Genomic DNA, 57,671 nt, shown 5'->3' on the forward strand with positions numbered 1-57,671 from the left:
ACCATGGAAGGGATCTGTTTGATCTTTTCGGCTTTGGTGCCATACACTACGCGGAAAGTGAATACAACGCGGCGTTCTTTCATCTTTTTATAGTTGTGCACCCGGGAATTGGTGAGGTCGGTATTGGAACAGACCAGCTGCTCCCCGCTGAGGGTACGGATACGGGTGGTTTTGATGCCGATGTATTCAACGGTGCCCAGCTTGTCGTCCATGATGATAAAATCGCCCGTCTGAAAGGGTTTGTCGAAAAAGATGACGAGATAACTGAAGAGGTCACCCAGGATGGTTTGTGCAGCAAGCGCAATGGCGATACCGCCGATGCCAAGCCCCGCCACCAGGGTGGTGATATTGTACCCAAGATTGTCGATCAGAAACAGGAAGCCGGCCACCCAGATGATCACCTGGATGATGAGCAGGATGCCTTTGGATTGTTTCCTGCGCTGGTCGCTGTCCTGTTTAAGAAGAGCGCGCTGGAAAATATAAGCGATGAAACTGCTGACAATTCTCAGGACATAAAAAGTGCAGGTGATCATCACCGTTACTTCCAGCAACCTGTTGAGCTTTGCAGGTAAGCTGAGATAATGAAGGCCGCTGTAAACGGCTACTACATATAAGAGAGGCATCACGGAGCGGGTGATGGCGCTGAGTATGAAATCATCGAGACCGGTTTTTGTTCTTTCGGCAAAGGAGCGGAGCTTTTTCAGAAAGAGCAAACGCATGATACGCAGCATGGTTACCAGCAATATGATGATACCCAGGGCTATCAGCCAGTGCTGCACTGTATTCTGCAGGAAGGTATAATTCAGTATCTCTTTCATGTGTAGATCCTTTAAGCGATGAGCATTTCCGTTTGTACTGACGCGAAACTATCCGCCTGATCTTGGCAGGCGATTAAGCTCAGGTTAAAATGCAATTAAGGCGTAGCCTGTGAGCTTTTCAGCAAAGGATCTTTGAGCTTTTGAACAAAACGGCGGGCAGCGAAGCGATCTACCTTTGTAGTACAAAAACCGAATATTATGACTAAAGTATGGTTCATAACAGGCAGCTCCCGCGGACTGGGACGCCATCTTACAGAAGCAGTTTTGAGAATTGGGGATTCAGTAGCGGCCACTGCACGTAATATCAGTCAGCTGGATGAGCTGGTACAGCAGTATGGCAACCAGATCCTGCCTTTGCAACTGGACGTTACAGACTATGAGCAGGTGTATAAAACAGTGGACGAAGCCGTGAAGCATTTCGGAAAGATCGATGTACTGGTGAACAATGCAGGCTTCGGCATCGTGGGCGCGGCAGAAGCTTTTACGGATGAACAGGTGCGAAGCCAGCTGGAGACCAATCTTTATGCGCCTGTTGAGATCACACGCGCCGTGCTGCCTTATATGCGTAAGCAACAGGCAGGTCGTATTATCCAGATCAGTTCCGTGGGCGGACGCGTAGGCAATGCCGGACTGACCATCTACCAGGCAGCCAAATTCGGACTGGGTGGATTTACTGAAGCACTGTCGAAGGAAGTGGCGCCGCTGGGAATTTTCGTGACCAGTGTGGAGCCCGGAGGTTTCCGTACAGACTGGGCCGGCGCATCCATGAGTTATGCCAAAGAGATAGAAGGATATACATTGGTGAACCAGCGTACGGAATTCATGAAGTCAGGTAAGTTCATTCCTGTGGGAGATCCGGAGAAAGCCGCGCAAGTGATCACTGAACTGGCTGTACATCCCGCCCCGCCTGTGCACCTGGTTTTAGGCAGTGAAGCCATCGGCATCCTTCAGCATGCCAATGCGCAACGTGATGCAGAAATGGCAGCATGGATGAGCACCAGTCTGTCCACCGATCATGTGGATTCGCAGGACTTTGCTGCCACGGCAGCCATCATGCTGGATACAGAAAAAGCGAAATAAAAACAGGAATCGATAAATTTGTGATATGGCCGGTAACAATGCTGAAAGACCCTCTATTGCTTATTCCTGTTATCATGCACGCAACCGCGAAGGAGAGCAGTTTGTTCCTGAACATGTGTTCAGCTGCCAGCTCACGGGTACGCTTACGGTGAATACCGGGGTAAAAGAATACGTTTTCAGGGAAGGCGATTTCAGGTTCATCAGGAGGGACCAACTGATCAAATTCATAAAACAGCCACCTCCCGATGGAATTTTCCAGAGCATATCCATTTATTTAGACCAGGAAACACTCCGCAAATTCAGCATGGAATCCGGCTACAGTGCCGAACCGGGCAGACATCAAGCGGATGCTGTTACCATACTGAAGCAGGAACCCCTTATCAAAAGTTATATGGACTCCCTGCTTCCCTATGTGCAGCCTAACCAGCTGATCAATGAACAATTGCAGCAACTGAAACTGAAGGAAGCCATCCTCATCCTGCTGCAATGCAGGCCGGATCTGAAAGACATTCTCTTCGACTTCCGGGAGCCGGGCAAAATAGACCTGGAGGAATTCATGAACCGGAACTATAAGTTCAATGTGCAGCTGAAACGTTTTGCCTATCTCACAGGCAGAAGCCTGGCCACTTTCAAACGCGACTTCGAACATATCTTCCATACCTCTCCCAGTAAATGGTTGCTGCAAAGGAGACTGCAGGAAGCGCATTATCTCATCAGCGAAAAAGGGAAAGCGCCTTCGGATGTTTACCTCGATACAGGATTCGAGGACCTTTCCCATTTTTCCTTTGCCTTCAAAAAAATGTACGGCGTGCCTCCCTCCCGTTTGGCGGGCTGATAAGGCCGCTTTGTACATTCCCTGACGGATCTGTTCAAGCGTATCAGTTATTTTATTATTATTGCAGTGCACAAGATGAATCACTTCTTCAAAATATTCTATTCGTACATGGCATTCCTGCGGAGCGCCTGTGCGAACGTGCCATAGTCTTCAGTTTTTCCCCTCTTATTTATTGTCAGGTATGTTCACAGGTTGATCATTCAACCCGTTATTATTCATTCTAAATAATTTATTGTGAAACGAATTGCTGTTACCGGCATGGGTAAGGTAGGCTCCCTTGTGGGCACTTTACTGGCCGATATGTTCGATGTTACCGGCATCGACAGGCAGGCGCCCGCCAGTCCTGTAAACTTTCCCGTCAAAGAAGGCAATGTTGCCGACCCAGCCGCTATAAAAACTTTGCTCAGCGATCAGGATGCGGTGGTATCCTGCCTCCCCTGGCACCTCAACCTGGCGGTAGCACGCGCCGCACATGAACTGGGTATCCATTATTTTGACCTTACTGAAGACGTTGCCACCACTACCGCTATCCGCGAAATGGCAGAAACCGCCAAAGGCGTGATGATCCCGCAATGCGGCCTGGCGCCGGGTTTTATCGGAATCGTAGGTTCACAGCTGTCTAAATCATTTACCAAACTCAGGGATATCGAGCTGCGCGTAGGCGCACTCCCCCGCTATCCAAACGGATTGCTCGGATACTCCTTCACCTGGTCTCCCGCTGGTGTGATCAATGAATATATCAACGATGCTGAAGTGATCCATAACGGCGTCCGCAAAATGGTGCCCTCCCTGGAAGGACTGGAAACCATCAATATTGAAGGACAGGAATTTGAAGCCTTCTCCACTTCCGGTGGACTGGGCACCCTCTGCGAAACGCTGGAAGGCAAAGTGGACACGCTCAATTACAAGACCATCCGCTATCCGGGCCACGCCCGCCTGATGCGCTTCCTCCTGTATGAGCTGATCCTGAAAGAGAAAAGGGAGCTCACAGAACAGATCCTCACAGAAGCCAAGCCCCCCGTGAAAGAAGATGTCGTATATGTATATGCGGTAGTAGAAGGATGGCAAGGCAGCAACCTGAAACGAGAGGAGTTCTACCGCGCTTACCATCCCAAAGATATCAACGGACGCAACTGGCGCGCCATTTCCTGGACCACCGCCGCCTCCGTGGCAGCCGTTGTTGAGATGGTATCCAAAGGCACCCTGCCCTCCAAAGGCTTTGTAAAGCAGGAAGATATCGGTCTGGATGACTTCTACGCCACCCGCTGGGGCAGGCTTTATGCTGAAGGATAATCTACTCTATATATTTCATGTCTTGTACCAACCAAAGGTCCTGCGCAATGCAGGGCCTTTTTGTTGCCCGGAGAGCAGTCGCCCGCGTCCCCGCGAGTGACCCATATTTGCTCGCCTCTGGCGAGCCCCTTTCCAGCACATTCATGACTTTTTAACCCCCGGTTTCTCCTATTCACAGTACATTTGTACTGCTTGAAAATGTTAATGTACCATGAATAAACACCTACTCATAACGGGATTAGGGATGTTATTCCTGTCGGCCCTCCACGCGCAGAATAAAGGCTCCTATTCAATCCCCAGAACCGCCATGGTGCCGCTTCCGGCTACCAGCTCAGTCAATCATCTTCCTCATTTACAGATCGATAAGCACCTGGTCCGCCAGGATGATCTTGTTACCGGGATCAATGCCAACGGAGACACCTTCTTCACCGGCGGCTTCAAACGCAACCAGCTCCATGGCAACTGGAGCAGTTCTTATCCTTCCGGCAGTCTGATAGATTCAGGAAGAATGGAAAAATCCATCCCTGATGGGGAATGGAAAAGCTGGTACCCCGATGGCCGCCTCCGCACCATCCGGACCTACAATGCGGAGAAACTCGCCTACGTAAAAAATGAGATCATCCGGAAAAATGGTCGCAGTACCTTTTACGTACTCACCGATATCGCAAAACAGAATGCAGCAGCCGCCAACCAGATGATGACGGCCTCCTACTCTTTTCATGCGCTCGATAATCCCGCACCATTATCCAGTTCACTCGAAAAGCGTGTGATCAATAACGTTAGTCATACCAGCTACCTGGCACCATTCACTGAATGCCTGCACCATGGACTGTATATGAATTTCTTTCCCGGAGGCAATATGAAAGACTCTGGTTATTACAAGAATGGCGTGCGTGACGGCCTCTGGAAAGAATGGAACAGTGATGGCAGCGTGCTGGCCATGGGGCAATACAAACATGGGAAGCCGTACCGCGACTGGAAATTCTACAACCGTCAGGGTAAATTGATGTATATCCACCTGTATAACGAAAAAGGAAAACTGAAAGACGTTATCAAGAGAAAGGTGTAGCCTACAGGGATGCTCTTGCTACCTTAAAAAAAACAGAATCGAATATATTCATTTGATCACGAAGCGGTCAAACCCCTGCGCCACCAACTGCTCATAAGCACTCCAGACATCATCCGGGATCTCCTGGTAGATCTGGAACCCTTTGGCAGGATACACTTTGATGCGTTGCAGATCCCCTACCATACTGTTGATGAAGGTCTCCATGGGAATTTCTTCAGTAGCATAATCCTCAAAAGCAATTCGCGGAGAGGTTACTGACAATTTCTTTTGAGGCCAGTGCACTTTGAACGTTGCCAGGCTGCGCCTCTCCATATATGGCTTCTGCACCACAATGAAACTTTCCACTTCTTTGTTCTGTTCCTTCAACAGCTGTTGTGTGAACAGTATATTCTCGCCGGTATTGGTGCTCTTGTTTTCTGTAAGAATGGCGGAAGCCGGTACGCCTTTTTTCATTGCCACTGCTGCAAACCGTTCAGCTTCTGATTCAGACCAGATATCCTTTGTGATCTTACCCAGGCCACCGGAGAATACTACCAATGGGGCATACCCTTCCAGGTACAACTCTGCTGCGCGTTCCGCCACGCGGAGATCATGTGTACCGAGCGCCAGGATACAATCGGACTTTGTGAGCGTCTGATTGAGTACATGGTAATCCCAGAGTTGCTTTGCCAGTGCCTGAATATCAGAGTTGATCATAAGGCATAAATATAGGAAATAAAATTACGGGGAATGACCGGTCGCTCGCCTCTGGCGAGTTACTTATATTGGTTCGCTTCCGGCGAACATCGTGTCGCCGGGAGGCGACGGAATAGAAGTCAATCGCGGGGACGCGAGCGACTGGGCACACCCGAAGTAAAACCTACTTTGCTATTTTCAGCAGATCCAGGATCATAAAGCTCTTTGCCTCCCTTCCTGCCAGCATCAGCTTATTTCCATCCACAGCAATGCCGTACACTCGTTTCAGCAGAGGATGCAGGAAAAAACCTTTCACCTGCATATTGCCATCAGGCTGCATTTCCAGCATCGATACAGAATTGCTTACTGAGTTCAGCACAAAAGCCCTGTTCCCGTAAAATGCGATCCTGCCCGGGCCACGCATGCCCGGATCCTTGATATGCTGCACTGCACGAGGTATCAACGGATCAGAGATATCAAAGCTCCAGACCTGACTGGCATTATAAGCAGTCATATACAGATGATGACCATGAATGGCCAGTGCACAACTCCCTTTCATCGTCACGGAATCAAGGATCTTAGCCGTGATCACAGGTTTTGTTTTATCGGTAATATCCACTGCTATCACGGATGAGCCCGGACCATAACCCGCCAGGTAGAGTACATTCTTATTCACCAATGCCGCAAAAGCACCATCACCGGTGTGAAAGCTGCTCACGATCTTCGGTGTTGCCGGTTGACGCACATCCAGGATATAGACCTTGCTTTCCGAACTATGTGTCACATAAGCATAACCATCTTTGATGATGATTTTACGGAGACGGGTATAATCCGACCTGTAGAAAGGAAGATAAGTCCCCTGCCCTCCCACTGAAATGCTGGCCACTTTCACGGGCTTGTAAGGATCATTCACGGTATACACGCTCACCAAATGATTGGTCATGGACAACACATAGAGGTAGTTCCCGGTTATCGCCACACTGAATGCATCCAGGATATCCCTGTCTTTTAAACTGTGCGCCAGCAAAGGTTTTGCAGGTTTCCTGCAATCGATGATGGCTACATTGTTCCCATCCCGGCAGGGAACATAGGCAAAGCCACGATCCATCAGGATATCTTCCGGTTCGTTCAGTGCATTCACATCCACCAGGCTGCCAAGGATCTCATTACCTGAAAGCAGGTTGTTTGCAGATCCGGGTTGTAAAACAGGATCTGCATTCCATTGTTCCAGCCGGGCCGCCAGTTGAGCTTTATGAAAAGCATTACGCACAATGAATCCTTTGTTGGTACCGGACAGGGTGATCACAGAGTCTGCTGTTTCCACGCGGATGCCATGATCCAGCCAGTCGCCCGTCACTGTAGGCAATGTATCGAGGGAATACCAGGTTTTCCCATAATTAACGGTGATGTATACCTGCTTCTTTGAAGTATAGGTCCCGTAGAATGCAGCGCCGTAGGCGATGTTCACAAAATCATCAGCTGCTCCATCGAGCGTGGCAACAGAATCCCACACATAACCCAGGTTGGTGCTGCGATACACTGTTCCATTCTGATCAGCCTGCAGCAGGTTGCTCACGCCCATGTATTCCGTGGCAAACAGCGCAGTCCTGGATAATTGCTGCATTTTGTTCCAGGTGATGCCATCATCGATGCTCTTGTAAACCACGCCCTGCCAGCCATTCACCACAATGCCATTACCCACTCGTTCCAGCCTGTACAAGGCATTTTGCGATACAGCGCCCATATCCTGCCAGTTAATGCCTTTATCCGTTGAACGGTAGATATGCCCGCCATCGGAATCTGTGTCCGTTACCAGCAAACTGCCCAGCCTCGTATACATGATGGCATAGGAAGCGGCATATACTTCACGGTTCCTGTTCTTTGGCAACAATTTTTTCAGCAGTTTCCAGGTTTTGCCGCCATCTCGGGTGCCCCAAACTTCCGCAGTTCCGGTGAGGATATAGAACTCGCTCCTGTTGCCGGTTTCCGCAATACAGGTGATATCAGCGGTTACAGGCTGCGCCAGAAAATTCCAGGTCAGTCCATTATCATAACTGATATACATTTTCCCTTTATTGACGCCACGTGCTGCGCAAAGCACCACCTCTTCATCAAGCTGGCGGATGGCATCTATCCTGCCTCCCGCGGCCACTTCAGTAAAACTCCGGTTGTTGAAATAACTGATTATTTCAGCACTGTCCTTATGTATGCCTGTTTTCTGCTGCGCAAGGAGCGCAACAGAAAACAGGACTTGTATCAATAATAAGAAAGTTGATTTCATGAAAAGAAGATTGATGAATGATTAAGGCTGCCACCACAACTTATGGTTCATTTGATCTCCGCCCATTCTCCTGGCAGCATCTTCATAATTGACTCTGTTGAGAGATTGCTCACTCAGCGGATATGGGATCCTGGTGGGTACTTTACCATCATTATCACTGGCAGGTCCTGGCACCAGCAAAGGATATCCGGTACGGCGGTATTCATTCCATGCCTCCATTCCGGTGAAGTACAGTGCAAAGAATTTCTGTAAACAGATCTTAGACAATTGTCCGTCGTATTTCACACCTGCTTGGTCAAGGTAACTGTTATTGAATTCAGCACCCCAGTATCCAAAGGAAGCTTTGATAGCATCATTGTAGAGCGCTTCAGCATTGCCGGCGAAAAATCCCCGCTGTGCTGCTTCAGCTTTCAGGAACAACACTTCAGACCAGGTGAGCCAGATGGCAGGCTCAGTGGTGCTCTGGAAGCGTGTTCCGAGGTACGACTGGAAATTGAAACCTCCATTGTAATTGGCTGATTCGGTTACTGGCAATGAATTCGGCAGGCCTACATACTGCGGGTTACCGGTAGTTGCACTGGCATTGGTTGGCCTCGCAAACTGAAACAGGCGGCTGTCGCTGAACTTCTTCAGGGAGTCCACAATAAAGGCGCTCACTGATTTGTATTTGAAATCGAAATCACGCACATAAGCCGGGGCCAGTGGATATACATCAGGAAGACTGCCGCTGTAACGGTACTGGAAATTATCATCATTGCTTTCCATCATCGGATATTGATTGGGGGCGGAAAGCATGGTTTGTATATCCGTTGCTGCAGAAGCCAGTTTTCCGGAAGCACGCATCAGCAGACGCAACCGGAGACTGTTGGCGAATTTCTGCCAGCGCAACGCATTGCCTTTGTACACGGGATCACCACCATAGGCCAGCGTTTCAGATGCATTGAATGTTCCTGCCACAGCAGCCAGTTCTTCCAGCATTCCTTTGTACACCTCTTCCTGCGCATTGTATGCGGGCGTGAACTCCTGATCTGATGCACCTTTTCCGGCATCACGATAAGGGATATCACCATAGGTATCTGTCAGTACAGAGAAGATATACACTTTGAGCACCCGGGCCATGGCCTTATAGTTACCAAGACCTACGCCTTTATCGCTCATGGCAATGATATCATCCAGATCACGAAGCCTGTTGTACAAATTCCAGATCCCATTGCTGTTGGCTGGTTGTAATTTAAAACGCTGCACTTCCGTGAACGTATTGTTCATGCAGGTATACTGTATCAGTTCGTTGTTGAGCTCAAAAGCATTGAGCACAAGTGTGTTGCTGGTATTGTAGATCACCTGTGGCAGTACCACGCCCGGGTTTACGGCAGAAGGAACATTGGGATTGATATTGTTCACTTTGGAACAGGCATTCAGTCCAACCGTTATGATGAAGAGTATGATTAAAGTTCTCATATCAGATTTTTTAGAACGTAATTTTCAGATCGAAGCCGATGCTTCTTGTTGAAGGAATCTGGGCATTTTCGATGCCCGGTACCACCGTACCACCGGAAACGAAAGAGGTTTCAGGATCGATGTTCGGCACATTGGTGAAGAGCAGCAGGTTGCGGCCTGTGAGGCTCAGCGCAGCTGACTGTATCCATTTGCCACGGAGATATTTCGCAGGCAAACGATATCCGATCATCACTTCACGCAGTTTCACATAAGTGGCGTCAAAGGTGCTCGACTCAACATTTGGACGTTTGTAATAACCTCTATAGTAAGTATAAGCGGCAACACGCTCTGTGTTGGGAGCCCAGCTGCCATCAGCTTTCTGCACCACACCATCACCGATGATCCCTTCTTCCCTGCCGGGCAGTGTATTGGCCAGACTGCCGGCTTCCGTACCTGTTACGTAGGTGAATGAATAGATCTTTCCACCGAACTTGCCATCGAAGAGGAAGTTGAACGACCAGTCTTTGTACCGGAAGCTGTTCCTGATACCACCTATCCAGTCAGGATTGTAATTACCCAGCCTGATGGTCTTGCTGGTGAACACCGGCACTCCCCCTTTATACACTACTTTGCCTTCATCGTTGCGCAGCAGCCCTACGCCATAGATATCGCCCATTCTTCCCCCTACTCTTGCTTCGATAGTAGCGCCCTGTGCAGTAGCCATCACGTAGCTCTCCACTCCGTCGGCCAGTTCCACCACTTTGCTTCTGTTGGCAGAAGCAGTAAAGGTCACATCCCATACCATTGCAGATTTCACAGGAGTAATACCCAGCACGGCTTCCCATCCTTTGTTATTGATCTTACCTGCATTCATCACTTTGGCTCCGTAACCGGTAGCAGTGCTCAAAGGACTTCTCAGGATCTGGTTCCTGCTGCTGGCAGAATACCAGGTGAGGTCCAGGCTTACCCGGTTATTGAACAACTTCAGTTCCGTTCCCACTTCAAACGATCCGGTGATCTCAGGTTTCAAAGCTGTGTTGGGAATCACGGAGGGAAGCCCAACAGTTCCCGGCAACGTGTTGTACTCATAATAAGCGCTGGTCTGGTAAGGATCAGTATCATTACCTACCTGTGCGTATGAGAAGCGCGTCTTCCAGTAATTGAGCACTGCAGATCGCAGGGAAAAGATCTCCGTCATCTGTGCACTCAATGAAGCAGAAGGATAGAAATAAGAGTTATTGCCTTTGGGCAGCGTGCTGGACCAGTCGTTACGCGCGGTCAACTGCAGGAAGAGCATATTGCGGAAATCGATATCGGCCAAACCATATAAACTGTTTACCCTTTTTACGGTATTGATCTCCTCCACCAATGGTCTGCTGGAAGCATTACCCAGGTTGTATACATTGGGGATCACCAGTCCGTTTGCTGTTACGATATTGCTGCTGGTATTGATCTGAAGATTGTTGCCACCAACACTGGCAGTGATCCTGACATCTTTCAGCTCAGGTACGTTATAGGTCAGCAGGAAATCAGAGTTACGCTCGAAGTAATCAACATCCTGTCTCCGGTACAAACCATTGATGGCAACCACTGAACCGATGGGCCTTTGCGATGCCCTGTTCTCTCCTGAATAATCGATACCTGTTCTCACCATCAGGGAGAGATTCGGCAGGATGGAATAATTCAGGAAGGCGTTACCGAAGAAACGGTTCCGCTTCATGCTGTTCAGCTGCTCATGCATGGTCATATACGGATTGTCGCCCCAGGTAAAGTAGTAGTTCTGTTTGATGCCCTCCTGTCCCCTGATCCAGTAATCCCTGAACCAGTTCATGCTGGCATTACGTTCCGTCCAGATGAAATTGTAAGTAGGAGAAGCACCGCCATAACCGATCACAGGAAGGTTATCGCTATAGCTGTTGATATAATTGATATTAGCGTTGAAGCTGAGTTTGGAGCTCAGGTTCACTGTACTGTTGGTATTGAACTGATGCCTGTTCAGCTCCGTATTGGGCATGATACCCGTTTGGTGGTAATTATTATAAGAAACCCTGAAACTACCTACCTCACCGGCTTTCTGAATGGATATACCATTCATCATGGTAAGACCGGTAATGTAAAAGTCTTTTACATTATCAGGATATGCCTGCCAGGGAATGGCCGTGCGTTTGCCATCCGGACCGATCGGCGATCCGAACTGAACGAAGCTCTGTCCCCTGAAAGGTGCACCCCAGTTATGTCCTGAGTTGGAGGTATTAGGGCCATCAGGTCCGTCGCCATAAGAATAATACTTGAGGCCAACACCTGTACCACCACCGTATTCATTCTGGAACTCCGGAGTTTTCAGCACCCGGTCGATAGCGATATTGCTGTTCACGGATACCCCCAGCCTGTTGCTTTCAGCAGCTTTCTTTGTTTTGATGATCAGTACCCCGTTTGCAGCTCTTGATCCATAAAGGGCAGCAGCGTTGGGACCTTTCATGATGCTGATGCTTTCAATATCATCAGGATTTATTTCAGCGCCGCCACTTCCATAATCGATAGAGAGGTCACTGGTGCTGGAGGTTCCCAGGTTATTATTGATGGGAACGCCGTCCACTACCACCATGGCAATATTCTTGTTGATATTGAGGGATGATTCACCGCGGAGCACAATGCGGTTGGATCCCGCCAATCCGCCGGATACCTGCGTCATATTAAGACCGGCTACCCTGCCCTGCAGGCTGCTCAGCACGTTCCCGCCTTTCACGGTATTCATATCATCCCCTTTCACTTCCTGAACTGCGTAGCCAAGTTTCCTTTTGGCTTTGGCAATACCCAGGGATGTAACCACAACTTCTTCCAGGTCTTTATTCAGCTGTTTCAATTTTACCAGCAGGGAGTTGTTCTCTCCTTTTTTAATTACCAGATCTGGAATAGTGTTCGCTTGATAGTTGACGTGAGTAAAATAAATATCATATTTAACACCTGTTTTCAGACCAGCGGTACTGAATTCTCCATTTTCATTGCTGTTGGAATATTGTGCTTTTCCATTCTTATCCTGCGGTCTGCACTCGATGCTGACGCCGGCTACGGGTTTATTGGCTTCATCCACGATCATGCCTTTGATATTACCATCCTGTGCAAATGCTCCGGCAGGAAGTAACGCCAGCAGACATAGCAGTTGCACTGCTGAGATCTTTACAAATTTTAAATACTTCATACTATTTGGTTTGGGCAAAAGATCTCCTGCACACTCCCGGGTGTATGCTTTTCAATCTTTATATGTTTTGAGGATTATTTCCCTACAGTAAAACCCTGATGATCTGAATGCACTTCCAGCTTATTGATACTGGCAATTACCTGTAATATATCTGCAACGGTTTCATCTGCGCCGAAGTTTCCGGTGAACAGTATTCCGGATACTTCTTTTTTATCAAAACGGATCTGGACCTTATATTTTTCAGTAAGCGTTTCAAACACGTTTATCAGTGATGTTTGTCTGAAAGTAAGCATGTCCGCATCTTTATCCTGTGCTGTTTTCTTCGGATTGTTTTTCTGAACGGCCACCGGTTCACGCTGGATAGCCGCTACTGCGATATTTGCTTCCCTGAACCCTGTTGCCTGCTGTCCTGCATGCAGGTATACCGCTCCTTTGGATGAGGAAGAATAGTCCTCAACCTTCACCTTTCCTTCAATCAGGGAAACCACGGTGCTGTCTGCACTCTCCTGTATCTCAAATACAGTCCCCAGCGCAGTGGTGGAAACAAATTTGCTGTATACCGTAAATGGCTGTAGTTCCTGTTTTTTAACCGTAAACCTTCCTTTTCCTTTCAGGTATAATTTTCGTCCATTTACATTGTAATCCTTTTCATATTGCAGACTGCTTCCGGCATACAGGAGCACTACACTGCTGTCTCTCAGAACGATGGTCTTCTGTTCATTGCCTGCCTCGATGATGGCCGGCATGCTCACAGCAAGAGCAGGCAATTCAGGCCTTATTGAAACGCCTTCATTCTTTGGAAAGAGGAACCTGGCTGCCAGCAGGAGGCAGAGTACCGCAACAGCAGCCACAGCAGCAGGACCGGAATAAGGCAATACTTTCCGGTAAAGGCTGATGTTCACTACGGGAGCAGGATTTGTTTCCTGGATTGTTTGACTGATCCTGTCTTTAACTCCCTGTTTGTTGAATGCAGGCATATATTGAGTGGAAAGCGTGGCAGCCTGGTCCTGCATCTGCATCCATTCTCCATACAAAGCATTTTCTTCCTGCTGTAATAAATCCAGCAATTGTTTCAGTTCAGCAGCGGTGGCTGATCCATTCAATGATTTTTGTATAAGTAATGATATATCCTGCATGTTCTGTTATAAAATGTAAAAAGTGGAGATGGTGGGGGTGCCTGGAATATTACCTTAACATTAAGTGATTCAGCACATGATCCAGGCGAGCAGCATATACATGGAAATGTCCGCCTGCAGTGCATACCGTCTGAGTATGCTCATGGCGGATTTCACGTATTCCCTGACGGTGTCTTCGGAAACATTGAGCACTGCAGCTGCTTCCTTGTAGGATTTGCCTTCCATTTTGCAGAGTTCAAAGGCCTGTTTCTTCCTGGCGGGAAGCAGGTTGATGGCTTTATCCAGCAACCTTACTTTATGAAGATAGATCTCTGTGTTATGTTCAGTTTCATCAGTTTCGGCCATGTCCAGCATATTCTCTTCAAGTTGCCGCAGTTGCAGGCGGGCCATTTTCCGGATGCGGCCCATGGTCATATAAAAACTGGTAGTGAAGAGCCAGCCGGCAACGGACTGGTTACCGGTAAGGCGGGAACGGTTTTCCCAGAGCTGAACGAAAACAGTCTGTAGCAGGTCTTCCGCCTCCTGCTGATGTGGCAACAGCCTGAAGATGTTCCTGAAGATAGCGGGACTGTAATGATCGTAGATTTCCTGGAACACCGGTGCATTACCGGCGTTCAGCGCGAAGATGATTTCATTGTTGTTGGGGAGAGCCATTACAATGAACAAAAGTAGTAAGCCACTTTCTGTAATACCGGTAAAAGGGTATTAAGAAAATGTAAAGAGGTGGTATTTCCGGTAAGCAGCTTCAGAGCATGGCTTCTTCAAACCTGTCGTCTTTCGGAGGCAGTAAACTGGAGGTCCAGTAATCGATGATCTTTACCAAAGTATTTTTCCACTGCAAAAATGTACGTTCCTTCACAAAAAAGCCATGGGCCCGCAGGTTGAATGCTTCCTTGACCTGTGCATCGGAAGCTATTGTTGACCAGAATATAAATGGTACGGAATGGAACTTATTGTTGGGGGTCCTCAGCATACCCTCCCGCAGTTCCAAACCATTCATTTTCGGCAGGTGAAGGTCTGATATTATAATAAAAGGGGCACTACCGGATTCCTGCAAAAAGTGTAGCATTTCTTCCGCAGTACTGAAAAGCTGAAGAGGGTGCTCATACTTCATTTCGCGGAAAATTTCCCTGATAAGCTCATGGTCATCAGTATCATCATCTACGATCCAGATCGGCCTGTGCTGCTGATTTTCCATATTCGTGATTTTTAATACCTTTTAAATACTGAGGCCTAGCCCGGTTTCTGCATATAAAATATTATACCAAGAGGTATAAATGGCTGTTGTACAAGTGTAGATTCAATTTTTTTGTACTTTAGCTACATCAATTTTGTTTAACGTTTTAATACGTTTGTCGTGAAAAAAAAGAACAGTTTCTTCCTTATTGATGATGATCTTGATGATCAGGAAGTTTTTGAGATGGCTTTGCAGCGGATTGACAGCAATTACAGTTTAAGTGTGGCGCATGATGGTGTTGAAGGTTTACAGAAATTGACCTCGGATGATTTCGTTCCGGATTTTATTTTCCTCGACATCAATATGCCCCGGATGGACGGGATGCAATGCCTGCCCGAACTCAGGAAGCTCAAGCACCTGAGGCAGTCCAGGATCATCATGTATTCAACCACCAATGATGACAGGGTGCGTGAGGCCAGCCAGCAGCTGGGCGCAGACGAGTTCATGGTGAAACCTTCCAGGTTGAATCTTCTGGTGAGCCAGCTTACGCGGATCATTGAAAAACACTGACAATGAATGAAAGAAAGCCTAAACCTGATATTGATCCTTCAGAGTCAGAAGAAAAGCTGAAGAAAAGCGAGGACCGCTACTACAAGATGATCGATGAAGTAGAGGATTATGCCATCATTCTCCTGGATGAAAAAGGTATTATCCAGAACTGGAACAAAGGAGCACAGAAGATCAAAGGCTACACCGAGCATGAGGTCGTCGGAAAACATTTCAGCATATTCTATTTACCTGAAGACCAGGCCATCAACCTGCCACAACTGCTGCTCAACAAAGCGGCGGAAGAAGGCCGGGCCATCCATGAAGGCTGGAGGCAAAGAAAGGATGGTTCCAGGTTCTGGGGCAGCATAACGCTAACCGCATTACACAGCGATAACGGGCAGGTGATCGGATATTCTAAAGTTACCCGCGATCTTACAGAAAGAAAGCTGGCCGACGATCAGATGAAAAATTTCACACTGGAATTACAGCAAAGCAATGAAGCGCTCCGCAAAAGTGAAGAACGCTATCATAAGATGATCGCAGAAGTGCAGGACTATGCCATCATCCTGCTGGACCCGCAAGGCAATATCCAGAACTGGAACACAGGTGCAGAAAAAATCAAGGGCTATTCAGAAAGTGAAATCCTCGGCAAAAACTTTCGCATCTTTTATACTGAAGAAGACAAACAGCAAGGACTTCCTGAAAAATTACTGCGCAAAGCGGCTGACCACGACAGGGCTATTCATGAAGGCTGGCGTATTACCAAATCCGGTTCCCGTTTCTGGGGAAGTATTGTGATCACCGCCCTTCACAATGAGCGTGGCGATCTGATCGGATTCTCTAAAGTTACCAGGGACCTCACTGAAAAGAAAAAGTCAGAAGACAAACTCAACAAGTATCTGCAGGAATTGCAGAAACAGAATGAGGAGCTCGACCGCTTCGCGTATGCAGCTTCACATGATCTGCAGGAGCCGCTTAGAAAGATCCAGACATTTGCAGACATGCTGGAAAACAGCCTGGATGACAAGGACGCTGCCAGAAAATATCTTGGGAAGATCAATACCGCCTCCGAAAGAATGAGTCACCTGATCAGTTCCATCCTGGAGTTCAGCCGCCTTTCCAAAGAAGCTCCTGTAAAAGAACTTACTGACCTGAATGAGACCCTCCGTCATGTATTGACTGAGCAGGAACTTCGCATCCATGAAAAACAGGCCAGGATAGAATCCGGCAAACTGCCATCCACCAAGGCCATCTCACTTCAGATGCATCAGCTATTCACTAACCTGATCAGCAATTCACTGAAATACTCCCAGGGGCAACCTGTAATAAAGATAAACGCTTCGGTTACTGATAGCAGTGAGATCCCCCGAGCCAACCTTCCTCCGGGCACAGCATTCCATCATCTCAGTTTCACCGACAATGGCATTGGCTTTGAACCGCAGTATGCGGAAAAGATCTTTACCATGTTCCAGCGTCTTCACGGAAAACACGAATACTCCGGCACCGGCATCGGCCTTGCCCTCTGCAAGAAAATAATGGACAACCACGGAGGTTATATCCATGCAGAAAGCACACCCGGCGAAGGGGCCACCTTTCATGTTTATATCAAACAGGACGCTTAAAAAAAGCGCTCCGTAAACGGAGCGCCTGCTGCTTAAAATCACAACTTGCCATAATTGAGTCGTTCAATCTGACTTATAAGTGGTTTATTTTACTTTCTGCAGTTTCAACACCACACTGGTTCTGCTGGTGCTCAGCTCAGGATTGAACCCGATCTTCATCAGGAATTCCCCTGAATATTGTTTGCTGCCATCGATGCTGGTTTTAGTTCCCGGGTAGAGGCAGATCTCCTGCAGACTGTACATGGCAGCAGGGTCCAGACCTTTCAGTCTGATGGGATAGACACTCCCCTCCCCATAACGGCTGCTCACCATATAATTGAAGATCACAGCTTCGGATTGTTCCTTGTTCAAATAGGCTACTGAAGCAACAGAACCTTTGCGTGGATCAGCCAGACGAAACTGGTCGCCCTGGTAAATGAGCGGCTTGAATGCATTGTATTCTTTGATCGCATTCTGGCAGAATGCCAGGTCTTTTGCGCTGAGATGGCTCACCACAATATCGAAACCAAGCTTACCCATCATGGCCACATCCGTGCGGAATTTGATCGGCTGCTTACCCCAATCCGTAACGTGGTTGGCGCTGGCAATGGCCGGATAGAAATAAGAATATTCCCACTGCATGAAGATCCTTTCCAGCGGATCGGTATTATCACTGGGCCAGTATTCCGTAAAATATCTCAGGGCTTCGTAATCCACCCTGCCACCGCCACCGGAGCAAAGCATCATGGGTACTGTGGGATATTTTTCGCGGAGGCGCTTGAGCACATTGTAGAGCCCGCGCATGTATTCGATATAAAAATGCCCCTGGTTCTTTCCGAGATAAGCAGAATGCGCATTGTAGATGACTGCATTGCAGTCCCACTTGATATAGGCCAGTCCCGGGTTCTTTTTGAACAGGTCATCCACCACACTGAACACAAAATCCTGAACGGTTGGATTGGTGAGGTCCAGCACCAGCTGGTTGCGGAAATAATGTTCATTGCGAGCTGGCTGTCTTACCACCCAGTCAGGATGTTTCTCGTACAGTTCACTTTTAGGGTTCACCATTTCAGGCTCCACCCAGATACCGAACTTCACATCGTTCTTTGCCGCTTCCTTCACCAGGCTTACCACCCCATTGGGAAGTTTCGATTTATTCTCCTGCCAGTCACCCAATCCTGCTTTATCATCATTACGGGGATATTTGTTGGCGAACCAGCCATCATCCAGCAGGAAGAGGTCAACGCCTAATTTCTTTGTATCGCGCAGCAGCTCTTTCAGCTTGCTTTCATTGAAATCGAAATAGGTGGCTTCCCAGTTATTGAGCAGGGTGAGCCTGGTACCCTTTCCATCGAGGAGCCGGTAATTGCGGGCCCAGTCGTGCAGCTGACGGCTTGCCTGTCCCTTACCCTTATCCGAAAGGGTATGAATGAAGGAAGGGGTTACAAATTCCTCCCCGGGCTTCAACGTGTAGGGAGATGCATAATTATTGATCCCGGAAATAATGCGCAGGTTGTCCTGAAAATCCAGTTCCAGGTCCGTTCTGAAATTCCCGCTGTAAGCCAGGGTTCCGTAGAGCACAGTGCCTTCATCTTCCGTAGCAGGCTTGCCCAGCGATACCATGAATACCGATGGCAGGAAGAGATTGGTACGTGTACCGAGTTTGGTATCGATGGTTTTGATACCGTGCGTGATCCTGGTTTCTTCCGGTTGCATTTCTTTCGCCCAGTCCCCATGATACTGGTTCAGCCAGAAACCCTGTGCCTTCAGATACAGATTGGCGGATGCGAATTTCTCCAGCACCACATTACCTTTTTCAGTGTGTCTGATCACCGACCACTGTTCTATCACATCCTGTCTGGGATATACTTTATAATGGAGCTTCACTTCAAAATCATACACAGGGTCTTTCAGTGTGATGACATACAGGGAAACATTATCAGCCTGTTGTTTCTGCTCATGGGTTACATAACGGAGATCGAGGGAACGGTTGCCGTCAGCATGTACCACAGTGATAGCAGGTTCCACCATATTACGGGAACCGGCAGGTGTGTAGGCGGCATTGAGTTGTTCAGAGTAATCACCCGTTTGCCTGTAAACGGAGGATACCATCTTGTACTCCTGCTCATTCACCAGTTTCTTTCCGAAGTAAATCACAGACAGATCCTTCTCCTTATTTGCTTCCAGCACCAGTGCATTGCTGCCGGTGGTGATAGGGATAACAGTTTGCGCATGCAGGCTGCCAATGTTCCAACCCAGGCAGAGTGCGAGGGCAAGTGCGACAGAGAGAGTTTGCCTGCCAGAGAATCTTCCTTTCCTACTACAATTCATATTTGTGAGTTCTGTTGTAATGATTTTGTTATCGTGGTGCAGTGGCTCGCATCCCCGCGAGTGACCACTATTTGTTCGCCTCCGGCGACACGGTGTTCGCCAGAGGCGAACAAATAGAAGTAACCCCCAGAGGCGAGCTACCGGGCACACCCTGTTTATTTCAGCACACCCTGATTAATTCAATCCGGGTCTGAATTTACCGTTCACAGTAATCCCCGGCCAGGAATCAGTCCTGAAGGGGTTTGCAGGCCATCCTTCTTTATTCATAAGGTTGGCTGCTCCGGCATCATCAGCCCAGGCATAACGCACAGCGATGGGTTTGGCTACTTCGGCAGCCTGCAGGATCACCTGGCCGTTCTGAATGCTGGCAACAGCAGGATAGAATTTCTTATCTGCGCCTGCGATCTCAAAACCTTTCAGTTCCGAACCACCACGGATGGCCAGGCCTTTTCCGGTTGAGGCGAAACTGAGTGTTACTTTATTTCCTGCTGCAATAAATGATTTATAAACCGGGCCTGATGCCAGTACAGCTTTCTTGTAAGTATCACGAAGGGCAATGGCTGCCAGTCTCAGCCCCACATCCTGTTTATTGGCCGGGTGAATATCCGCTGCATCGCCTATATCGGTGGTAACTGCCATGCCGGTATTGAAAACACTGAGTGTTTTTGCCTGCGATTCCCGGAGCTCAGCCCATTCGCTTCCTTTATTGCTGTTGCCATTATTGGCATTCCAGCTGCTCAGCTGAACGAAATAGAAGGGCATGGTTGGATTGTTGAACATCCTGCGCCAGTCCTTTATCAATAACGGCAATGCGTACCTGTACTCGTAAGCATGGTTGGTATTGGCTTCGCCCTGGTACCAGATTGCACCTTTCACCCGGATCCCTGCAAATGGATTCACCATACCGTTGTACAGAACGGAAGGGTAATCATTCGGCCCGATGCTATTGGAATTATGCAGTACATACTGGATCCTGTAGAACCAGTTGTTATTGAGCGGATATTTATGGCCATTCACTTCGAGGAAAAGATCTGTACTGTCGCCCCAGATACCACCACCACCACCGCTGTCTTCCACGCGGATGGCGATCATATTCTTTCCCGCATTAAGCTGCGTTGCAGGGATCTGGTAAACACGCTTGTTATTCCAGCCGGCTGATGCGCCGAGAAATTCACCATTGAAATAAGTCTGGTCGTTGTCATCGATCATACCTGCATGCAATGTGGCGGGTTTGCCGGCATCTTCCGGCGCAATGTCTACAGTCTGGCGGAACCAGACAATACCATCGAGCCTCGACAGTTTTGGCTGACTTTCCCAGGCATTGGGCAATGGCATGGTTGACCATTTGCTATGATCATAATCAGCACGCTTCCAGCTGGCGCTGTCGGCCACATCGGGCATATCGCGCTGCAATTCTTTCAGGTAAGCAGCTTCACTTTTCTTCCTGGCAGCTATCAACTCCTCAAAACTGGCCTGACCGGCCGCCTGCATCACTGATTTGTAGTGGGCATCGTTCAGCATGGCAGCATGACTGATCCAGGCTTCTATCTGTGTGCCGCCCCAGGTGGAATTGATCAGTCCGATCGGGATATTCAATTCCTGGTTCAGCTTGCGCCCAAAGAAATAACCCACGGCTGAAAAAGGCATCACACTGGAAGGTGAGCAGGTTTCCCATTTTGCGTTATCTGAAGTAGAGAGGGGCTCTGCCGCCACTTTCTTAGGGATCGTGTATAATCTGATATCCGGGTAGCTGGCCTTGCTCACTTCCTCATCTGCATTCAGGATGGTGCCCCAGCCTTTCAATGGCATTTCCATATTCGATTGCCCGGAGCAGAACCACACATCCCCCATCAGCAATCCACGCAACACTACGGTTGATTTACCTTTTACGGTCAGGTTAAAAGGTTTGCCCAATTTCTCAGGAGCCAGCACTACCTGCCATTGTCCGTTTCCGGAAGCAATGGTGGTCTTTTTCTGGCCACGAAGGCTCACCACAATGCTTTCACCGGCACTGGCCGTTCCCCATAACCTGATGGGAGCATCACGTTGTAACACCATACTGTCTCCGAAAATAACGGGCAATTCCGGTTGCGCATATACGTTACCGGTGACTATGATCAGCAATGCTGTTACCAGGTGGATTCTTTTCATTACACTCTGTATTATGGATCGGTTATTATTTTTTGATCAGGCGGAAAAGCTTTGTCTCATGGGCAGCGATCTTGCCGCTCCATGCATGTTTCTTTCCGGTGATGCGATGTTCCCAGCAATCGCGGATTACGAAGCCCGTTGAGAGGCCGATGTCTTCCGTTGAAAATTTATAAGCCTGTTCTGTGTCTGCCACATTGAGTACCGCCAGGGCATAATCTCCACCATCCAATGGTTTCAGGAATATTTCCCATTGGGCATCACTACGGATACGTTTGGCCTGAATGGCTGCTGCATCCTGGTTGATGGCAATCACTTCAGGGTTCAGCAGTATCCTCCTGGTGGTCTCATTCATGGCGGTGATATCATTGGTGGCTATCAGCGGGGCGGCCATCATACTCCACAAACTCATCTGGCTCTGGTACTCTGTATCGTTGCAACCAATACCACCGAGATCAGCCGATGGGCCTTTCGCTCCATACAGTCCGATCACCAGCATATCCGGATCATTCCAGCGGCCGCGGCCTGCATAAGCATCCAGCGATCCGTTCACGGCAACAATGTCCATGATCCCTTCACCATCCGTACCGGGTTTTGCTTTCCATTTATCGCGGATATCCCCCGTAGTACGCCACAAGCTGCCACCGGCATTGGACGCCCAGAACCATGGCTTCCTTCCGCCCCATTCGCAGATTCCGAAAATTATATCGCGGCCCGACCTGGTAAGGGCATTGGCCATGGTGGTATAGCGTTGTTTGGCTGTATTGGAATCTTCGGGAGCGTTGCAGTAATCGTATTTGAGATAGTCGATGCCCCAGCTGGCAAATGTTTTTGCATCCTGCTCTTCAAAGTTGAGACTGGCCGTGTATCCTGCACAGGTGAGCGGCGCTGCATCGGAATAGAGGCCGAGCTTCAGCCCTTTTGCATGTACATAATCAGCCAGGGCTTTGATTCCTGACGGGAACTTCACAGGATCGGCAATGATATTGTTTTTCTTATCGCGGCCACCCTGCCAGCCATCATCGATGATGAGATACCGGTAACCAGCAGCCAGCATGCCGGTAGACTCCATGGCATCCGCCACTTTCCGGATCAGCGTTTCATCGATGCGTTCTCCGTAAAGGTTCCAGGTCATCCAACCCATGGGTGGTAACGGCGAGAGCTCCTTACGGAGCTTCACCTGCGACTGCATAATAGCAGACATTAAAACCAACCCTGTCAATATTATGAATTGCTTCATCAATGTTCAAGCTTATTTGCCGGCAGTGGTCCACACGGTTTTCATCTCACCATTCACTTTCAGCTTCACCTGTTTTTTCACGGGAGATGTAATGACGTATTTAGTTACTTTTCCATCCTTCCATTCAAAGCTCACAGTTACATTGCCTCTTGCTTTCAGTCCTTTTACCTTGCCTTCCGCTTTCCACAGATCGGGGATGGCGGGCAGCAGTTCGATATGACCTGCATGGCTCTGGAGCACCATTTCCATGATGGCTGCGGCGGCGCCGAAGTTGCCATCGATCTGGAAGGGAGGTCCGGCAGAGAACAGGTTCGGATACACACCACCACCAGCTCCATAGTTGATATCCGTACGGAGCGTAGGTTTCAGCAATTCACGCAGGAGCTTGAACGCCCGGTTGCCATCCAGCAGCCTGGCCCAGAAGAGTTGCTTGTAAGCGATCGCCCAGCTTGGACCATCATCGCCCCTTACTTCCAGTGTTTTCTTTGCCGCTTCAGCCAGATCAGGCGTTCCATTGGCCGTGATCAGGTTGGCAGGATACAGTCCGTACAAATGGGAGATATGACGGTGTTCCTTATCTGTCTCTTTGTAATCTTCCAGCCATTCCTGAATGCGGCCGCTGGGAGAGATAATGCCTGCAGGAGGCAGTTGTTTCAGCTGGGCACGAAGGGTATCTACCAGTTTCTTATCGGTTTTCAGTTTCACTGCTGCTTCAATCACGTTGTTGAAGAGCTCCCGGATGATCTGGTTATCGATGGTAGCACCAACGCAGATGCTGGCGTGATTGCCATTGGGAAGATAAAAAGAATTTTCGGGAGAAGATGAAGGAGATGTTACCAGCCATCCGGTTTTCTCATCCTTTACCAGGATGCTCTTGTAGAAAAGCGCTGATCCTTTCAGGATGGGATAGATGCTTTTCAGATAGTTCACATCATCGGAATACACATAATGCTCCCAGAGATTGTTACAGAGCCAGCCGCTGCCGCTCTTGGTAACGCCCCAGCTGGCGCTCTCACCAGGCTCGGTAAAGCCCCATACATTGGTGATCACGTGAGCTACCCAGCCTTCTGCATTGTAGTAGGCTTTGGCCGTGCGCTCACCGGGTTTCACCAGTCCACGCACCAGTTCGGTGAGTGGCAGGTTGAGCTCGGAGAGGTTGCTCATTTCAACTGGCCAGTGGTTCATCTGCACGTTCACATCCAGGTGATAATCTCCATTCCACGGAGTGTTCACCTGGTTGGCCCAGAGCCCCTGAAGGTTCGGCGGCAGCAATCCCACACGGGTGCTGCTGATGCTGAGGTAGCGGCCAAACTGCAGGAAAAGTACGGGCAGGCTCTTGTCTGCTTCCGGTTGCTTGTAGTAAGCAGCCAGGCGTTTATCGGTGGTCAGGCTTTCTGCCGGTCCTGTGCCGAGGTCTACGGCAACACGGCCGAACAGTTTCCTGAAATTGTTTACATGCGTTTGCTTCTGAATGGCATAGCTTTTCTTCAGCGCCGCATTCATATTTTTTGTTACCAGTGATCTGTAATTGGTATTGCGGAAATCCGTAGCGGTAGATACCAGGATCAGGGCTTCATCGGCACCTTCGATCAGCAGTTCTTTACCACGCACCGTTTGCTTACCACCGGTGTTCAGTACTCTAACTTCAGTAAGATACTGCATGCCTTTGCCATCGGTTCCGTTATTCAGCTGGCCTGTTAACTGCAATGCATGACCGGCAACACTACTCTCCCCTCTTTCAGGACGGCTGATGCCAACTGCAAAACTGATCTTACCTTTTTCGCTGGCTTTGATGCGGATCAGATCCACATCATCCCCGAAACTGGTGAAATATTCGCGTGTGTATCGCACGCCGTTCAGGGTGAATGTTGTGGTGGCAATGGCGCTGTCGATACTCAGCCAGCGGCGGTATTCACTTTGTACCCCTTCTGCTCCGTAATCATAATTGATATTGAGGTCAGCCAGCATCTGGAAGCACCCCCACTGAGGACCGCCGGAGCCGGGTCCCAGGCATATGAAACTTTTATCGATCAGTTTCTGTGCTTCGTCATTTTTTCCTGCAGACAGCAGGCTCCTGATCTGGGGCAGTTGTTTATATGCTTCGTAATTATTGGCATCCTGCGGACTGCCGCTCCACATGGTGATATCGTTCAACACCACTTTCTCTTTCTGAACACCACCATCGGGTGTCATGCCCAGGCGGCCATTGCCGAGAGGAAGGGTTTCTTCCCATTGGGCAGCCGGTTTATCAAACCATAACTGAAGCGGACGGTTCTGTGCAACGGCAGTAATGGAAAAGAAAAGCGCAACAAAGCCAATCGTTCGTTTCATAGTGCATTTTTTGAAGCAACAGGGAAAAACAAAGTTCACCTGTATACAGATCCGGGTAAATGGATTTTATTGTTTAATTAATGGAAATTTTCACGATACTACCTCTTTTGCTCGAATGTAAGTTCGCTCAGGTTGCTGTACGCACTTTCATTGCTGGCCACTTTTTTGATCCGGAACCTGATATAACGTACTGTAGGCATATTGGGGGGGAAGTTCACAATATAAGGGCCTGTTCCGTTATCACTGCGGGTGACTTCCTGCAACAGTTTCCAGCCTTTCGCAATGGCCTGGTCCTTCCAGCCCGGATCATTCCCGGGTAAGGTGGTGTAAGCAGCTTCGGTAAGATTATCGATACCCCAGATCTCGTATTCTGTAGGATTGTGGCAGCAGTCGCGGCCCGTTACCTCTACATTCTGCAGACGGCGGTAAGAACGGCCCATATCAAAGGTGAAATGGTGTGGCAATGGTTTGTCGCCCGCTGAATGCCAGAGATTATTCCACCCCTGTGGTGTTGTGGTTCCATCCCATAATTTAGTCAGGTTGGTAGGAGGCTCATAAGGGCCCACGTCATTGGGCAGGCTCAATGCTTTGAAAAGACTCTTGTCGAGCCTGGCAATTACAAATTCAATTTTAGGGAATGTATCAACCAGGTTCACGGTGAAAGTATCAAGCGCATTCACGGGTGTGTATTCGCTCTCATACGCTATTTTGGTACCGTATTTATAGTCGGTAAGTGTGAGAGTGTTCTGGGATTTCGGTAAGCTTACCTGTTTGGTTTCATTTGCCGTATTTATATAACGGATATTAGTAACCGCGTTGGTAGAGTCTGGCGTCAGGAAGTACAGTGTGATCTCTGATCCATCATCATTCAGCATTTCAAAAGGGAATGTGCGGTCGATCGCCCTGTTCATCAGGCTGTTCCTGTATGCGTTTCCAAAAACCCGGGCATTGGATATTTCCACGGGAATGGAGCGGCGGCCTTTTGCATCTTCGGAATAAACGAAGAAGGTATAGGTATATTCATCGAGGTTATTGATCACGGTGAATATGGTATCTGCCGGGCTGTGCGTGGTAGCGGGCACTTCCAGGGAATCGCGGTAATTGTTCCAGAAGATCCTGTATTTGATGATAGATGGATCGGGACTGGGAGACCAGCCGATACCGAGGCGGTGATCACCTGACCTTACAAAGACTTTGGTGATGATGCCCGGGTACTTGATCTCTTTTCCGTCCAGGAAATCTTTATAACCATCGATCTTCTGTGAGCAGGCCCACAGGCCCAGGCAAACCAGGCCTGAGATCCAGAGAATGTATGAATATTTTCTTGGCATATAGCAGCATTTATGGTTTACCTGGGATCACCCCAGAATGAGAGTTCGGCAATATTAAAGAAGTTGTTGGTGAGTGACGCATTCTCCAGGCACTGGAAACGGATATACCTCACCTTCGGCAGTTCAAGATCGAAATTGAAGCTGAAGCCCGCATTCCAGAAATCGAGATCTGTGTTGGTATATTGCGGGTTAGGCAATCCCGATGGCTTTGCAGGGAGCGTCCAGGTACCGAGGTTGATCCATCCGTTGGAAGACGTTTGACCTACTCCCGGAGAGCCCGGGCCATGCGGCAATGTTTCATCAACTGGATTGGATTCCCTGCCCCAGATTGTCCAGCTTTGCGGTGCACCCGCTTGCCAGAGCCAGTTTCCACTGCCGTCGATGCCACGGTTCCAGATGGTGTAGCGGCTGAGTTTGGCGGCACGGCCCATATCAAAAGTGATCACTGCAGGCCATACAAGCGGCGAAATCGGCTGCGTGGTATGATAACCGGGAGATCCTGTATTTCCATTCCAGATATTTTCGATCTCCCATCCGAAACCCGTTGGCACATCCGTGCCCAGGATATACCTGCTGAACCTGGATTTGTCCATCAGCGTTTCATAGATGGGTTTCACTGTAGTGAAGAATGTATCGGAAATATTCTGCCAGCGGTCAGTAATGTAAAAGCCGAATTCCGTATCCACCGTATCATATCCCCTTAGGCTATACGAAATCTGCTCCATGCTGGTATAGTTCTGGTTTACGATCTCGAACTGTTTAGTAACACTGTTCTTTGCAATGGCAATCACACCGATATCTGAAGCCGAAGGGTTCTGCAGGGCGATATTGATACCACCGAAATCAGCCTTGGTAAAGATGGTAGGGCGGGCCTCCAGATAAGGAGGAGTTTGCGGTGTAACCTTCACATCAACAGGATCAGACATAACGTTTGCCCTGCTCACGGTGTGGAGCGTAACAGTGTATTCCTGTGATTTCGCAAAACCATTCACATGGATGGTATCGGAATAATAAGAGCTCTTGGATTGCCGGGTGATCCTGTCGTTGATTTTGTAAGTAGCCTGTACATACAGGATATTATCCGATTGAGGAAGATCATAGGTGATCACGGCAGAACCGGGGCCGGAGGTTACCTGAATATTCTTCACCACATCGGGCTTGGTGGTATCACCGGATACGATGTCATTGTAGTCCTCAACTTTGGAACAGGAGTACAGCACTACTGCCACAACAGCCGGCAGTAAAAGCGCTAAGTATTTTTTATATGGAAGTTTCATACTCATATTTTAAGCAATTCGGGAAGGGTTTACCAATAAGGAGTTTGAACGAGGTTAGGATTGGTGAGGAGATCATATTCCTGGATAGGGAACAGATAATCGCGCAACCCAAATGAAGGCTGGTATACATTACTGAGCTGGTAATAACCACCAACGGTGCGGTTGAATACAGCCCAACCCTGGAAAGGCCTGCTGAGTACCTCCTGCAATTCTTTCCAGCGGCGGAGATCCCATCCTGCCTGTCCTTCGAAGGCCAGTTCTATCCTTCTCTCCTGGTGGATGATACTGCGCAAACCTTCTTTGGAAGCTGGTTTTGAAGAAAGGCGTGAGTGCTGTGCCCAGGAAGTGACAACTCCCTGCAGACCGGCCCTTGCCCTCACTTTGTCTAGATACAGGATAGCTTCCGAGTTATTCCCTGCTTCATTCAGGCACTCGGCATACAGAAGCCAGAGACCGCTCAGGCGGATGAATGTCCAGGGATAGGTCTGCCATACGGTATTCTGACCGGGGATAGACATATAATGAACCAGTTTCTTGGCCCAGTAGCCGGTAGCATTATAACGGGTACGGTCAGGTGGAGAAGCAAATCCGTTCACTGCATTGACATAGTTGAGATCATTATCGTCGGTTTTTCCGGAACCAAACCAGGTAGCACCATCAAATGCAACACTGGAGTAGTAACGTGGCTCACGGTTGAAATTACCTTTTGCTGTGGTATACCCCTGCCTGATATAATAGCGGTGGGCTGCATCACCTGTGCCTAACTGGTAGCGGTTGGAATAATCGAAGTCGAGGTCTTCATTGATAGGCACTCCGTTTTTGGAGTAGAAGATTTCACTCTCTGCAATGGGCACCGAGAAATTGGAGTACACGGCAAATACATTGTTGGCTGCATCCGAAGTTACGCGGGGCATGGCCATGTATTGCCATCCGAAATGCGGGTTGAGTGTCCATACCTGCTCAGCATTCCATCCATCTACAAAAGCACCCTGCAACGTAAGCAGCTGCCTGGTTTCATTACCGGCCCTCACGATATTACCCTGCAGGCGCAGTTCATACAGTTTGGCGCCTGCCAGTTCAGCAGCTTCGATAGCTTCTTTACAAGCCTGTGCCGCACGCTCCCATTTAGTGGCATCATATGATTGAGGAAAAAGACTTTCGCCATCCTTACCTTTGAAACCTGCATAATCAGGGTTACCATTGAACAGCGGGCTGGCCTGCGTTGCAAGCACTTCAGCCTTCACTGCCTTTGCAATAGCGCTGGTGATCCTGCCTGCTTCTGTTGCCGCATTCTGAATGGCAGGTGGCAGATCAACGATCGCTTCATTGAGCATCTTTACTACATAGTTGAAACAGGAATCGAGTGATTGTTGCTTCTGACGTACTTCATCCGGCGTTGCGTTCACGGGAATAGCCCTGTCTGCAATGGGAATAGGGCCATACATCCTGATCAGCCAGTAATGATAATAAGCTTTGAGGAATTTTGCCTCAGCCGTCCAGCGGGCTCTGTCGAAAGGTTGTACATCCAGTGGAACATGCACATTTTCAAGAAAGGTATTGCACATGCGGATGCTTTCGAAGAGTTTGAGTCCCATATTATATCCCTGCCAGTAATTGTGGATAGGATTGAGACTGTTCTGCAGACCGCGCATGAGGTCAAAGCCTGCATCGCCGCCACCACCGCCAAGCGTGGTCTGGTCCTGCATATTGATCGGGAACAGGATCTCACCGGAGGCGGTGAAGCCTGAGTTCCTGCGCACATCGGCCAAAGCCTGAAGGTTGGCATAACAACCGAAGAGGTATGCCTGCGTTTCATTGGCATTGGTGAAAGAACTATTGAGGGTGGCCACATTGTCCGGAACCACATCCAGGTATTTGCCGCAACCCTGGAAAACTCCGAAGGAACAGCCAGCCAGTAATATTTTGATGAAGATTTTCATATCCGCGTATTTGAATCGTTCGGGTAATTTCGTTTACTGATCAGGGTTACAGGTCCAGTTTAAGGCCTACATTATATACTTTCTGCACTGGGTAAGCAAAACCATTACCCGCCAGTTCAGGATCCCATAATTTGAAACTGCTGAAAGTAAGCAGGTTCAATCCGCTGAAGTAGATACGTACACTATTCAGGAAAATGGAATTCGTCCATCTCTTGGGAAAAGTATATCCTGCTTCCACTGATTTCAGACGCACAAAGGAACCGTTGCGCAGCCACCAGGTGCTGGGCTGTGTATTATTGGCAACTTCGTATGTGGCAAGCCGTGGCCAGAGTGCATACAGGTTCTGGTTCTCTTCGCTCCAGTGATCCTTTGCATAGGCATCCAGGATCTGCGCATTGTTGGCAAATGGAGCGGTACCGAAGATATTATCGTCGAAATTGGTAGTAGCCGTAGGATTGATGAAGAAGGAAGACCTGGCCGATCCCTGGAAGAAGGCGCTGAGATCAAAACTCTTATACCCTACAGAGAAACCGAAACCATAGATGATCTGAGGCGTGGATGGCAGACCGATCGGCACCTGATCGTCCTGGTTGACCACTCCATCTCCATTGATATCACGGTACTTGATATCACCGCCTTGAGGACGGGCGTTACCAAACAATTGTACAGGAGAGTTCTGCGCTTCCTTATCATCAACAAACAGCCGCTCTGCAATATATCCGAATGGCTGATTGATCATTTGTCCTGCATAGAATCTCCATGGATATTTATACTCGGGTTCTTCCCAGCGGTCCACCCTGTTTTGAGTGGCAGTGAAGTTACCCAGTACAGACACCCAGAGATCTTTGGAGATATCCTGACGGTAGTTCACGCTCAGATCGAGACCTTTTGAAGAAGCCCTTCCCAGGTTAGCCCGGAGGTTACCATCTGCCGTTCCTTCGATACCAACAGAAACAGGAATGTAACCACGACGGATAAGGATATCATACCTGTCTTCGTGATATACTTCCGCAATGATATTCAGTTTGTCGAAGAATGAAACTTCGAGTGCGAGATTGCTCTTACGACCGGTTTCCCAGGTCACATCAGGATTGGGATAGGCGTAGATAGCGGTACCCGCCATGCTTACACCGTTGTTGGTACCGAAGTAAGCGCGAGGGCCACCATTGGGCGCCACATTACTCAGGTAGAAGAAACGCTGTGTTCTCGGATCACCCACATTATCATTACCCACCAGACCAAAACTACCACGCAGTTTCACCCTGTTTACCACACGGGCAATATCCCCCTTCCAGAATTTCTCATTGCTGATCAGCCAGCCTGCGCCGATAGTAGGGAAGAAACCGAAGCGGTGATCCGGTGCAAATTTCTCGGAACCGTTATAACCGAAGTTGAATTCAGCAAAGTAGCGGTTGTCAAATGAATAACTCGCCCTGCCTGACAAACCGAGGTTACGGTTGGGCAATGATGCCTGCAGGTTGCCTGCATTTCCATTCAATGTCTGCTGACGTGATCCAACGATAGAACCACCAAGAGTATGATCTCCGAATGTGCGGCTATAATCCACGCGACCGAGCATATAGATATAGGTGTTCAGCCATTTGGGACCTTCATTGTAACTGAGGTATTCACGGGCCGCTCCAGGCTGGTTGTTGAGCCATGTGAGTTTGTATTCACCCGTTTTCTCATCAAAGCTGGTAGCATCGTAATAGAATGGCTGATAGTTACGGCTCACATCGAAGTAAGCATAACGATTGGTGCTGAACATACCGAAGAAGGTAAGTCCGGGCGTAATGAACTTCAGGTTCTGGCTCAGTTCAAACTGGGCAGACATCCTTGATTCAGAGAAAGTTTTGTACCCGAACATCAGTGACGCGTAAGGGTTCGACTGAAGGTTACCGTTACGAAGCCTGTTGCCGAAGAGAATATGTTTTGTATTCCTGTTGGCGCTGTCAGGCTGCCAGAAAGCAGGGAATCCAACCGGTGTGGAGTGAAGCACCTGTGAGTACAGGTCAGTGGCAAAGCCGCCACCCTGGTTACTGATAGGGCCCATGTATTCGTTGAAGTTGCCCCAGAGGCGAACACCTACTTCCGTTGTTGAAGAAAGTTTGAGACTGGTGTTTGCCCTTAGCTGGTAGTTCTCGAATTTCATGCCCGAGTTGAAATTATTCACGGAGTTCATTCTGAGAATACCATTGTCCCTGGAATAAGAACCGGCAACATAATATTTTGCGTCCTTGTTACCACCGCTCACACTGAAGTTGGCGCGGTAAGTCTGGGTCTGGTCTTTAAAGAGTTCTTTCATCCAGTCCACAGCGGGGTAAAGTAACGGATAAATGCCGCCTTCACCATCCAGCGTTTTCTGTGTACCGATGATCTGATTCTGTGAGAATTCAGGAGCCCGGAATGGAGGTCTTGTAACCAGCGCTTCGTTGTACAGCTTCATATAGGTTACAGGATCTGCCAGCTTCAGGCTTTTGGTATTGGAAGAGATAGCAGATTCTGCGCGCAGTTCTACCCTCGCCTTGCCTGCCTTACCTTCTTTGGTTGTTACCAGGATAACGCCGTTAGCCCCACGTGCACCGTAGAGTGCGGCAGCGCTCGCATCTTTCAGGATAGAAAAACTGGCGATATCATCCACCTGCAACCTGGCGAGGTCGTTGGCCGACAATTCAATATTATCTACCAGGATCAGCGGGCTTGCGCTGTAACCCAGTGTGGTTACACCACGAATGAAGAACGATGAATTATCCAGACCTGGCTGGCCTCCGCGCTGAAAACCGATCACACCGGCAATCTTACCTGCCATGGCATTGGTAAGGTTACTGGCAGGGATCTTCAGCTCCCCCGGCTGAATGGAGGTCACCGATCCAACCACAGCCTCTTTTCTTTCACGACGGCCATAAGCTGTTACCACCACAGCGCCGAAAGTATCAACGATGGTGGCAAGATAAACAGTAGCGGGCCTCCCCTTCTGTACTACCACCTCTTTGGATTTGTATCCCACAAAGGAAAATTCCAGCAGCGCCTGGTTGGCCGAGATATCCAGATGGAACTCGCCGGACTTATCTGTACTGGTCCCCTGTTTGGTACCCTTGATCACCACAGAAACACCATTGATGGGCAGCCTTGTAGTGCTGTCCATCACATACCCTGAAAGAGGGCCCGTCTGTGCTGATGCGTGATTTGAAATGTAAAAGAAAGAGAAGAAAAGAAGCACTGGTGCCAGTAAGCGGGAGGGCGAATGCTTCCGGATGCTTATGCAAGCGAATCTGATATTCATATTTAAGCAATTGTAGTTTTGATATGCATGGCCTTTTCCATGCTAGTATATCATAATAAATGGTATAGGGTCCATCTGTACTATACTATACTATTCCACTAAATTATCATAAATTTCCGAACCACCAAAAAAATGTGCGGCTTCATGCAAATGGCCCTGCCTGCTACCGCAAACAGGGCCATTCGTTGGGTGTGCCCAGTCGCTATTTAATCTGTAATATCACTGCATCGGCAGCAGGTACAGTTATGCTCCGTTCTGCGGATAAAGTACGTGTTTCCCCGGAAAAAAGTTCTTTCACGGTAAGACCTTTACCCTTTTTAGCGGGCAGAATGTATTCAGGGATGCTGATCTGCCGCGCCGTATTTCCATAATTGAAGAAGGCTACATGCAATACATTTCCATCCCTGCGATACAGTTGCTCCACTCCTTTGTTTCCGGTATTGCCGATAAGCGGGCGGAAGCCCTTGCCTTTGGCGGTGAGCGCCAGCAGTTCTTTGTTCTGCAGCAGTTTCTTTGCAGTGGCGGTCCATTTCCCGGTACTTGAATAATCATCTCCTGTGATCACAGAACCTGTTACCAGTGCAGAAGCCAGCCTGGCCCTGTTCACGCCATCCTGCTCTTCCACAAATACCACATGGTCCGCATCCGCAAAATCATAGAGATAAGATTGCCACCAGCCATAGCCACTGCTGTTCATGGTATACTCCGTATGTTCCAGCGTGCTCCAGGCATCGCAGGCAATGCGGCGCATATGCACGTAACGGGCCGTTGCCAGGTTGGGAGAAATGGCAGCATACACCAGCATCTTATTATCCAGCACACTGTCAAGGAAATGCATCCCAATTTTGAATGCCTGCATACCGGTAGTCACTTTGGGATCATAGAATCTGTCCGACTCCTGACAGCCATGTCCCAGAAAATCGATCTTGATCATTTCAAAACCGAGGTCCTTCATTTTATTGATAGTATGCACAATACGTTTCTGCGTGGCAGGATGCGTGGGGTCCATCGCGCGGCCTCCGTCGATATCCAGCATGCGGCCATGCTGGGTGGTCCAGGTTTCTTTGTAAGAATATCCCGTGCTGCCTTCTACTCCACGATCAGATTTACCCCAGTCGGCAAAGGGCGTCCAGTATATACCGGGCTTGAGCCCTTTAGCGTTACAATGCGCCACAAACTCTTTCAGCTTGCTCACATCTCCATCGATGCCATATGTAGTGAAATTGTCCCAGAACGCATCCAGATCGATGAACAGGGTACGGTCCGCATTCCTGAACCCTTTGAGACTGTCAGCAAAGAAGTCCACCACTTTCATGGCCTGCTCGAATTTTATTTTCTCTTTCAATACCCCCCAGCTGTTCCAGCCCATGGGTGTTGCCTTTTTCCAGTCCGCAATGGAGCGCGCATGAAGTTTCCTGTTCTGCTTCGCGAAGTTCTCCAGGCCATCGCGCCAGTCCCCACCAATGGTGACAAGGATCCTGGGCGATTCCACCAATCCGTTAACCGGCAGCACTTTACCATGAGGGATCACATCATGGGTAATGGTGCTATCGGTGAAGCCTGACCGGATTTCCAGCTTAGCCGATTTTCCATCAGCGCTTCCTTTCAGCAGGAAACCTGTCTTCCAGTCGTCCTGCTCCAGCGACCCGATCACCACGCCCTGGTTATCTTCCACATTGTAGATGGCCCCCAGTTCACTTCCATTGAAACTGGCATTGGCCAACGGCATGGCATTGTACCTTGCCCACATATCATTATCGAAAGGAATGAAGAGCGCGCGGTTATCTCCCGCTTTGTTCCACTGAAAATTTTCTGTTGTGAATGGAGACATATAACGCATAGCCCCTGAATTACGCACCAGTAACTGCGTCATGAATTCTTCTTTCCCGGGAAATACATAAATGAGTTGTTTCAGGGAAGGATCGTTCGCAAAACTGAACGCATATAATTTTGTTTTACCCAGGTTGGTTTTCATATCACCGATGGTGTACGTGGCTTTGCCCAACTGACGGCTGTCTGCATCCTTGTCTGCGCCATAACGGAATGAAGCATCCTGCACCAGCAGTTTGCCATTCCTGATAATATCGTACACACCCTTTTCGAGTTTATAAACGATCCTGCTGTTTGCGCCTACCGGAATCGTCAGTTCCCGCTGCGCCTTCAGTGCGGCGGGAAATGAAATACAGCAAATTGCCAGTGCTATCAGACCCTTGTTTGCCATAATGAGTTTAGTTCAGATGTTTGGTTGAAAAATATTGTATCAGCCTGCAATACCAAGTGGTGAAAAAAGGATGAACATTCCCACCATCATTGCAAGCAGTATCACATAATACAGGTACCTGTTCTTCCAGGGAGCAATATCCACCGCTGCCTGCCTCGGCAGGTGGAAAGGCTGTGCCAGCGGCCTGATGCGGCCTATAAGCAGCATGATGCCTGTGGTAACCAGGAACAGGATGGCCAGCACGTGCAGGTAATGCATTTTAAGATCGAAGAGAAACTGCGTGGCGGTATACACCACAACAAAAAAGAGGATCCCCACCTTCGCTGCAATGGCCGGAACTTTTTTGGTGAGGAGTCCAACCACCATGATGGTGAACACAGGCACACTGAAAAAGCTCGATACCTTCTGCAGGTAATTATAGAACCCTCCTTCAAAATACATGATATAGGGAGAGAAGAGGATGGCCAGCACCGTAACACTCAGCTGCAGCATCTTCCCGCTGCGCAGGAGCTTCCGTTCATCAGCCTTCTCTCCTTTTCTTTCCATGAATGGCTTGAAAAGGTTCATGGTGAAAAGCGTTCCCGTACTGTTGAGGCCGGCATTGAACGTACTCAACGCCCCACCAAAGACCACAGCCGCCACCAGGCCGATGAATACCGGGGGCAGGATATCGCTCACCAACCTCGGGAATGCCGTGGCCGTATTATCCAGACCTGGATAGAGATGAACGGCAATAAGCCCGGGTACATTCAGCAGCAGTGGCGCAAACAATTTACCCACCACCGCCAGTGAAATTCCTTTCTGGCTTTCGGCCAGGTTCTTTGAGGCCAGGGCTTCCTGCACAATATATTGTTCCATGCCCCAGTAATAGATATTCACCAGCAGCATGCCGGTGAAGATAGTGCCGAAGGGCAGCACATCCCTGGGACCGCCGATTGAATTCAGGTGATCTTTATGTGCCAGCGTCAGTGTTTTTACACCCTGCCAGAGATCACCATTGCCCAGGTATTTGAAACCGAAATACACGATCATACTTCCGCCGATCAGCATTCCGATACCCTGCACCACATCCGTGATGGTTATGGCGCGCAGCCCACCCAGTACATTGTACAGGGCACCCACCACTCCCACTACCAGCACCAGTAATTGTATGGCCGAAAAATAACTGATGCCCAGCCACTGGTCGATATGAAAGATGCCGTTGATAGCTACTGCCGATCCGTACAATACAGATGGAATGAGGTTTACAAAGTATCCGAGCAGGAAGATGATGCTCACGATGCGCTGCGTTTGCGCATCAAATCTTTTGGCGAGAAAATCAGGAGTGGTCACAGCACCGATCTTCAGGTACATCGGCATCATGAACTCGGACACAACCAGCATGGCCAGCACAGAGCTCATGCCCCATGCCATTACAGACATATTGGTGGTGTAAACAAATTCATTTTCCCCGATGAACTGGTTGGCGCTCATATTGGTGAGGAACATGGAGCTGCCGATCATCCAGAAGCCCAGGCTGCGATTGCCCAGGTAAAAACCAACAGGTGTCTGCTGCTGTTTTTTACGCCTGGTCACATAGATGGAAACCAAAGCAGCGGCAACCGTTACAAAGAGGAAGCTGAATAGTATGGTCAGGTTCATAATAAAGCAATCATAAGGATCCCCTTCTCAGGAGAAGTGTGGGAATCACCAGCTGCACTTTCTCACGCGTCAGTACAAACTCAGCTGCTTTTTCCGCCATTACCGCAAAGTCTGTTGAATATGTTGTGATGCCATCGAAGATGATCTCCTTCACCACTTCATCATTATGACTGAGGATACCAACATCCTTACCCAGCCTGAAACCTTTTGCCTTGGCATCTTTCAGCATCTGCCAGAGCTCAGCGTTGTTGATGGTGAAGTACACATATCCTTTCTCGATGGAACCGGCAATATATTCGGTGCGTATCACGCTGTTGATCTTGAAGTCTTTCACGAACTTTTTATAGGCATTGATGATCTCCACCGGCGTGTCGGAAGCCGGGCGGTAGTAATGGATCATCCCCTGGAATTTCCTGATGGCCGGGGCCAGTTTGGAGAAAGCGGCATAAGATGATTTCTCGAACTCCTGCACCACGTATGAGAAATCCCCGGGCATGGGCTGGTGCCTGTCGATCATGATGAATTTGTTCAGGGGCAGCGTATTCAGAATGCCTGCCGTACGTTTATGCGGAATGGGCGCTACCACATACATGCCGTATTTGCCACGCACGCTGGCCACGATACTTTCCAGTACATCGATATTATTGTGATGGAAAAAGATATCGATATGTGCAGTTGCGCCCAGACTGTCCCGGAAGGTTTTATAGAACACTTCCTGGAAACTGTCGAATGCAAAAATGATCAGTGCAATGCGGAGACTGCTCTCTGTATTCTCCGTGGCAACATAAAAACCGATGCGGTTCTTGGATTCAACAATGCCACGGCTCACCAGTTCTTTGTAGCCTTTGGCGATGGTTTCACGGGCGAAACCCAGTTCACGGATGAGGCTGTTGACGGAGGGCAGCATATCCCCTCGCTGTATCAGTTTATCGTTGATGGCATTGATGATACCACGTACCAGTTGTTCGTGTTTAGACAGGCCCTGGATATTCTCTAACTCCCGTACCTGCTCATAAATATTCTGCATAGCAAACAATTAAAATCCCAGTTTTGCAAACTGTCCTATTCTATTCTACCCTGTAAATGTATTTAACTTTCTCCGATTTCAGTGCGATCCCGATATAAAAAGGTCCGGTTTACCTTGTAAACCGGACCTTTTTACATTATACATAATCTGTAACTCTAATAATCCTCCGGCCCTCTTCTCGCGCCAGCGCCACCTTTCATTCCTCCCTGCTCTATCTCTTTATTGATCTCATTGATATCAACAGGTCTTTCCGTGTCATCCCCCATCAGGTACTTCGTGAAATAATCAGCCATCCTCCAGAAGAAATATTCTGTCATATCACCAAAGCCATGTCGCTGACCGGGCAGCAATAACAGGTCGAAGCGCTTGTTGGCTTTGATCAGTGCATTTGCCACACGAATGGAACCTGCAGGATGTACGTTGTTATCGATATCGCCATGCGCCAGCATCAGGTGACCTTTCAGGTTCTTAGCCAGATCCTGGTTCTTTTCAATATTATAAACGAAGGTAGTATCCTTCTCTCCGATCACTTCCTGCACACCATGGTGTTGCTCACTCCACCAGCGGTTGTAAACAGAGTTATCGTGGTTACCTGCTGAAGATACCGCCACTTTGAAGAAATCAGGATATACCAGCATGGCAGCCGTGCTCATGAAGCCACCACCGGAATGCCCGTGAATGCCCACGCGGTTCACATCAAACCAGGGATAACGGTCCGCCAGCTGTTCTGCCGCCGCCTTCTTATCGGCCAGACCATAATCACGCAGGTTGCCATAGCCGTAATTATGATACCATTTGCTGCGTGCAGGGTGACCACCGCGGTTACCCACAGTAACAACTATGAAACCGAGATTCGCCAGCCTGTCTGTACGGTCCATACTGCGCCCAAACGCTTTGTTCACCGCTTCAGTCTGCGGGCCGGGATACACATACTCGATCACCGGATATTTTTTGGTGGAATCGAAGTCCATGGGCTTGTACAATACACCATAGATATCGGTAATGCCGTCATCGGCTTTCACCTTGAATGGTTCGGGGAACTTGAAACCAGTTGCCATCAGTGAAGAAAGGTCCGCTGTTTCGAGGTCCATTATCTTCCGGCCATCCGTTGCATAGAGCGTGGACCTGGGAACCGTGTTCACCCGGGAATAGTTGTCAACAAAATAAGTATTGGGATCATTGATATTCATGGCATGCTCAAATTCACCGGGGTTGAGCAGCTTCAATCCTGAACCATCGAAGTTCACGCGGTAGGCATGCAGATAGTAAGGATCTTCATTGGCTTCTCTTCCGTTGCCGGAGAAATACAGCACACGCTTTTTATCATCGATACCGAGAATATTCTCCGCATGCCAGGTGCCTGATGTGATCTGGTTCTTCATATTGCCATTTTCATCATACAGATAAAAATGCGCCCAGCCATCACGCTCACTCCAGTGAATAAGTTCTTTACCATTGTTCACCAGACCTACCCTGCGCATTTCAATATAAGTATTGAAGCGTTCTTCTATCACGGCTTTCACGGTACCGGTATTGATATCAACGCGACAAACATCCACTTTTTTAAGATCGCGGCCGGTGCGGGTGAACCAGAACTGATCATTGGTGCCGAGCCATCTGAGCGGGCGCCAGTCATCGTCACGGGTACTTGCACTGTCAAGATCTGCCCAGATGTTCAGGTTCTGGTCTTTGAAGAGGGCCACTTTCATTTCCTTACCGGTTTTGGCAACGGCGTCAAATAGATACAGATGATCTTCCGGTGCTTCTTTCTCACCGGCCATCTGGTACTTGTAGGTTTCCAGTGTGGGGCGTGGATCGCTGAGCGAGTTGATCACCCAGAGATCTTTCACCTTGCGGCTGTCTGTCCGGATCAGTGCAAAATGTTTGCTGTCGGGCGACCATCTTGCAAAAGCTGATTTGCGTTTGTTCTTATTGGCTTCCTTCTCCACATTATTCTCATTGCCCATCATGCCACCTGCAGCATGATAGCTGAAATACTCCACCCCATCGGTGGTGATGGCATTCTCCACGATGGTACTGTCGTCTTCCTTCTTCAGCGCTTTCTCATAATTGGCCCTGTCCATCCAGTAGAGGTTGAAGTTCTTTCCAAAAAGAATAATATTTCCATCGGGGGAGATATTGGCCCAGGAGGGTTTGCGTTTTGGCTTTTTGAGTTCAGCCAGCTCAATCAGTTCGCCGGTATTGATATTGTATTCGAAGTAAAAGACTTTCTTTTCTTTTGCGGGAGGCGCACCGGGTTTGGATTTGGCAGCGCCGGCTGCTGTATCTTTCTTTATGAGATCGGCCGTGCTTTTCACTTCAAACTGGATCCAGTTCTCATCCCTTACAAACCTCATACTGTCGATGTTCAGGTGCTGCGCATCGAAGGGGTCTTTCACGATGCGGGTGAGCCTGGCCGCCATATCAGCATTATCGAATAGTTTTTTCTTTTCTCCTTTGACCGGATCAACGATATACCAGTTCCTGCCGGAAGTGGTTTCAAAGGTATACCAGAAGCGTTCGCTTTTCTTAAGCCAGTGCGGATCCACACTGGTACTGAAGATCAGCTTGCTGAGCTTGCGGGGAGCAAAGCGGGCAGCCTGCTGGTAGTTGGCCTTTGTGACCGGCGTTTGTTGGGCAGATACTGATGCAACAAGCAGCAACAGTATCACAGAGCAGATAATTCGCATGTGTTTTGGGGCGATTTTAGTTATAGTTGGTGAAGATCGTTTATGAGACGCTTAAACAGGGAATTTCATCCACCGGTTATCCCAGAATACCGCCTTTTACGTAAACCGGCGACCGGAACGGCCATCAAAAAAAACTTTTACGGGCAGGGCATTAACCGCAATTTTATAGCAGTTATGTATATGCGAAAAATAAGCGGTAAGCCCGGAAAAAAGAAATGGTTTCCTGCTACCGCTGCCAGCTCAGGCAGTCCCGGAAAGGCTGTTTTTTTCTCTTTTCTTTACTGCCTTCCCCGGTCAGATCCGTTCATAAATTGGTAATTTTATTATAGTTTGCGGTCAGGCCCTCATTAGATAGCAACTTGTTGACTAACCAACCATACGAAGAAAGTGAACTGCTTCTGCGGATAGCCGAAGGCGATGAAAGCGCCTTCCGGCAATTGTTTGAACAATACCGTAGCCTGTTCTTTCATACCTGTTTGCAGCTCACCGGCTCCAGGGATGTGGCCGAAGAGGTGGTACAGGAAACCTTTATCAGGATCTGGGAAAAAAGGACTTTTCTTCGGGGCATCCAGTATCCCAAAGGCTATCTCTACAAAATTTTTCAGAACGTTTTATTCGGGTATTTCCGTTACATCGCCAGCCAGCGTAAGGCCCAGGGTTCCATCATTCAGTACTATGAACAGCAGGGATCTGAAGAAGGGCTCAACAACAAGCTGAGACAGGAAGCGCAGCTGGCCATGATTGAAGAATCTCTCAAACACCTTACTCCAGCGCAGCTGAAAGTGTTCAGACTGATCCGCCAGGAAGGCCTGAGCAGGAAGGAAGCTGCCGAGCAACTGGGCATTTCACCCAATACGGTCCGCAACCTGCTGGCCGAAGGGATGCGTGTGCTGAAACAGCATCATCCGGAGATCCATCCTGTGATCCTTTTCTCCGTGATTTTCATCAAATAGAAATTTCCTGAAAAATTTTTCCGTTTTTCATAGTACAACCTTTCCACTTCTCCATTTAACTATAGAATGATTATGGAAACACCGCAGGATCGCATAGTACAATTGCTGGAACGCTACTCCAAACGCACCGCTACCGAAGCGGAACTGACCGAGCTTACGGAGTGGATGGCCAACGCCGCAGATGAAGCGCCCTTCAACAGTTTTGTAGCTGAATTGCTGGAGCAGCAGGCTGCAGGACAGGCGAAGCATTCCGATCCTGACTGGACCATCATCTATGAAAAAGTTCGCGCCGGAAGACCTATGCCCGAGGAAGAGATCCGGGCAGCCACACCGGTCCGCAGTATCCGCAAACGTTGGCTGGCAGCGGCTTCCATAGCCGCGCTGCTGGGAACAGGCGCCTGGCTCTGGAGCATCAGTTCAAAAGAGGTTGCCCCTCCTGCACAGACCGCCGGCATTACCAGGATCGGACCCGGACAGGAAGGTGCTATCCTTACCCTGGCAGACGGGTCCACCATCCTGCTCGACAGTTTAGGCAATGGCTTTGTAGTGAATCAGAGCGGCGTGGAAGTGAACCTGCAGAACGGCGAGCTCAACTACGGAAAGGGGCGTCATTCCGATGCGCTCTCCTACAACTCCATGAGCACGCCCAAAGGCCGCCAGTTCAGACTACAATTGCCGGACGGCACCAGGGTATGGCTCAATGCCGCCAGCTCCATCCGGTATCCTGTTAGTTTTACCGGCGATACACGCCGCGTGGACGTCACCGGTGAAGCCTATTTTGAAGTAGTCACAGACCGAAACAAACCTTTCCTCGTAAACATAAACAACAAAGCCGAAGTGGAAGTGCTGGGCACCAGTTTCAATGTAAATGCCTACACAGACGAACCACAGCTCAGTACCACCCTGCTCAACGGACGCATCCGCGTATCTAAGGCAAATGCTTCAGAACCTGCATCAGGCAAAATGCTGCTGCAACCCGGGCAACAGACGCAATTAAAGGACGGTCAGCTTGAACTGATCACCACGCCGGACATCAGCAAAGTGATGGCCTGGAAAAACGGGCTCTTCAATTTTGAAGGAATGGGCCTCAAAGAAATGATGCGTCAGCTGGAAAGATGGTACGATATAGAAGTGGAGTACGAAGGCAATGTGCCCGATGTGCACTTCTTCGGCAAAATGAGCAGAAAGCTCGACCTCTCAACAGTACTTGCTGCCCTGAAAGGTTTTGGTCTCCACTTCCGCATGGAAGACAGGAAGCTGGTGATCATTCCCTGACAACAGATATATCAACGAAGCTATAGCCGTGAAAATTCAATGATCGCGGTCGGTCAACAAAAAACCGGAAGTGTCTGAAGCACTCCCGGCCGTATTTGTCTGGCTGATCAAATGTAGACTGATACACTTTTCTAAACCAAACATTGCAATTTATGCAAAAAACTGCTTATTGTAGCCGGAGCGATCTGGCTGCAGCCGGCTCCCCTGCGCACGCTCAGTCAAACCCCTGCTCCCTCAAGGCTGAAAATGCTCAACGGAAAAACCGCTCTGCAGCTTTCCGGTTACCGGGCCAAATGCTGCGAATTATGAGAATGACCTCCTTTCTGATGTTGATTTCACTCATGCATGTTGCTGCTGCATCAACATCCCAGACCGTATCGGTGAGCGGAAAGAATCTCACCGTCAGAGAGATCTTCAATGTCATCGAAAAACAAACAGGCTTCCTCGTTTGGGGGAAATCAGAGTTCCTCGACAGTGCCAAAAAGGTAACCATCTCTGCACAGAACATGCAGCTGACGGCCTTCCTTGACAAAGTGGTGGCAGACCAGCCTTTCACTTACAAGATCGCGGGCAACACCATCATCCTTTCTGAAAAGATCTTCAACAGGACTTTCACTCCGCCGATCGTGCTCTTCCAGACAGACCAGAACAGCACCAGGATCACAGGCTTCCTGGTGAATTCAGAAAACCAGGAAAAGATAGGCGCAGCTACTATCGCCATCAAGGGTACCAGGCGCGCCATGCAGTCTGACCCCATGGGAAGCTTCGTGATGAACGATGTTCCCCTCGATGCCACCCTGGTGATCACAACTGTTGGGTACCAGACCATGGAAATAGCTGTACAGGCGCTCATCCGCCAGCAGCCTGAATCCACCGTGCTCATCAAAGGAGGTACCGTGAGAAAAATACCGAACGGTTTCTTTGTTTTCGCCCTGCATCCTGCCCGCGCTGTACTCACCGAAGTGGTGATCAACAACGGTATGTTCACGCGTAACAAAGAAAGTTTCTCCGGGGCTGCCACCGTCTTCACCGGAGCTGAGCTTCGTGCTGTAGGCACCAAAAATGCCCTGCAGAGCCTGAAAACACTGGATCCCTCTTTCATCATAGTGGAGAACAATCTCGCAGGTTCCAATCCAAACAGGATGCCAACCATCGAGATCCGTGGCAGGACCACGCTTACCAATGCCAACCTGAACGATCAGTTCAGCGCTGATCCCAACCAGCCATTGTTCATCCTGGATGGATTTGAAACAACCCTTCAGACCATCTACGATCTGGATATGAACCGCATTGCGAAGATCACCATCCTGAAAGATGCGGCATCCACCGCACTCTATGGCTCCAAAGCAGCCAATGGAGTGGTGGTGGTGGAAACCAAAAGACCCGTGCCTGGTAAGATGCAGGTATCTTATTCTGGCGATTTCAGTGCAGATCTTCCTGACCTCAGCAGCTACAACCTGATGAACGCCGCGGAGAAACTGCAATGGGAACAACTCACCAGTAATTACTCCAGCGCCGATAACAACGCATGGCGTATCGAAGAACGATATGCCGCACGCCGTGCCGATGTTGAACGCGGTGTAAATACCTACTGGCTGCATGAGCCCGTTCAGACAGGTCTTGGTCAAAGGCATTCCATTCAACTGAACGGAGGCAATAGCGACCTGGTGTTCAATGCCGGTGCCACTTACACTAAAAAAGAAGGCGCCATGAAAGGCTCCTCCAGGGAAAACTGGGGAACTAACCTGGTGATGTCTTACAGGAAAGGCAGACTGAATATCACCGAGAACCTGATGCTACAGGGCTCCAAAGGGATTGAATCACCTTATGGCAGTTTCTCTGCTTTTGCTGCTGCCAATCCTTACTACCGCAAAACTGATGCGAATGGTTTCATCAACAGGCAGCTGGACCCCATCTATGATACTTCAGAGATCAATCCGCTGTATAACGCTTCTCTGTACAGTATCAACCAGAGCAGGAACTTCAGCTTCACCAATAACCTGAGAGGGATCTTCACCATCAGCAATGCATTGCAACTGGAAGGCGGCCTTGCTGCAGGTTCCGGCAATTCAGACGTGATCCTGTTTGTTCCTCCGGACAATACTGCTTTCAACGGAATGGAAGAAAACAAAAAAGGAAGCTATACCAGCTCCACCATGAGAAGCAAAACCATGAATGCCTATCTCTCACTGGCATATGGCCAGGTGATCGGCAAAGGAAGGTTGAGCGCCAACCTGCGTGGAAATATCGAGAGCACAACCACTGAAATGGTGGGCTTCAATGCAGTAGGTTTCCCATACGGAACAAACGGCAATCCTTCTTACGCCTATGGCTATGCGCAGTCGTCAAGACCTTCTGCCAGTAATATCACCAGTCGCGGTACAGGCTTCACCTCCAGCGTGAACTATATGTACGACAACCGTTATGGCATTGACCTGGTGTACACCCTCAGCGGCGCCAGCGCATTCGGAAGCAACAAAAGGTACAAGCCCTTCTACTCTGCAGGCGCATCCTGGAATATCAACCGCGAGGGTTTCCTTCGTGATTATACCTGGATCAACAGCCTGCGCCTGAGAGGAAATATCGGATACTCCGGTAACCAGAACCTCGGCAATTTCACCTCTGTATCCACTTATTCGTACCAGTCCACCACCAGCAACTATTTCGGTCAGGGCCTCGCACTGCAATCACTCGGCAGTCCCAACCTGGAATGGTCTAAAACACTGAACGGAAGTTACGGACTGGAATTCTCTTTGCTCAACAACCGCATCGGCGGCAGCATCGAGTACTTCACCAAGCTTACAGACCCATTGTCTGTTCCTGCCGAAGGAACTTTACCTTCCTCTGTTTCGGTGAACAACAGTTATGTGATCAACGTGGGTACGCTCACCACTTCAGGGTGGAACCTGAACCTGCGTTACTCTCCTGTTTACAATATGGAGAAAAGGATCATCTGGACCATCTCTTTAACTGCTGCACAGAACAAGAGCAGGTATGATGGGTTTTCCAACAGGCTTTCCGCCCTCAATAAAGAAGAGCAGGAAAGCAATGGCCTGAGCAGGTATTATGATGGCTACAGCCCCGATGATATATGGGCCGTTGAATCGCTGGGCATCGATCCTGCTACCGGCAGGGAGATCTTCCAGAAGGTGGATGGCACCATCAGTTACGTTTACAACCCTGCGGATATTGTTCGTGTTGGCAACCTCCGCCCTAAAGTGGAAGGAGTGATCACCAATACATTTGCGTACAAGGATTTCACCCTCGGCATCAGTGCCCGTTACAGGGTCGGCGGTTATGTTTTCAACAACGCCCTGTACAATAAGGTAGAGAATACAGGCAGCGTTATCAACAGCTTCGCGCTGGTGATGGTTCGTCCGAACCTCGACAGGCGCGCGCTGTACGACAGGTGGCAGAAACCAGGCGATGTAGCGGAATTCACTGCGGTGAATGCATTCAACTCCAGCCCGATGAGCTCACGCTATGTGCAGAAAGACAATCACCTGGTTGGAGAGTCCATCAACCTTGGCTGGAGAACAAGTGCACCATGGGTAAGAAGACTGCAACTGCAGACCATTGGCGTCAACTTCATTTTGAACGACATCTTCCGCGTGGAGAGCGTGCTCACGGAAAGAGGCCTTGAATATCCATTCGCCAGGACCGCTTCCCTGTCAATCAATCTTTCATTCTAATTCAAACATTACGTATATGAATAGCAGATGTCCCATTATACTTCTACTGAGCGGTTTGCTACTGCTGGGCAGCTGTAAAAAATACCTGGACGTACAACCGGAAACTTCCTACACGGAAACCCAGGTGTACAACAATGAGGCAGCCCTTCAGCAGGCATTCAATGGCCTTTACCTCGATCTGGCCAGCACCGAACTATATGGTTCCTACCTCAGCTCCTCCATGATAGAGTTGATGGCGCAGCGATACAAGCCCGTGACCGATCTCATGGGAGTAAGAGACCTGTCTTCACTGGTGAATTACGATTATGGCGCCCCGCGCATACAGAACCTGATGGACTCCATCTGGAGAAAAGCCTACTCAACAGTACTTGCCACCAATGTGTTCCTCGGTAAAATAGACAATTCCATTGCAGGAAAAGTAGTGTCGGAGCCCGAAGGGAAACTGCTCAAAGGAGAAGCGCTGGCCATCCGCGCCATGCTTCACTTTGATATGCTGCGCCTTTTCGGTCCGGTATATTCCAGCGGCAGCAGCAGTACAGCCATTCCTTACTACACCATTGCAGATGGTAAATTGCAGCCGCTGCTCAGCGCCAGCCAGGTAATGGAAAAAATAATGACCGATTTAACAGAAGCTTCCTCCTTGCTGGCAGCAGATCCCGTGATCACCAACGGTATTGTTTACACCTCCAATTTCTATTCTGCCGCCCGAAATCAACGCCTGAACTATTATGCGGTGAGATCACTGATGGCGCGTGCTTATTTATGGCAGGGAAAAACAACGGAAGCATACAACACAGCACTGTCAGTTATTACAGACGGAGAGAAATGGTTCCCCTGGACAACCCCGGATGCAGTGAATAACCCCACCAATCCAGACAGGGTGTTTTCCCGCGAGATCATTTTCGGAGCAAACAGCGCTTTCCTTTATAACAATTACGACAGGTACTTCAATCCCGCCCTCTGGGACGGCTCCATCCTTGTGCCCGATGGTACCAGGTTCACGGAAGTGTTTGAAGGATTGTTTCAGGATTACCGCGTAGTTCAGACCTGGCTCACCGGCAATGGCAAAGCTTACAGAACATTCTACAAATATGCACCGCTGCCACAAAATCAGAACTGGCGTTTCATTCAACCCCTGATCCGTAAATCCGAACTGTATCTCATCCTGGCAGAAACAGAAACAGATCCGGCAAAAGCACTGGGCTACCTGAATACCGAAAGACGTAACAGGGGCCTCGCCAACCTGGTGAGCGTAAGCAGTATGGCTACAGAGCTCAGAAAGGAATACCAGAAAGAGTTCTGGGGAGAAGGTCAGCTCTTCTTCTATTACAAAAGGATCAATGCCACCGGCGTTCCCAGTGCCTCCATGCCTTACCCATGGGCTACTGTGGATCCCGTATATGCAGTACCGTTACCATTGTCCGAAACCAGCACCCGGTAACAATCCCTAACTGTAAAAAAAGAAACCAATGAACAGATCACTTTATACATTCCTGGCAGGCGGCATGTTGCTGATAGTGGGAGCATCCTGCAAAAAGGAATCACTGCTCACCTACAAATCCGACAATAATATCTATTTCAATTTTATCGAAGGCACCAATCCTGCTACTAATGATCTCGGCAGGCACCAGGACACGCTGGATATCACATTTTCATTCAATGATGCGTCTGTAACAGATACCATCATCAATATCCCTGTTGCAGTAACCGGGGAAGCCAGTGCTGAGAACAGGAATTTCAACCTGATGGTTGACCCTGCTTCCACAGCCAAAGCAGGCACCAATTATGAACTGCCTTCCTCCTTTGTGGTGAGGGCAGGTCTTACCCAGGATACGGTCCGCATCAGGTTCAAGAGAACCCCTGAACTCAAAACCACTGTGCTTTCCCTCCTGCTCAACCTGGCGGATAACGACCAGTTCAAGGCCAACCTCCTTTACAGGAACCGCAGCCCGCAAAGTCAGACCACCCCTATCTATTCAACAGATACGGTCCGGATGAAGACCTTCAAGATCACTGTTGGAGATATGCTGGCTGCAGGCCCGTACTGGCCCAGCTATTACGAATATTCTTTCGGCACTTTCAGTGAAAAGAAAGTGAGGTTGATGAACCAGATTGTAGGCATGCCGCTATCCTTCTGGTCCAAACCAACCACCACTGCACAGGAAAGATCCGATGTTGCATACTACGGAAGCTTTGTTGCCAGGTACCTCAGTGATCAGGCCTACGCAGGAAACACCATTTTTGAAGCAGACGGCATCACGCCCATGAAAATGGGAAACAGGTTCCCTTAATGATGCCCATTATTCACATGCTTACAAATTTTTAACATGAAGAAATTATTGATCTGCATAATAGCCGGTACACTGGTAAGCCTCGCTTCCTGCTACAAGGATAAAGGCAACTATTCGTACCGAGACATCAATGAAGTATCATTTGCCAACATCGATACCACCGCAGGCTATGCCGTTTATATCGGGGACAGTCTGAAAATATCTCCGAAGCTCAACGAAAGTCTGCCTGGCACTGATTACACCTACGAATGGAGCTTCTTCGACAATATCAAAGGAGACAGGATCCTGTCGAAAGAAAAAGACCTCCGGATCAGGATCAACGAGATCCCGGGCACATACAAACTGCAATATCGTGTTGTAGACAAGAGTAATGGAAGGCTCTTTCATGTAAGGACCAATGTACTGGTGAGAACAGCCGTATATGAAGGCTACCTGGTACTGAACGAAGTGAATGGTAAATCCAGGCTCGACATGCTTTCTTACGATGCCACCACCGCTTCATTCAACCAGATCACCGATGTGCTGCATCTCATGGGATCCAACCTGCCTGAACAGGGAAAGCCTATCAAGGTGGTGGCCTCCCGCGTAACCAGTGCTTTTAACTGGTCCGACTCCACTTATGGCATTTACATGGTCACAGAGAGCGGCACCAATAGGGTGCATCCTGAAACCTTTGAATGGAGGCCCACTTACAATATCCGCTATGAGATTGCTGGTGATATTGCACCGGATTTCAAAGCAGGTAACCTCATTTCGGATCCGGCATTCTATTATATATGCATGTACCTGTATTCCGATTACAATATCTATTCACGTGGAGCCGGTGTGGAAATGTACAGTCTTCCGGTGAACAAACTGGAGGGACAGCCGACTTTCAGGGCAGCCCCCTATACGGTTTCCACCGCATCTCAATACCTGATGATGTATGATATCGATGCGCGCAAATTCAATATGCTGCCTTCGCTCAGCAGCTTCACAGCTGTTCCTGCTCCTGTTGCCACTAAGCCGGGTGAGCTGGATTATCCTTCCGGAAGGGACCTGGTATGGATGGATAAAACTCCCAGCAGTTATGCATATGCCATCACCAAAGATGTTGCCGGCAACAACTGTTACATCACCAAGTTCATTCCCGGTTCGCTGCCCGTTTACTCCAAACGCATCAATGGCACCGATATCCACCTGGCCACCAATTTCGCCATGGGCGCTACACCTGAGTACCTCTTCTACAGCGTTGGAGGCAAAGTGTACGAGTATGATCTCTACACGGAAACCAGCAAGCTGATGATCGATAAAGGCTCATCACCGGTGACCTACCTGGCCTTCCAGCAATTCTCTGCCAACAGGAACCCTGCTACTTACGGACAGTGGCTTCGCTGGCTCACAATAGGCTACAGCGATCCTGCCGGAACTGAAGGCACCAATGGAACCCTCGAGCAATATTCCGTTCCCGACGCTAACGAAGCACTGGTACTTCAGAAAAAATGGACCGGCTTCGGTAAAATCAAGAGCGTGAGTTACAGGGAAAGATAACAGGTATAGTCAACCGAAATTCATCACAACATCATTTTGAAGAAATGGACAACCCGATCGTAAAAATTGAAAAACTATCGCACCGGTATACCAGTTCCTGGGCTATCCGCGATATCAACCTCGAGATCAGCTCCAGGGGCATTGTAGGCTTGCTCGGCTCCAACGGCGCCGGAAAGTCAACTACCATGAATATCCTCTGCGGCTCTCTCAACCAAACAGAAGGGAACGTATTCATCAACGGCATCAACCTGCGCGAACAACCCGAACTGGCCAAACAACAGATCGGTTTCCTTCCACAGAACCCGCCGCTGTACATGGACCTCACCGTGGATGAATACCTCACCTATTGTGCAGGGCTCAGACTGATGCCGAAAGAAAAAATGAAACCCGCCATCAAAGAAGCCAAAGAACGCTGCGGTGTAGACCACTTCAGCAATCGCCTGATACGTAACCTCTCCGGAGGTTACCGCCAGCGTGTAGGCATTGCGCAGGCCATCGTGCACAAACCAGCACTGGTAGTGCTCGACGAACCCACCAACGGCCTTGATCCCAACCAGATCACCGAAGTGAGAGCCCTCATCAAAGAGATCGCCTCAGACCGCGCCGTTATCTTCTCCTCACATATTCTCACCGAAGTACAGATCCTCTGCAAGGAAATCAAGATGATCGAAAGCGGAAGGATTGTATTCTCAGACAGTATGGATGCCTTCAACAATTATGTGGAGCCGCATAGCCTGCTGATGCACCTGGAAAATCCTCCTTCAGAAACAGAGCTCGCTCAGGTTCCCGGTGTCACCAAAGTGGAGTTCCTCACAGAACGCCAGGTGCGTGTGCATTTCAGCGGCGAACGAGAGATCACGGAAAGAATGGTGGCAGCCAGCATAGAGAAAGGCTGGAGACTCCAGGAGATCAGTCTCGATAAGAGCGCGCTCGATGAAATCTTTAAACAATTATCCAATCAAACAGCTCAACTGAGTAACTAAAAAAAGAAGAAATGCAAACGATAAGAAGAGTGGCAGGAACAGAGTTACGCACCCTGTTCTACTCCCCTATTGCCTGGTTCGTCCTGGTTGTATTCCTGGTACAGTGCGGCATCGTATATTATGGTCTGCTCGATGGCATTGCCACCCAGCAGGAAATGGGAGGCGTAAGGGCCAGATTTATATCCCAGCTCATGGGACGTGTATTCGTGGGAAGAGGCGCCCTGTTCTCCAGCATCATGCAAAACCTCTACCTGTTCATTCCCCTGCTCACCATGGGACTCATCAGCCGGGAAACCAGCAGCGGTACTATCCGATTACTGTATTCCTCTCCCATTAAAGTTCGTGATATCATCCTCGGCAAATACCTCGCCATGGTGATTTACAGCCTGTTGATGGTAAGTATTGTAGCCATCTTTGTGTTCCAGGGTATGTTCCAGGTAAAAGATGTTGACAGAGGCATGCTGATGACAAGTCTCATCGGTTTCTACCTGCTGCTCTGTACCTATTCAGCCATTGGCTTATTCATGAGCTGTCTTACTACCTACCAGATCGTGGCAGCCGTATGTACTTTTGTTATGATCGGCATACTCGGTTATATAGGCAGCGTTTGGCAGGGTATTGAATTCGTAAGGGATATCACCTACTTCCTGAGTATTTCCGGACGTACAGAAAAAATGCTCCGCGGTCTGCTCACCACAAAAGATGTGATCTACTTCCTGGTGATCATCTACATTTTTGTAGGGCTCAGTATCCTCAGGATCAGGTCAGGCATGGAATCCAAACCAGCTATGGTGAAACTGGGAAGATACTTTGGCGTGATAGCCATCGGTCTCTTTATCGGATATATAAGCTCCAGACCTGCACTCATTGGTTACTACGATGCTACCAATATCCAGGCCAATACCATCCGCCCTAATGTGCAGCAGGTTATTGCCGATCTGGGCGATGCCCCGTTGGAAGTACATACCTACAGCAACCTCATTGCCGGCACAGGCATGCTTGGTGGCGCAGAATTTCACAATACGCTGTTGAGCACCTGGGAAAACTACCAGCGTTTCAAAAAAGGTCATAACATAGACATGAAGAAAACCATCACTTACTATGACAGTACCCTCGACAATCCCTGGATGATGAGTGGTTATGAAGGTAAGAGCCTGAAAGAGATTGCAGAGCACCAGGCTAAAGTAGGTGGTATGAATATGAAAAAAGTGAAGACACCTGAAGAGATGCATAAGATACTTGATCTCAGACCCGAACTGAACAGGTTTGTGATGCAGCTGAAATACAAAGACAGGACCACCTTCCTCCGCATCTTCGACGACCAGATGATGTGGCCCAGTGAAACAGAAATTGCAGCAGCCTTTAAACGCCTGCAATTAGCCAGGCTTCCTAAAGTTGCCTTCCTTACCGGTAATATGGAAAGAAGCATCTTCAAGAAATCAGACAGGGAATATATGAAATTGGCCAGCGCAAAAACTTTCAGGAATTCACTGCTGAACCAGGGATTCGATGTGGATACACTGAGCCTGGAAGACCGGGATGTACCCGCAGATATAGATATCCTGGTGATAGGAGATCCCAAACAGCCTTTCACTGAAGCTGCTTTTGCAAGACTGAAACAATATATCGAAAGAGGGGGTAATCTCTTCATCACCGCAGAACCCATGAAGGACTCGCCGTTACAGCCATTACTGAAAGAGATCGGCGTGGAAATATTGCCCGGACAGATCGTTCAGGAAGACAAAGACCGCGAACCCAACCAGGTAATGCCTGAGTTCACTGATTATGCAGCAGGCCTTTCCAAATACCTGGAAGAACTGAAGAAAGACACCAATGGGTTGAAAGTAGACATGAAAGGGGTTGCAGCCCTTCGCTATACCAACACCGGCAACTTTGATATCCATCCCCTGCTGATGAGTAAACCGAATTACACCTGGAACAGGGTGAAGGACCTTGACCCTGAGACCATGACCAACGCAGTTGGAGGGATCAGAATGATAGGCGGCAGCGGCGAATTCGGCGGACAGGAAGAAGATGCCCCGGCAGCCTCCCTTAAACCAGCCCCTGCAAAAAACACAGTAACCCCTAAACCAGGAACAGTTACTGCCGGCCCTTCAGCACCTGCAGTGCCAGGTAACAATGCAATGGCTGACAGGAAGAAGAAGATCGACTCTGTCAGAAAAGTTCAAACACAGCCTGCCGCGCAGACAGTAAAAAAAGTAGAAGTGATCCAAACGAGTTCACCCACAGCGGCCGTATCCGTTGGCAGGGGCGGAAGACGAGACTTCACCGGTGTGGTTTCATTCAACCCGCAGGATGGTGATGTGAAAGGACCGCTGCCTACTGCACTCAGCCTGAGCAGGAAAGTGAATGGAAAAGAACAACGCATCATTGTTGCCGGCGATGCAGACTTCATGAGGAATGGCTCCATGAATCAGGCAAACGCCATTTTTACAAATACGCTGTTCAACTACCTGACATACGGAGAATTCCCCATCGACACCTGGCGCAAATCCAGGGAAGACAATGCCCTTACAGTCAGCGCCAGTCATGTAAGCACCATGAAGCTCCTGTTCCTCTGGGTACTGCCCGCAGTACTCGTAGCATTTGCTACCATCCTGCTTATCCGTCGTAAAAGGAAATAAAAGAAGATCATGCTATTTACCACAGACAAACAAACGCTTGACGACCTGAATATTTTCGGGAAACATGGAAGCGACTCTCTGTTCAATATCTTCAACCGTTGCGCCACAAGAGGTGGCGCAGCGGTTCTCGAAGAGATGTTCCGCTACCCGCTTTCCGATCATGAGCCCATCAACCGCAGAAGCGCTATCATCAGTTATTTCGCCTCGCTCGATAAAGCCTACCCCTTCCCTTCCACGCATTTCGATGCGATAGAACCATACATGGCCAACCGCGACGAGCGCACCAAGCTCACGCAGGAGAACAATACCCTTACAAGAAAGATGGGCAACCTGATTGCACCGGACAATACCACGCAGATGATCATCAAAGGAGTATCCAGCCTGGTTGATCTCTTACAATCCTGCCGCGATTTCATGCAGGACCTGAACATACCTGACGATCACCCATATGCGCGAGAAAAGGGAACCATCCGCAATATCCTCTACCTGCCTGTGTTTGAAACCGCACTCGGCACCAAAGGCAAACCAGGTTTTGCACAGATAGCGGATCTCGATATCACCTTCCGTTTCCGCTATCGCGAGGAAATACAAAAGCTGCTGCAACGGCTTTATCATCTGGACCTCTACATGAGCATTGCGAAGGTGGCCAAAGAAAGGAATTTCGCCTTTGCCGATGCCCTGCCCGGTGATACACTCAGCGTAAAGCTGGAGCGCGTATTTCATCCGGGTGTCCCAAAAGCAGTGCCCAATAATATCCGCATTCAGCCGGATGGCAATGTGATCTTCCTGACCGGGGCCAATATGGCGGGTAAATCCACTTTCATGAAATCACTCAGCATTGCCATGTTCCTGGCCCATATGGGATTCCCTGTACCCGCGGCCAGCATGGAGTTCTCCGTGATGGATGGAATTTACACCACTATCAACCTGCCGGATAACCTGGGCATGGGAGCCAGCCATTTCTATGCCGAAGTATTACGGGTGAAGAAGATGGCAGCCGAACTGTCAGCAGGTAAAAAACTGTTCATCGTTTTTGACGAGCTCTTCCGCGGCACCAATGTGAAAGATGCTTATGAAGCCACCATCGCAATCACCAAAGGTTTTGCGAGAAGATATAACAGTCTTTTCGTGATCTCCACCCATATCATCGAGGCAGGTGATGTGCTCAGAAAAGACACGCCTAATGTCCGCTTCGTATACCTGCCCACGCGCATGAACGGCAATATGCCTGTATATACCTATACACTGGAGGAAGGCATTACAGACGACAGGCATGGCATGATCATCATCAACAATGAAGGCATCCTCGATATCCTCGAAGCAGGCATTCAACAAACACAACCAGCATGAGCTTCATAACTGATAAACAAACACTGGACGACCTGGGACTGTTGGGTAAATTCAAACAACATTCAGTTTTCAGCATTTTCAATAAAGTGAAAACATCCGGCGGCGAGAGACTCCTCACTGAAATGTTCCACCAGCCCCTTTCAGATGCCGGAGCCATCAATGAAAGAAGCAAACTGTTCAGGTACTTCCAGGATGCCAGGCTACGCTTCCCCTTCGATACCGCCACATTCACGGTTGTGGAGAATTACATGAGCAGTGTGATCTCCGGTAATGCGGTCACCAACCTGGCAGCCATTGCCCGGAAGAAATTTGCCGGCGCCTTCCTGCACGACGACCAGTACAGGCAACTGCAAAACAACCTGAGCGCCACCATTGCCGCCCTGGTTGAAATGCGTGAGCTGGTAAATAAACTGGATATCCCCATGACCCAGGCGGCCCGCCGCATCTTTGCAGACAAAAAACTGCAATGGATCGGAGAAACCGCTGGTACAGCCCTTTCTGTAATGAGCACATCGCGTTATGATTCACTCCTGCGTAATACCCTGCGCAAGGAAATGGAAGTATTGCTGGATACCATCTACCATCTTGACGTATACATTGCCGTTAGTTCAGTCTCCCGCGAAAGAGGCTTTCATTATGCTACGGCATTGCCAGCTTCCGCCAATCTCATAGAAAGTTCAGCGCTCCGTCACCCCGGCCTCACCAATGGCGTGGCCAATCCTGTGCATCTCAACGGAAACTCCAACCTGCTCTTCCTCACCGGCGCCAATATGGCCGGCAAATCCACCATCATGAAGAGTTTCGGTATTGCGGTTTACATGGGTCATATGGGTTTTCCGGTGGCAGCGGCAAATATGCGCTTCTCCATACGTGACGGACTTTATACCAGCATCAATGTACCTGACAACCTGAACATGGGTTACAGCCACTTCTACGCGGAAGTGCTCCGGGTAAAGAAAGTGGCAGAAGAGGTGAGCAGCCGCAAAAACATGATCGTGATCTTTGATGAGCTCTTCAAAGGCACTAATGTGAAAGATGCTTATGACGCCACCCTTGCCTGTACCGTTTCTTTTGCCCGGTACCGCAACTGTGCCTTCATCATTTCCACCCATATCATTGAAGTGGGTGAAGAATTGAAACAATACAGGAATATCAAGTTCGGATACATGCCTACGGTGATGAAGGGTAATACCCCCACCTATCCGTATACCCTTACGGAAGGGATCACCAGCGACAGGCAGGGCATGCTTATCATAGAAAATGAAAAAATTCTGGAAGCTCTGTACTCATGATCTGTTGGCAGACCTGTTACGCTGGCTGACCGTTTGGTCAGCCTTTTTTATTTCAACGGTTCGAACCCTACGCATAAACAACTGAAAAACAAACTAATAAAAAATTATTAAAAAAAACTTCGACAACGGCGCTTATATTTTTCCATACCGGTCATAAACAAATAGAGCCCCTTTCCGGGGCCACCAGGAAAGCCTGATCCTGCAAATCGAAAATCCGGGTTTTAAAATAATTGTTTATGAAAAAGCTCCTGTTTTACATTCTCTTCGTTTTTGTCTCCGGTCTTTCAGCTTCAGCCCAGACCATCAACCCTTCCTGCTTCTCCAATGCGAAATGCTGGACCATCACCCGCGTTGAAAACACCACAGACGCTACCGTGGTATACCTGCAGTTTTACACTTATAAAAGTGATTATAAATTCTTCATCAATCCCGGTATGTATATTGAACAATACAACAAAACCGGGTCTGCCAGGTATACCATCAAAAGTTTCGACGGCCATGACCTTAACACGATGTACTCCGTAAAGCCTTTTACCACCTATTATTTTGTACTTAGATTCCAGCGGATACCTGATTACTGGGCTGATATCAATATTGCAGAGCCCGCCACAGCAGGTTACAATGCCTGGTACTGGAAATATGTATCTCTCAACAGGCCGGAATCCGAGCGCCTGAAACTGGATGATTTTCTCAGGAAGATGGTGCTTGATTTTTGCAAGGCCTTTGCCCATCCTACCAATACCCTCAGGAAATACACTTACTCCGTAAACAGGAATATGATCAACCTGACCATGTATTATGAAGGAAATATCGTTACTGATCTGGAGTTCAGTTTCGATGGCAAACTGGTAACCGATGTTTCCGTGGTATACGATAATGACTTTATCAATCCCTTCTCTCTCCTTACAGTGATCAGGGAATGGATCATGGAGAATGATTCTGATGGTGAAAACACGGATATGCTGGAAGAACACTTTTCCAAAACCATCCGCGAAATGACAGGCCGCCAGTTGGCAGCCGTAGCCCTCACCATCTTATGGAATACCGGAA

37 protein-coding genes (1 of these 37 running past the window's edge) are annotated in these 57,671 nt (G+C 48.9%); 17 read left to right on the plus strand and 20 right to left on the minus strand.

Annotated features, from left to right (window positions below; genetic code table 11):
- Positions 1-818, minus strand: an 818-nt coding sequence (locus ACTHMC_RS18940) for a mechanosensitive ion channel family protein (protein ID WP_440415443.1), incomplete at its 3' end; no start/stop codon positions are given.
- A gap of 198 nt (positions 819-1,016) precedes the next feature.
- On the opposite strand from ACTHMC_RS18940, the gene ACTHMC_RS18945 reads away from it, so the two are divergent.
- From ACTHMC_RS18945 to ACTHMC_RS18960, 4 genes are all read left to right on the plus strand, one after another.
- Positions 1,017-1,898 carry an SDR family NAD(P)-dependent oxidoreductase gene (locus ACTHMC_RS18945; RefSeq protein ID WP_440415445.1) on the plus strand — a complete coding sequence of 294 codons (882 nt, stop codon included), beginning with the start codon at positions 1,017-1,019 and terminating at the stop codon, positions 1,896-1,898.
- Between the two features lie 25 nt (positions 1,899-1,923).
- Complete coding sequence (locus ACTHMC_RS18950) at positions 1,924-2,733, plus strand: helix-turn-helix domain-containing protein (protein ID WP_440415447.1); 810 nt, start codon at positions 1,924-1,926, stop codon at positions 2,731-2,733.
- Between the two features lie 234 nt (positions 2,734-2,967).
- Complete coding sequence (locus ACTHMC_RS18955; RefSeq protein WP_440415449.1) at positions 2,968-4,026, plus strand: saccharopine dehydrogenase family protein; 1,059 nt, start codon at positions 2,968-2,970, stop codon at positions 4,024-4,026.
- A 211-nt stretch (positions 4,027-4,237) separates the two neighbouring features.
- A complete protein-coding gene (locus tag ACTHMC_RS18960; RefSeq protein ID WP_440415451.1) occupies positions 4,238-5,095 on the plus strand; it encodes a toxin-antitoxin system YwqK family antitoxin in 858 nt (285 codons plus the stop codon).
- Between the two features lie 48 nt (positions 5,096-5,143).
- Here ACTHMC_RS18960 and ACTHMC_RS18965 read toward each other — a convergent pair whose 3' ends face one another.
- The 7 genes from ACTHMC_RS18965 to ACTHMC_RS18995 form a co-directional block, all read right to left on the minus strand.
- On the minus strand, positions 5,144-5,791 hold the full coding sequence (locus tag ACTHMC_RS18965; RefSeq protein ID WP_440415453.1) for a YdcF family protein: 648 nt from the start codon (positions 5,789-5,791) through the stop codon (positions 5,144-5,146).
- Between the two features lie 163 nt (positions 5,792-5,954).
- Entirely contained in the window at positions 5,955-8,051 is a 2,097-nt protein-coding gene (locus tag ACTHMC_RS18970; RefSeq protein ID WP_440415454.1) for a hypothetical protein, read from the minus strand.
- 21 nt (positions 8,052-8,072) lie between these two features.
- Positions 8,073-9,509 carry a SusD/RagB family nutrient-binding outer membrane lipoprotein gene (locus ACTHMC_RS18975; RefSeq protein ID WP_440415456.1) on the minus strand — a complete coding sequence of 479 codons (1,437 nt, stop codon included), beginning with the start codon at positions 9,507-9,509 and terminating at the stop codon, positions 8,073-8,075.
- A gap of 10 nt (positions 9,510-9,519) precedes the next feature.
- On the minus strand, positions 9,520-12,687 hold the full coding sequence (locus tag ACTHMC_RS18980; RefSeq protein WP_440415458.1) for a SusC/RagA family TonB-linked outer membrane protein: 3,168 nt from the start codon (positions 12,685-12,687) through the stop codon (positions 9,520-9,522).
- A 74-nt stretch (positions 12,688-12,761) separates the two neighbouring features.
- Positions 12,762-13,823: a FecR family protein gene (locus ACTHMC_RS18985; protein WP_440415460.1), complete on the minus strand. Its 1,062-nt coding sequence runs from the start codon at positions 13,821-13,823 to the stop codon at positions 12,762-12,764.
- Positions 13,824-13,892: 69 nt separating this feature from the next.
- Entirely contained in the window at positions 13,893-14,477 is a 585-nt protein-coding gene (locus tag ACTHMC_RS18990) for an RNA polymerase sigma factor (protein ID WP_440415461.1), read from the minus strand.
- Between the two features lie 91 nt (positions 14,478-14,568).
- Positions 14,569-15,021: a response regulator gene (locus ACTHMC_RS18995; protein ID WP_440415463.1), complete on the minus strand. Its 453-nt coding sequence runs from the start codon at positions 15,019-15,021 to the stop codon at positions 14,569-14,571.
- A 159-nt stretch (positions 15,022-15,180) separates the two neighbouring features.
- Here ACTHMC_RS18995 and ACTHMC_RS19000 point away from each other — a divergent pair, with 159 nt between their 5' ends.
- The gene (locus ACTHMC_RS19000; RefSeq protein WP_440415465.1) at positions 15,181-15,570 is read left to right on the plus strand and encodes a response regulator; all 390 of its coding nucleotides are present in this window, start codon (positions 15,181-15,183) and stop codon (positions 15,568-15,570) included.
- Positions 15,571-15,572: 2 nt separating this feature from the next.
- Positions 15,573-17,171, plus strand: coding sequence for a sensor histidine kinase (locus ACTHMC_RS19005; RefSeq protein WP_440415467.1), 1,599 nt, complete (start codon positions 15,573-15,575; stop codon positions 17,169-17,171).
- An 84-nt stretch (positions 17,172-17,255) separates the two neighbouring features.
- Here ACTHMC_RS19005 and ACTHMC_RS19010 read toward each other — a convergent pair whose 3' ends face one another.
- From ACTHMC_RS19010 to ACTHMC_RS19065, 12 genes are all read right to left on the minus strand, one after another.
- Complete coding sequence (locus tag ACTHMC_RS19010) at positions 17,256-19,481, minus strand: alpha-galactosidase (RefSeq protein ID WP_440415468.1); 2,226 nt, start codon at positions 19,479-19,481, stop codon at positions 17,256-17,258.
- Positions 19,482-19,655: 174 nt separating this feature from the next.
- On the minus strand, positions 19,656-21,632 hold the full coding sequence (locus ACTHMC_RS19015) for a sialate O-acetylesterase (RefSeq protein WP_440415470.1): 1,977 nt from the start codon (positions 21,630-21,632) through the stop codon (positions 19,656-19,658).
- A 25-nt stretch (positions 21,633-21,657) separates the two neighbouring features.
- Positions 21,658-22,869, minus strand: a complete 1,212-nt coding sequence (locus tag ACTHMC_RS19020; RefSeq protein WP_440415472.1) for a glycoside hydrolase family 27 protein — start codon at positions 22,867-22,869, stop codon at positions 21,658-21,660.
- Positions 22,870-22,881: 12 nt separating this feature from the next.
- The gene (locus ACTHMC_RS19025) at positions 22,882-25,200 is read right to left on the minus strand and encodes a glycoside hydrolase family 95 protein (protein ID WP_440415474.1); all 2,319 of its coding nucleotides are present in this window, start codon (positions 25,198-25,200) and stop codon (positions 22,882-22,884) included.
- 98 nt (positions 25,201-25,298) lie between these two features.
- On the minus strand, positions 25,299-26,531 hold the full coding sequence (locus ACTHMC_RS19030) for a DUF4998 domain-containing protein (protein ID WP_440415476.1): 1,233 nt from the start codon (positions 26,529-26,531) through the stop codon (positions 25,299-25,301).
- 17 nt (positions 26,532-26,548) lie between these two features.
- The gene (locus tag ACTHMC_RS19035; RefSeq protein WP_440415478.1) at positions 26,549-27,808 is read right to left on the minus strand and encodes a DUF5000 domain-containing lipoprotein; all 1,260 of its coding nucleotides are present in this window, start codon (positions 27,806-27,808) and stop codon (positions 26,549-26,551) included.
- 29 nt (positions 27,809-27,837) lie between these two features.
- Entirely contained in the window at positions 27,838-29,748 is a 1,911-nt protein-coding gene (locus ACTHMC_RS19040) for a RagB/SusD family nutrient uptake outer membrane protein (protein ID WP_440415480.1), read from the minus strand.
- Between the two features lie 46 nt (positions 29,749-29,794).
- A complete protein-coding gene (locus ACTHMC_RS19045) occupies positions 29,795-33,031 on the minus strand; it encodes a SusC/RagA family TonB-linked outer membrane protein (RefSeq protein WP_440415482.1) in 3,237 nt (1,078 codons plus the stop codon).
- Positions 33,032-33,233: 202 nt separating this feature from the next.
- A complete protein-coding gene (locus tag ACTHMC_RS19050) occupies positions 33,234-35,252 on the minus strand; it encodes a hypothetical protein (RefSeq protein WP_440415484.1) in 2,019 nt (672 codons plus the stop codon).
- Positions 35,253-35,291: 39 nt separating this feature from the next.
- Positions 35,292-36,893, minus strand: a complete 1,602-nt coding sequence (locus ACTHMC_RS19055) for a solute:sodium symporter family transporter (protein ID WP_440415485.1) — start codon at positions 36,891-36,893, stop codon at positions 35,292-35,294.
- Between the two features lie 10 nt (positions 36,894-36,903).
- Positions 36,904-37,920: a GntR family transcriptional regulator gene (locus ACTHMC_RS19060; protein ID WP_440415487.1), complete on the minus strand. Its 1,017-nt coding sequence runs from the start codon at positions 37,918-37,920 to the stop codon at positions 36,904-36,906.
- Positions 37,921-38,075: 155 nt separating this feature from the next.
- On the minus strand, positions 38,076-40,610 hold the full coding sequence (locus ACTHMC_RS19065; protein ID WP_440415489.1) for a DPP IV N-terminal domain-containing protein: 2,535 nt from the start codon (positions 40,608-40,610) through the stop codon (positions 38,076-38,078).
- 359 nt (positions 40,611-40,969) lie between these two features.
- Here ACTHMC_RS19065 and ACTHMC_RS19070 point away from each other — a divergent pair, with 359 nt between their 5' ends.
- The 11 genes from ACTHMC_RS19070 to ACTHMC_RS19120 form a co-directional block, all read left to right on the plus strand.
- Positions 40,970-41,563, plus strand: coding sequence for an RNA polymerase sigma factor (locus ACTHMC_RS19070; RefSeq protein WP_440415491.1), 594 nt, complete (start codon positions 40,970-40,972; stop codon positions 41,561-41,563).
- Positions 41,564-41,635: 72 nt separating this feature from the next.
- Complete coding sequence (locus tag ACTHMC_RS19075; protein WP_440415493.1) at positions 41,636-42,838, plus strand: FecR family protein; 1,203 nt, start codon at positions 41,636-41,638, stop codon at positions 42,836-42,838.
- A gap of 305 nt (positions 42,839-43,143) precedes the next feature.
- On the plus strand, positions 43,144-46,530 hold the full coding sequence (locus tag ACTHMC_RS19080; protein ID WP_440415495.1) for a SusC/RagA family TonB-linked outer membrane protein: 3,387 nt from the start codon (positions 43,144-43,146) through the stop codon (positions 46,528-46,530).
- A gap of 16 nt (positions 46,531-46,546) precedes the next feature.
- Complete coding sequence (locus tag ACTHMC_RS19085; RefSeq protein ID WP_440415497.1) at positions 46,547-47,971, plus strand: RagB/SusD family nutrient uptake outer membrane protein; 1,425 nt, start codon at positions 46,547-46,549, stop codon at positions 47,969-47,971.
- Between the two features lie 28 nt (positions 47,972-47,999).
- Positions 48,000-48,821 (plus strand): DUF4843 domain-containing protein, encoded by an 822-nt coding sequence (locus tag ACTHMC_RS19090; RefSeq protein WP_440415498.1) that lies wholly within the window; start codon positions 48,000-48,002, stop codon positions 48,819-48,821.
- Positions 48,822-48,857: 36 nt separating this feature from the next.
- Positions 48,858-50,351: a PKD-like family lipoprotein gene (locus ACTHMC_RS19095; RefSeq protein ID WP_440415500.1), complete on the plus strand. Its 1,494-nt coding sequence runs from the start codon at positions 48,858-48,860 to the stop codon at positions 50,349-50,351.
- A 44-nt stretch (positions 50,352-50,395) separates the two neighbouring features.
- Entirely contained in the window at positions 50,396-51,334 is a 939-nt protein-coding gene (locus ACTHMC_RS19100; protein WP_440415502.1) for an ABC transporter ATP-binding protein, read from the plus strand.
- A gap of 11 nt (positions 51,335-51,345) precedes the next feature.
- Positions 51,346-53,979, plus strand: coding sequence for a Gldg family protein (locus tag ACTHMC_RS19105; protein ID WP_440415503.1), 2,634 nt, complete (start codon positions 51,346-51,348; stop codon positions 53,977-53,979).
- Between the two features lie 9 nt (positions 53,980-53,988).
- Positions 53,989-55,329 (plus strand): MutS-related protein, encoded by a 1,341-nt coding sequence (locus ACTHMC_RS19110; protein WP_440415505.1) that lies wholly within the window; start codon positions 53,989-53,991, stop codon positions 55,327-55,329.
- Entirely contained in the window at positions 55,326-56,621 is a 1,296-nt protein-coding gene (locus tag ACTHMC_RS19115) for a MutS-related protein (RefSeq protein WP_440415507.1), read from the plus strand. Before ACTHMC_RS19110 ends, ACTHMC_RS19115 begins: the two co-directional genes overlap by 4 nt.
- 236 nt (positions 56,622-56,857) lie before the next feature.
- Positions 56,858-57,671: the 5' portion of a hypothetical protein gene (locus tag ACTHMC_RS19120; RefSeq protein WP_440415508.1), read on the plus strand. Its footprint extends 5 nt past the window's final position; only the first 814 of its 819 coding nucleotides appear in the window; the start codon lies at positions 56,858-56,860; its stop codon lies off the right edge, out of view.

It is taken from the genome of Pseudobacter sp. (assembly GCF_051955275.1).
Taxonomy (GTDB): domain Bacteria; phylum Bacteroidota; class Bacteroidia; order Chitinophagales; family Chitinophagaceae; genus Pseudobacter.

Excerpts from the sequence above, each read along its gene's own strand:
- ACTHMC_RS19050 (WP_440415484.1), bottom strand. The coding sequence starts at position 35,252 with ATGGCAAACAAGGGTCTGATAGCACTGGCAATTTGCTGTATTTCATTT.
- ACTHMC_RS19040 (WP_440415480.1), bottom strand. The coding sequence starts at position 29,748 with ATGAAAATCTTCATCAAAATATTACTGGCTGGCTGTTCCTTCGGAGTT.
- ACTHMC_RS19110 (WP_440415505.1), top strand. The coding sequence starts at position 53,989 with ATGCTATTTACCACAGACAAACAAACGCTTGACGACCTGAATATTTTC.
- ACTHMC_RS19060 (WP_440415487.1), bottom strand. The coding sequence starts at position 37,920 with ATGCAGAATATTTATGAGCAGGTACGGGAGTTAGAGAATATCCAGGGC.
- ACTHMC_RS19015 (WP_440415470.1), bottom strand. The coding sequence starts at position 21,632 with ATGAAAAGAATCCACCTGGTAACAGCATTGCTGATCATAGTCACCGGT.
- ACTHMC_RS18970 (WP_440415454.1), bottom strand. The coding sequence starts at position 8,051 with ATGAAATCAACTTTCTTATTATTGATACAAGTCCTGTTTTCTGTTGCG.
- ACTHMC_RS19115 (WP_440415507.1), top strand. The coding sequence starts at position 55,326 with ATGAGCTTCATAACTGATAAACAAACACTGGACGACCTGGGACTGTTG.
- ACTHMC_RS19035 (WP_440415478.1), bottom strand. The coding sequence starts at position 27,808 with ATGAAACTTCCATATAAAAAATACTTAGCGCTTTTACTGCCGGCTGTT.
- ACTHMC_RS18945 (WP_440415445.1), top strand. The coding sequence starts at position 1,017 with ATGACTAAAGTATGGTTCATAACAGGCAGCTCCCGCGGACTGGGACGC.
- ACTHMC_RS19010 (WP_440415468.1), bottom strand. The coding sequence starts at position 19,481 with ATGAATTGTAGTAGGAAAGGAAGATTCTCTGGCAGGCAAACTCTCTCT.
- ACTHMC_RS18960 (WP_440415451.1), top strand. The coding sequence starts at position 4,238 with ATGAATAAACACCTACTCATAACGGGATTAGGGATGTTATTCCTGTCG.
- ACTHMC_RS19005 (WP_440415467.1), top strand. The coding sequence starts at position 15,573 with ATGAATGAAAGAAAGCCTAAACCTGATATTGATCCTTCAGAGTCAGAA.
- ACTHMC_RS19100 (WP_440415502.1), top strand. The coding sequence starts at position 50,396 with ATGGACAACCCGATCGTAAAAATTGAAAAACTATCGCACCGGTATACC.
- ACTHMC_RS19030 (WP_440415476.1), bottom strand. The coding sequence starts at position 26,531 with ATGCCAAGAAAATATTCATACATTCTCTGGATCTCAGGCCTGGTTTGC.
- ACTHMC_RS18980 (WP_440415458.1), bottom strand. The coding sequence starts at position 12,687 with ATGAAGTATTTAAAATTTGTAAAGATCTCAGCAGTGCAACTGCTATGT.
- ACTHMC_RS19065 (WP_440415489.1), bottom strand. The coding sequence starts at position 40,610 with ATGCGAATTATCTGCTCTGTGATACTGTTGCTGCTTGTTGCATCAGTA.
- ACTHMC_RS18990 (WP_440415461.1), bottom strand. The coding sequence starts at position 14,477 with ATGGCTCTCCCCAACAACAATGAAATCATCTTCGCGCTGAACGCCGGT.
- ACTHMC_RS19105 (WP_440415503.1), top strand. The coding sequence starts at position 51,346 with ATGCAAACGATAAGAAGAGTGGCAGGAACAGAGTTACGCACCCTGTTC.
- ACTHMC_RS19095 (WP_440415500.1), top strand. The coding sequence starts at position 48,858 with ATGAAGAAATTATTGATCTGCATAATAGCCGGTACACTGGTAAGCCTC.
- ACTHMC_RS19080 (WP_440415495.1), top strand. The coding sequence starts at position 43,144 with ATGAGAATGACCTCCTTTCTGATGTTGATTTCACTCATGCATGTTGCT.
- ACTHMC_RS19045 (WP_440415482.1), bottom strand. The coding sequence starts at position 33,031 with ATGAATATCAGATTCGCTTGCATAAGCATCCGGAAGCATTCGCCCTCC.
- ACTHMC_RS19090 (WP_440415498.1), top strand. The coding sequence starts at position 48,000 with ATGAACAGATCACTTTATACATTCCTGGCAGGCGGCATGTTGCTGATA.
- ACTHMC_RS19085 (WP_440415497.1), top strand. The coding sequence starts at position 46,547 with ATGAATAGCAGATGTCCCATTATACTTCTACTGAGCGGTTTGCTACTG.
- ACTHMC_RS18995 (WP_440415463.1), bottom strand. The coding sequence starts at position 15,021 with ATGGAAAATCAGCAGCACAGGCCGATCTGGATCGTAGATGATGATACT.
- ACTHMC_RS19055 (WP_440415485.1), bottom strand. The coding sequence starts at position 36,893 with ATGAACCTGACCATACTATTCAGCTTCCTCTTTGTAACGGTTGCCGCT.
- ACTHMC_RS18985 (WP_440415460.1), bottom strand. The coding sequence starts at position 13,823 with ATGCAGGATATATCATTACTTATACAAAAATCATTGAATGGATCAGCC.
- ACTHMC_RS18950 (WP_440415447.1), top strand. The coding sequence starts at position 1,924 with ATGGCCGGTAACAATGCTGAAAGACCCTCTATTGCTTATTCCTGTTAT.
- ACTHMC_RS19025 (WP_440415474.1), bottom strand. The coding sequence starts at position 25,200 with ATGAAACGAACGATTGGCTTTGTTGCGCTTTTCTTTTCCATTACTGCC.
- ACTHMC_RS18975 (WP_440415456.1), bottom strand. The coding sequence starts at position 9,509 with ATGAGAACTTTAATCATACTCTTCATCATAACGGTTGGACTGAATGCC.
- ACTHMC_RS19020 (WP_440415472.1), bottom strand. The coding sequence starts at position 22,869 with ATGAAGCAATTCATAATATTGACAGGGTTGGTTTTAATGTCTGCTATT.
- ACTHMC_RS18965 (WP_440415453.1), bottom strand. The coding sequence starts at position 5,791 with ATGATCAACTCTGATATTCAGGCACTGGCAAAGCAACTCTGGGATTAC.
- ACTHMC_RS19075 (WP_440415493.1), top strand. The coding sequence starts at position 41,636 with ATGGAAACACCGCAGGATCGCATAGTACAATTGCTGGAACGCTACTCC.